At 70.5% G+C, this 56,728-nt stretch carries 53 protein-coding genes, 1 tRNA gene and 1 pseudogene (2 of these 55 cut by a window edge); 30 read left to right on the plus strand and 25 right to left on the minus strand.

The genetic code is table 11. The features are described from left to right. Positions 1–1,029 carry the beginning of a DEAD/DEAH box helicase gene (locus BLQ91_RS26870; RefSeq protein ID WP_090101022.1) on the minus strand. It extends 1,290 nt beyond the left edge of the window, so only the first 1,029 of its 2,319 coding nucleotides appear in the window; the start codon lies at positions 1,027–1,029; its stop codon lies off the left edge, out of view. A gap of 41 nt (positions 1,030–1,070) precedes the next feature. On the opposite strand from BLQ91_RS26870, the gene BLQ91_RS26875 reads away from it, so the two are divergent. From BLQ91_RS26875 to BLQ91_RS26895, 5 genes are all read left to right on the plus strand, one after another. Then, complete coding sequence (locus BLQ91_RS26875; RefSeq protein WP_218130420.1) at positions 1,071–1,823, plus strand: TetR/AcrR family transcriptional regulator; 753 nt, start codon at positions 1,071–1,073, stop codon at positions 1,821–1,823. Between the two features lie 109 nt (positions 1,824–1,932). Continuing rightward, entirely contained in the window at positions 1,933–3,174 is a 1,242-nt protein-coding gene (locus BLQ91_RS26880) for a hypothetical protein (protein ID WP_245733826.1), read from the plus strand. Further along, entirely contained in the window at positions 3,171–4,127 is a 957-nt protein-coding gene (locus BLQ91_RS26885) for a glutamate ABC transporter substrate-binding protein (protein ID WP_245733827.1), read from the plus strand. The genes BLQ91_RS26880 and BLQ91_RS26885 overlap by 4 nt, the downstream gene beginning before the upstream one ends. 13 nt (positions 4,128–4,140) lie before the next feature. Next, positions 4,141–6,273, plus strand: a complete 2,133-nt coding sequence (locus tag BLQ91_RS26890; RefSeq protein ID WP_090101026.1) for a serine/threonine-protein kinase — start codon at positions 4,141–4,143, stop codon at positions 6,271–6,273. Continuing rightward, on the plus strand, positions 6,273–7,244 hold the full coding sequence (locus BLQ91_RS26895; protein ID WP_090101027.1) for a PP2C family protein-serine/threonine phosphatase: 972 nt from the start codon (positions 6,273–6,275) through the stop codon (positions 7,242–7,244). Before BLQ91_RS26890 ends, BLQ91_RS26895 begins: the two co-directional genes overlap by 1 nt. 20 nt (positions 7,245–7,264) lie before the next feature. Here BLQ91_RS26895 and BLQ91_RS26900 read toward each other — a convergent pair whose 3' ends face one another. After that, positions 7,265–8,140 carry a hypothetical protein gene (locus BLQ91_RS26900; RefSeq protein WP_090101028.1) on the minus strand — a complete coding sequence of 292 codons (876 nt, stop codon included), beginning with the start codon at positions 8,138–8,140 and terminating at the stop codon, positions 7,265–7,267. Between the two features lie 40 nt (positions 8,141–8,180). Here BLQ91_RS26900 and BLQ91_RS26905 point away from each other — a divergent pair, with 40 nt between their 5' ends. Further along, a complete protein-coding gene (locus tag BLQ91_RS26905; RefSeq protein WP_090101029.1) occupies positions 8,181–8,951 on the plus strand; it encodes an alpha/beta hydrolase in 771 nt (256 codons plus the stop codon). A gap of 29 nt (positions 8,952–8,980) precedes the next feature. On the opposite strand, the gene BLQ91_RS26910 is transcribed toward BLQ91_RS26905, so the two are convergent. Next, positions 8,981–9,316, minus strand: a complete 336-nt coding sequence (locus BLQ91_RS26910; RefSeq protein ID WP_090101030.1) for a YybH family protein — start codon at positions 9,314–9,316, stop codon at positions 8,981–8,983. Between the two features lie 39 nt (positions 9,317–9,355). Between BLQ91_RS26910 and BLQ91_RS26915 the strand changes: the two genes are divergently transcribed. Further along, positions 9,356–9,688, plus strand: coding sequence for a winged helix-turn-helix transcriptional regulator (locus tag BLQ91_RS26915; RefSeq protein ID WP_245733828.1), 333 nt, complete (start codon positions 9,356–9,358; stop codon positions 9,686–9,688). Here BLQ91_RS26915 and BLQ91_RS26920 read toward each other — a convergent pair. Continuing rightward, positions 9,662–10,213, minus strand: coding sequence for a hypothetical protein (locus tag BLQ91_RS26920; protein WP_143022828.1), 552 nt, complete (start codon positions 10,211–10,213; stop codon positions 9,662–9,664). The genes BLQ91_RS26915 and BLQ91_RS26920 overlap by 27 nt on opposite strands. A 16-nt stretch (positions 10,214–10,229) precedes the next feature. After that, complete coding sequence (gene hrpA, locus BLQ91_RS26925; RefSeq protein WP_090101033.1) at positions 10,230–14,096, minus strand: ATP-dependent RNA helicase HrpA; 3,867 nt, start codon at positions 14,094–14,096, stop codon at positions 10,230–10,232. Positions 14,097–14,487: 391 nt separating this feature from the next. On the opposite strand from hrpA, the gene BLQ91_RS26930 reads away from it, so the two are divergent. Continuing rightward, on the plus strand, positions 14,488–15,048 hold the full coding sequence (locus BLQ91_RS26930; protein ID WP_176959969.1) for a DUF4240 domain-containing protein: 561 nt from the start codon (positions 14,488–14,490) through the stop codon (positions 15,046–15,048). Then, positions 15,048–15,374 carry a hypothetical protein gene (locus BLQ91_RS26935; protein ID WP_090101037.1) on the plus strand — a complete coding sequence of 109 codons (327 nt, stop codon included), beginning with the start codon at positions 15,048–15,050 and terminating at the stop codon, positions 15,372–15,374. The genes BLQ91_RS26930 and BLQ91_RS26935 overlap by 1 nt, the downstream gene beginning before the upstream one ends. Here the strand turns inward: BLQ91_RS26935 and add are convergent. Both add and BLQ91_RS26945 read right to left on the minus strand, forming a co-directional pair. Continuing rightward, entirely contained in the window at positions 15,341–16,318 is a 978-nt protein-coding gene (add, locus tag BLQ91_RS26940; RefSeq protein WP_090101039.1) for an adenosine deaminase, read from the minus strand. The genes BLQ91_RS26935 and add overlap by 34 nt on opposite strands. Before the next feature lie 108 nt (positions 16,319–16,426). Next, positions 16,427–17,242, minus strand: coding sequence for an alpha/beta hydrolase (locus tag BLQ91_RS26945; RefSeq protein ID WP_245733829.1), 816 nt, complete (start codon positions 17,240–17,242; stop codon positions 16,427–16,429). 219 nt (positions 17,243–17,461) lie between these two features. Here BLQ91_RS26945 and BLQ91_RS26950 point away from each other — a divergent pair, with 219 nt between their 5' ends. The 3 genes from BLQ91_RS26950 to BLQ91_RS26960 all read left to right on the plus strand — a co-directional run bounded on the left by BLQ91_RS26950 (position 17,462) and on the right by BLQ91_RS26960 (position 20,188). Further along, a complete protein-coding gene (locus BLQ91_RS26950; RefSeq protein ID WP_090101041.1) occupies positions 17,462–17,833 on the plus strand; it encodes a DUF4180 domain-containing protein in 372 nt (123 codons plus the stop codon). Positions 17,834–18,026: 193 nt separating this feature from the next. Continuing rightward, positions 18,027–19,073: a threonine aldolase family protein gene (locus BLQ91_RS26955; RefSeq protein WP_090101043.1), complete on the plus strand. Its 1,047-nt coding sequence runs from the start codon at positions 18,027–18,029 to the stop codon at positions 19,071–19,073. Continuing rightward, the gene (locus BLQ91_RS26960; protein ID WP_245733830.1) at positions 19,070–20,188 is read left to right on the plus strand and encodes a site-specific integrase; all 1,119 of its coding nucleotides are present in this window, start codon (positions 19,070–19,072) and stop codon (positions 20,186–20,188) included. Before BLQ91_RS26955 ends, BLQ91_RS26960 begins: the two co-directional genes overlap by 4 nt. 417 nt (positions 20,189–20,605) lie before the next feature. Here BLQ91_RS26960 and BLQ91_RS26965 read toward each other — a convergent pair whose 3' ends face one another. Beyond that, entirely contained in the window at positions 20,606–21,055 is a 450-nt protein-coding gene (locus BLQ91_RS26965) for a YybH family protein (protein WP_090101045.1), read from the minus strand. A 123-nt stretch (positions 21,056–21,178) separates the two neighbouring features. On the opposite strand from BLQ91_RS26965, the gene BLQ91_RS26970 reads away from it, so the two are divergent. Both BLQ91_RS26970 and BLQ91_RS26975 read left to right on the plus strand, forming a co-directional pair. After that, positions 21,179–21,553 carry a YciI family protein gene (locus BLQ91_RS26970; protein ID WP_090101047.1) on the plus strand — a complete coding sequence of 125 codons (375 nt, stop codon included), beginning with the start codon at positions 21,179–21,181 and terminating at the stop codon, positions 21,551–21,553. Beyond that, positions 21,550–22,728, plus strand: coding sequence for an RNA polymerase sigma factor (locus BLQ91_RS26975; RefSeq protein WP_090101049.1), 1,179 nt, complete (start codon positions 21,550–21,552; stop codon positions 22,726–22,728). Before BLQ91_RS26970 ends, BLQ91_RS26975 begins: the two co-directional genes overlap by 4 nt. On the opposite strand, the gene BLQ91_RS26980 is transcribed toward BLQ91_RS26975, so the two are convergent. Genes BLQ91_RS26980 through BLQ91_RS26990 form a run of 3 tightly spaced genes read right to left on the minus strand, consistent with a single transcriptional unit; the run spans position 22,700 to position 25,276 of the window. Further along, the gene (locus BLQ91_RS26980) at positions 22,700–23,392 is read right to left on the minus strand and encodes a histidine phosphatase family protein (protein WP_176959971.1); all 693 of its coding nucleotides are present in this window, start codon (positions 23,390–23,392) and stop codon (positions 22,700–22,702) included. The two genes, BLQ91_RS26975 and BLQ91_RS26980, sit on opposite strands and share 29 nt — an antisense overlap. A 10-nt stretch (positions 23,393–23,402) precedes the next feature. Continuing rightward, positions 23,403–24,230, minus strand: a complete 828-nt coding sequence (locus BLQ91_RS26985; protein ID WP_090101051.1) for an undecaprenyl-diphosphate phosphatase — start codon at positions 24,228–24,230, stop codon at positions 23,403–23,405. Continuing rightward, positions 24,227–25,276, minus strand: a complete 1,050-nt coding sequence (locus BLQ91_RS26990; protein ID WP_090101053.1) for an LLM class F420-dependent oxidoreductase — start codon at positions 25,274–25,276, stop codon at positions 24,227–24,229. The genes BLQ91_RS26985 and BLQ91_RS26990 overlap by 4 nt, the downstream gene beginning before the upstream one ends. 72 nt (positions 25,277–25,348) lie before the next feature. On the opposite strand from BLQ91_RS26990, the gene BLQ91_RS26995 reads away from it, so the two are divergent. From BLQ91_RS26995 to BLQ91_RS27005, 3 genes are all read left to right on the plus strand, one after another. Beyond that, a complete protein-coding gene (locus BLQ91_RS26995) occupies positions 25,349–26,314 on the plus strand; it encodes an aldo/keto reductase (RefSeq protein WP_176959972.1) in 966 nt (321 codons plus the stop codon). Between the two features lie 128 nt (positions 26,315–26,442). After that, the gene (locus BLQ91_RS43840) at positions 26,443–27,162 is read left to right on the plus strand and encodes a YncE family protein (protein ID WP_425412544.1); all 720 of its coding nucleotides are present in this window, start codon (positions 26,443–26,445) and stop codon (positions 27,160–27,162) included. Next, entirely contained in the window at positions 27,159–27,371 is a 213-nt protein-coding gene (locus BLQ91_RS27005; RefSeq protein ID WP_090101055.1) for a DUF5703 family protein, read from the plus strand. Before BLQ91_RS43840 ends, BLQ91_RS27005 begins: the two co-directional genes overlap by 4 nt. On the opposite strand, the gene BLQ91_RS27010 is transcribed toward BLQ91_RS27005, so the two are convergent. Further along, positions 27,364–28,296 (minus strand): aldo/keto reductase, encoded by a 933-nt coding sequence (locus tag BLQ91_RS27010; protein ID WP_176959973.1) that lies wholly within the window; start codon positions 28,294–28,296, stop codon positions 27,364–27,366. The genes BLQ91_RS27005 and BLQ91_RS27010 overlap by 8 nt on opposite strands. A gap of 69 nt (positions 28,297–28,365) precedes the next feature. Between BLQ91_RS27010 and BLQ91_RS27015 the strand changes: the two genes are divergently transcribed. Both BLQ91_RS27015 and BLQ91_RS27020 read left to right on the plus strand, forming a co-directional pair. Further along, positions 28,366–29,088: a helix-turn-helix domain-containing protein gene (locus tag BLQ91_RS27015; RefSeq protein WP_090101057.1), complete on the plus strand. Its 723-nt coding sequence runs from the start codon at positions 28,366–28,368 to the stop codon at positions 29,086–29,088. A 384-nt stretch (positions 29,089–29,472) separates the two neighbouring features. Further along, on the plus strand, positions 29,473–29,916 hold the full coding sequence (locus BLQ91_RS27020; RefSeq protein ID WP_090101059.1) for a hypothetical protein: 444 nt from the start codon (positions 29,473–29,475) through the stop codon (positions 29,914–29,916). Here the strand turns inward: BLQ91_RS27020 and BLQ91_RS27025 are convergent. The 9 genes from BLQ91_RS27025 to BLQ91_RS27065 all read right to left on the minus strand — a co-directional run bounded on the left by BLQ91_RS27025 (position 29,897) and on the right by BLQ91_RS27065 (position 38,288). After that, on the minus strand, positions 29,897–30,985 hold the full coding sequence (locus tag BLQ91_RS27025) for a hypothetical protein (RefSeq protein WP_090101062.1): 1,089 nt from the start codon (positions 30,983–30,985) through the stop codon (positions 29,897–29,899). The genes BLQ91_RS27020 and BLQ91_RS27025 overlap by 20 nt on opposite strands. Before the next feature lie 130 nt (positions 30,986–31,115). Next, positions 31,116–31,949 (minus strand): alpha/beta fold hydrolase, encoded by an 834-nt coding sequence (locus tag BLQ91_RS27030; protein ID WP_090101064.1) that lies wholly within the window; start codon positions 31,947–31,949, stop codon positions 31,116–31,118. A 62-nt stretch (positions 31,950–32,011) separates the two neighbouring features. Further along, on the minus strand, positions 32,012–32,797 hold the full coding sequence (locus tag BLQ91_RS27035; RefSeq protein ID WP_090101067.1) for an SDR family oxidoreductase: 786 nt from the start codon (positions 32,795–32,797) through the stop codon (positions 32,012–32,014). A 10-nt stretch (positions 32,798–32,807) separates the two neighbouring features. Beyond that, on the minus strand, positions 32,808–34,133 hold the full coding sequence (locus BLQ91_RS27040) for a M20/M25/M40 family metallo-hydrolase (RefSeq protein ID WP_176959974.1): 1,326 nt from the start codon (positions 34,131–34,133) through the stop codon (positions 32,808–32,810). A 40-nt stretch (positions 34,134–34,173) separates the two neighbouring features. Then, positions 34,174–35,064: a glutaminase gene (locus BLQ91_RS27045; protein ID WP_090101186.1), complete on the minus strand. Its 891-nt coding sequence runs from the start codon at positions 35,062–35,064 to the stop codon at positions 34,174–34,176. A 45-nt stretch (positions 35,065–35,109) separates the two neighbouring features. Next, on the minus strand, positions 35,110–35,703 hold the full coding sequence (locus BLQ91_RS27050; RefSeq protein WP_090101070.1) for a DUF6801 domain-containing protein: 594 nt from the start codon (positions 35,701–35,703) through the stop codon (positions 35,110–35,112). Between the two features lie 143 nt (positions 35,704–35,846). Further along, positions 35,847–37,004: a PucR family transcriptional regulator gene (locus BLQ91_RS27055; protein WP_090101071.1), complete on the minus strand. Its 1,158-nt coding sequence runs from the start codon at positions 37,002–37,004 to the stop codon at positions 35,847–35,849. 58 nt (positions 37,005–37,062) lie between these two features. Continuing rightward, a complete protein-coding gene (locus BLQ91_RS27060; RefSeq protein ID WP_090101072.1) occupies positions 37,063–37,725 on the minus strand; it encodes a GAP family protein in 663 nt (220 codons plus the stop codon). Then, the gene (locus BLQ91_RS27065) at positions 37,722–38,288 is read right to left on the minus strand and encodes a TetR/AcrR family transcriptional regulator (protein WP_090101073.1); all 567 of its coding nucleotides are present in this window, start codon (positions 38,286–38,288) and stop codon (positions 37,722–37,724) included. The genes BLQ91_RS27060 and BLQ91_RS27065 overlap by 4 nt, the downstream gene beginning before the upstream one ends. Before the next feature lie 137 nt (positions 38,289–38,425). Here BLQ91_RS27065 and BLQ91_RS27070 point away from each other — a divergent pair, with 137 nt between their 5' ends. The 4 genes from BLQ91_RS27070 to BLQ91_RS27085 are packed head-to-tail and all read left to right on the plus strand — an operon-like array spanning position 38,426 to position 41,752. After that, positions 38,426–39,310, plus strand: a complete 885-nt coding sequence (locus BLQ91_RS27070) for an ABC transporter ATP-binding protein (protein WP_090101074.1) — start codon at positions 38,426–38,428, stop codon at positions 39,308–39,310. After that, complete coding sequence (locus BLQ91_RS27075) at positions 39,307–40,014, plus strand: ABC transporter permease (RefSeq protein WP_090101075.1); 708 nt, start codon at positions 39,307–39,309, stop codon at positions 40,012–40,014. The genes BLQ91_RS27070 and BLQ91_RS27075 overlap by 4 nt, the downstream gene beginning before the upstream one ends. Further along, on the plus strand, positions 40,011–41,150 hold the full coding sequence (locus BLQ91_RS27080; protein WP_143022829.1) for a sensor histidine kinase: 1,140 nt from the start codon (positions 40,011–40,013) through the stop codon (positions 41,148–41,150). The genes BLQ91_RS27075 and BLQ91_RS27080 overlap by 4 nt, the downstream gene beginning before the upstream one ends. After that, the gene (locus BLQ91_RS27085) at positions 41,147–41,752 is read left to right on the plus strand and encodes a response regulator transcription factor (RefSeq protein WP_090101077.1); all 606 of its coding nucleotides are present in this window, start codon (positions 41,147–41,149) and stop codon (positions 41,750–41,752) included. Before BLQ91_RS27080 ends, BLQ91_RS27085 begins: the two co-directional genes overlap by 4 nt. Here BLQ91_RS27085 and BLQ91_RS27090 read toward each other — a convergent pair. Next, entirely contained in the window at positions 41,749–42,684 is a 936-nt protein-coding gene (locus BLQ91_RS27090) for a squalene cyclase (RefSeq protein ID WP_090101078.1), read from the minus strand. The two genes, BLQ91_RS27085 and BLQ91_RS27090, sit on opposite strands and share 4 nt — an antisense overlap. 138 nt (positions 42,685–42,822) lie before the next feature. On the opposite strand from BLQ91_RS27090, the gene BLQ91_RS27095 reads away from it, so the two are divergent. The 3 genes from BLQ91_RS27095 to BLQ91_RS27105 all read left to right on the plus strand — a co-directional run bounded on the left by BLQ91_RS27095 (position 42,823) and on the right by BLQ91_RS27105 (position 44,062). Further along, a tRNA-Leu gene (locus BLQ91_RS27095) sits at positions 42,823–42,905 on the plus strand. A gap of 243 nt (positions 42,906–43,148) precedes the next feature. Next, positions 43,149–43,466: a hypothetical protein gene (locus tag BLQ91_RS27100; protein WP_090101079.1), complete on the plus strand. Its 318-nt coding sequence runs from the start codon at positions 43,149–43,151 to the stop codon at positions 43,464–43,466. Continuing rightward, positions 43,463–44,062 carry a hypothetical protein gene (locus BLQ91_RS27105; RefSeq protein ID WP_090101080.1) on the plus strand — a complete coding sequence of 200 codons (600 nt, stop codon included), beginning with the start codon at positions 43,463–43,465 and terminating at the stop codon, positions 44,060–44,062. The genes BLQ91_RS27100 and BLQ91_RS27105 overlap by 4 nt, the downstream gene beginning before the upstream one ends. On the opposite strand, the gene BLQ91_RS27110 is transcribed toward BLQ91_RS27105, so the two are convergent. Together BLQ91_RS27110 and BLQ91_RS27115 are read right to left on the minus strand one after the other, a co-directional pair. Beyond that, positions 44,041–45,255, minus strand: a complete 1,215-nt coding sequence (locus BLQ91_RS27110; RefSeq protein WP_090101187.1) for a saccharopine dehydrogenase family protein — start codon at positions 45,253–45,255, stop codon at positions 44,041–44,043. The genes BLQ91_RS27105 and BLQ91_RS27110 overlap by 22 nt on opposite strands. 70 nt (positions 45,256–45,325) lie before the next feature. Beyond that, positions 45,326–45,493 (minus strand): annotated as a pseudogene (locus BLQ91_RS27115) (glycosyltransferase); the annotation flags it as partial. A 739-nt stretch (positions 45,494–46,232) separates the two neighbouring features. On the opposite strand from BLQ91_RS27115, the gene BLQ91_RS27120 reads away from it, so the two are divergent. The 3 genes from BLQ91_RS27120 to BLQ91_RS27130 all read left to right on the plus strand — a co-directional run bounded on the left by BLQ91_RS27120 (position 46,233) and on the right by BLQ91_RS27130 (position 49,590). After that, complete coding sequence (locus BLQ91_RS27120) at positions 46,233–46,802, plus strand: QsdR family transcriptional regulator (protein ID WP_090101082.1); 570 nt, start codon at positions 46,233–46,235, stop codon at positions 46,800–46,802. A 119-nt stretch (positions 46,803–46,921) separates the two neighbouring features. Next, entirely contained in the window at positions 46,922–48,283 is a 1,362-nt protein-coding gene (locus BLQ91_RS27125) for an alpha/beta hydrolase domain-containing protein (protein WP_245733831.1), read from the plus strand. Continuing rightward, a complete protein-coding gene (locus BLQ91_RS27130; RefSeq protein WP_090101084.1) occupies positions 48,280–49,590 on the plus strand; it encodes an alpha/beta hydrolase in 1,311 nt (436 codons plus the stop codon). Before BLQ91_RS27125 ends, BLQ91_RS27130 begins: the two co-directional genes overlap by 4 nt. A 33-nt stretch (positions 49,591–49,623) precedes the next feature. Here BLQ91_RS27130 and BLQ91_RS27135 read toward each other — a convergent pair whose 3' ends face one another. After that, on the minus strand, positions 49,624–50,055 hold the full coding sequence (locus BLQ91_RS27135; protein WP_218130422.1) for a glycoside hydrolase: 432 nt from the start codon (positions 50,053–50,055) through the stop codon (positions 49,624–49,626). Positions 50,056–50,808: 753 nt separating this feature from the next. Here BLQ91_RS27135 and BLQ91_RS27140 point away from each other — a divergent pair. Next, positions 50,809–56,728: the 5' portion of a DNRLRE domain-containing protein gene (locus BLQ91_RS27140; RefSeq protein WP_090101086.1), read on the plus strand. Its footprint extends 530 nt past the window's final position; the window shows 5,920 of its 6,450 coding nt (coding positions 1–5,920); it begins with the start codon at positions 50,809–50,811; its stop codon lies off the right edge, out of view.

Genomic DNA, 56,728 nt, shown 5'->3' on the forward strand with positions numbered 1-56,728 from the left:
CATGTGGGCGAGCCAGCGCAGGCCGTGCAGCTGGTAGTCGCGCAGCCGGGCCCGCAACCGCGGCGGCTGCGGGAACTGCGGGATCGTGGTGATGGTGGTGGTGAGGCTGTGCGGGGCGACGGTGACCTGCTCGCCGCCGATGAGCGCGGTGCCGGTGAGGGCGGCGGTGACGGCCTGCACGGCGGTGATGGGCTGCAGTTGCCGGCGGGCCTTGCGGCGCAGTGCGGGGTCGACGAGGACCCACCGGTCGCGCAGTTTCACGATCGGGCGGGAGGCGTCGGCGACGAGGTCCATCTCGGCGTCGGTCAGCTCGTCGTCGCCCAGCGCGAGCCGCCAGTCGAACGTGAGCAGGTCGCCGGTGCCGAACCGGCCGGAGGTCTCGCCGATGACGGCCCTGGCGGCGAGGGTGGTGGTGAGGTTCTTGGGCCAGTGGACCTCGATGCCGGTGCCGAGCAGCTCGGTGACCTCGTCGTCGGTGAGGTCGGCCTGGTCGAGCAGGCGCTGCAGCGGGGGCCAGTCGATGCGGCTCATCGCCCGGATGGTGTCGAGCTCACGGCCGGAGCCCCGCACGTCACGCGGGTGCGGGTCGGTGACGGCGCGGACCTGGACGATCGCGCACAACCGCAGGTCCTCGGTCGTCTCGATGCGCAGGGAGATCGTGATCTGCTCGTCGGCCCACGCCTTGAGCTCGGGCACCTCGTGGCGCGCGGTGCCGGCGAACGGTCCTTCGCCGGTACGGGGCAGCGCGTCGGCGACGGCGTCGAGGAACGCGCGGAGCTCGTCGTAGTCGCCGTGGGCGGCGAGCTGGCGCAGGTGCAGCTCGTCGGCGTGGTCGAGCGGTCCGACGCGCCAGGTGTCGTGGCCTCCCTCGGTCACGCCGGGCACGATGCGGCCGCGGGCGACGAACGCGAGCGCGGTGGCGGCGGCCACCGCCCAGTAGTCGTCTCGCCGCAGTGCCTCCGGGAGGGCTTCGAGCAGTGGTTTTCCGTCGAGCTGGCCGAAGCGGGGCGGGTCGGCAGGCGAGAACATACTCTGTACCGTACACCATACGGTACGGTAGTGTGGTGCTCGTGATCGAACACACGGGCAGCGGTGACCCGGCGCGGACGCTGGCGTTGCTGTGGCGCACCCAGGAGCGGGTGTCGCGCAAGGGCAAGCCGGACCTCAGCGTGGACCGCATCGTGCAGGCGGGCATCGCGCTGGCCGACGCCGACGGGCTCAAGGCGCTGTCGATGCGCCGCGTGGCCGAGTCGTTGGGCGTGGGGACGATGTCGCTCTACACCTACGTGCCGGGCAAGGGCGAGCTGGTCGACGTCATGGTCGACACCGTGCAGGCCGTGACCGGGCGTGAGCAGTCGCCGGGCTGGCGGGAGCACCTGGCCTACGTGGCGCGGGAGAACCTGCGGCTGCACCGGCGGCACCCGTGGCTGCTGCAGGTGGCGCCGTCGCGCACGGTGCTGGGCCCGCAGGTCGCGGCGAAGTACGACTTCGAGCTGCGCGGCCTGGAAGGTGTGGGCCTGTCGGACGTGGAGATGGACTCGGTGCTGAACCTGGTGCTCGGGCACGTGCAGAACTCGGCGCGCGGGCTGACGGCGGCGGCGGTGACCGAGAAGGAGACCGGCCTGACCGACCAGCAGTGGTGGGACGCGGCGGCGCCGGTGCTGATGACGGTGTTCGACCCGGCCCGCTACCCCGTGGCCGCCCGCGTCGGAGGTGCCGTCGGGCAGGCGCACCACAGCGCGTTCAGCCCGGAGCACTCGTTCGAGTTCGGCCTGGAGATGATCCTGGACGGGGTCGAACGGCTGATCGAGTCACGCCGGTAGTTACAGGCGAGTGACACCACGCGGGGAAGCGCCGTCAATCCCCACGCGGTGTCGGCGAGGTGCCTACAGTTACGCCACGCCGATCAACTCGCCGCTGGGAGGCACGCTCGTGGTGATCGACTCGCAGCCCCGGCAGGCGCTGCTGCGCCGGTTCACCGGACTGGCGCGGTCGACCCCTGGTCGGCTGACCGTGATCGCCGTGGTCCTGGTCCTGGCGGCGCTGGCCAGCGGCTGGCTGACGACGTGGAGCGTGAACCGGCAGGAACGGGCGCTGGAGGACCTGGCGACCCGCTCCGAGCCGCTGTCGCACGCGGCGCAGGAGGTCCACCGGGCGTTGCAGGACGCGGACGCGACCGCGGCCAGCGCGTTCCTGTCCGGTGGTCTGGAGCCCGCGCAGCTGCGGGAGCGCTACGAGGCCGACATCGCGCAGGCGCAGGCCGCGCTGTCGGTGGCGACGGCCTCCTCCCCCGACCTGACCGCGACGCTGGCCGCGCAGCTGCCGGTCTACACCGGGCTGATCGAGACCGCGCGCACCAACAACCGGCAGGGCTTCCCGGTCGGGGCGGCGTACCTGCGGGAGGCGTCGGGGCTGATGCGCACGCAGCTGCTGCCGGCGGCGCGGGAGCTGTACCGGGCGGAGACCGACCGGGTGGCCCGCGCGCAGGACGAGGCGGACTTCCCGGTGGTGCCGGTGCTGGTGGCGCTGGCGTTCGTGGTCGCGCTCGTGCTGACCCAGCGGTACCTGACCCGCAAGACGAACCGGCTGCTCAACGTGGGCCTGCTGGTCGCCACGGGCGCAGCGGCGCTGTCGCTGCTGTGGGTGACGACGGTGTCGGTGCTGGTGATGCGCGACGTCGGCGACTCGCGCACGGCCTCGGAGAAGGTCGACGTGCTCGCGCAGGCGCGGATCGCGACGCTGACCGCGCGCGGCGAGGAGACGCTGACACTGGTCGCGCGTGGTGCGGGCCAGACCTACGAGAAGAACTTCGTGGAGGTCTCGCAGCGGCTGGAGGACCTGCTGGAGCACGCGAAGCGCCTGGAGGGCGGCGAGGCCGTGGACTCGGCTGTGCGCAACTTCGGCGAGTGGCAGCAGGTGCACCAGCGCGTCCGCGAGGCCGACGACTCCGGCCAGTACGCCGACGCGGTCGCGTTGGTCGCCACCCCGTACTTCGACTCGCTGGACGAGGACCTGGTGCGCGCGATCGGGCAGGCAAGGCAGGACTTCAGCGACGAGGTGGCGGTCGCGCGGGCCTCGCTCGCGGGCACGGCGGTCGGGGTGCTGGTGCTCGCGGTGATCGCCGCGGCAGGGGCGGTGATGGGGTTGTGGCAGCGACTCAAGGAGTACCGGTGAGGCGACTGGCACTGGCGGCGGTGCTGCTGCTCGGAGCGTGTTCGGCGGGCCCGGCGCCCAGCCAGGTGGTGCCCCGCAGCGCCCCGGTGCCGCAGCCGGCCGGGGCGAGCACGGTGTCGGCGGCCCCGAGCAGCCCGGGCGCCGCCGCACCGGCGTGCGACACGACGGCGAGCCTGCGACCGGGCCCGCTGCCCCCGGCCGGGCAGATGCCCGGCGGGTCGGCGATGGCGCGGATCCAGCAGCGCGGCCGGTTGATCGCCGGGGTGGACCAGAACTCCTACCTGATGGGGTTCCGCAACTCCTTCACCGGCGAGATCGAGGGCTTCGACGTCGACGTGGCCCGCCAGATCGCGAAGGCGGTGTTCGGCGACGAGAAGAAGGTGCAGTTCAAGGTCGTCACCGCGGCCGAGCGGATCCCGGTGCTGAGGTCCGGCGAGGTCGACGTCGTGGTGCGCACGATGACCATCACGTGCGAGCGGCTGCGCGACGTGGACTTCTCGCAGGTCTACTACCAGGCCGGGCAGCGGGTGCTGGTGCGCCGCAACTCCGGCATCACCGGCGTGGACGGCCTCAAGGACAGGAGCGTGTGCGTGGCGTCGGGGTCGACGTCGCTGGTCAACGTGGTCAACCGGGCGCGCACGACGGTGAGCGTGCCGAACTGGACCGACTGCCTGGTCATGCTGCAGCAGGGGCAGACCGACGCGATCTCCACCGACGACACGATCCTGGCCGGCCTGGCGGCGCAGGACCCGTACACCGAGGTCGTGGGCGAGCGGTTCACCGACGAGTCCTACGGGGTGGGGATCCCGAAGGGGCAGGAGGACCTGGTCCGGTTCGTCAACGGCGTGCTGGAGCGGATGCGCGCGGACGGCACGTGGAACGGGATGTACCGGCGGTGGCTGACCACGCTCGGCCCGGCACCCACGCCGCCTGCCGGCCGTTATCGGGACTAGGGAGGGGGACACGATGGCTGACGAGGTGGACCTGCCCGTGACAGGGCCGGCGACGGCGCCGGGCACGGCGCCGTGGTCGGTGTCGCAGGAGATGTCACGGCAGGGCTCGGCACGCACCCGGCGCGGCAGTGCGCGGTCGATGAGCCGCGGCCGGCTCGGGGCGGGCCTGGTCGAGGTGCCGCGGGTGCCGTACCGCGACCCGACGACCGCGGTGCTGTCGCACCCGGAGGTGCCGGAGGCGAAGCGGTTCTGCTCGAAGTGCGGCAAGAAGGTCGGCCGCGCCAAGAACGGCGGGCCGGGCCGGGTGGAGGGGTTCTGCCCGCAGTGCGGCCACGCCTACTCGTTCACGCCGAAACTCGCGCCCGGAGAGGTGCTGCACGACCAGTACGAGGTGCTGGGGTGCCTGGCGCACGGCGGCCTGGGGTGGCTGTACCTGGCGCTGGACCACGCGGTCAGTGACCGGTGGGTGGTCCTGAAAGGCCTGCTCGACTCGGGTGACGCCGACGCGATGGCGGCGGCGCTGGCGGAGCGGCGGTTCCTCGCCGAGGTCGAGCACCCCAACATCGTCAAGATCCACAACTTCATCCGCCACGAGAACAAGGCCAGCGGCAAGCTCGTCGAGTACATCGTGATGGAGTACGTCGGCGGCGAGTCCATCAAGGACATGATCACGCGCCGGCGCCGGGAGGGCCGCGGCGACGAGGCGCTGCCACTGGCGCAAGCGATCGCGTACGTGCTGGAGATCCTGCCCGCCCTGGGCTACCTGCACGGGGTGGGGCTGCTGTACTGCGACTTCAAACCGGACAACATGATTCACACCGAGGAGCAGCTCAAGCTGATCGACCTGGGCGCGGTGCGGCGCATCGACGACCACCACTCCCCCATCTACGGCACGGTCGGCTACCAGGCGCCGGAGATCGGCACGATCGGGCCGTCGGTGTTCTCCGACATCTACACCGTCGGGCGGGCGCTGGCGGTGATGAGCTTCCCGTTCGACTTCCGGGGCACGTGCAAGGACCGGCTGCCCACCGAGCGGGAGCAGCCGCTGCTGGCGCGGTTCGAGTCGTTCCACCGGCTGCTGCTGCGCGCGACGAACCCGAACCCGGAGCTGCGGTTCTGCTCGGCCGAGGACATGGCCGAGCAGCTCACCGGGGTGCTGCGCGAGGTGCTGGCGCTCGAGGACGACGTGCCGCGGCCGGGCCCGTCCAAGCAGTTCACCCCGGAACGCCGCCGCTTCGGCGTGGAGGGCGCCCTGGACCTGCGCGAGGTGGCGGTGGCGTTGCCGGCGCCGAGCGTGAGCACCTCCGACGCGGCCGCGTCGTGGCTCGCGACCGCGACGGCGACGGACCCGGCGGGGCTGCGCAAGGCCCCCGAGGTGACCGTGGAGGTGCGGTTGCGGATCGTGCGCGTGCTCATCGAGTCCGGCGACACCGCGGCCGCGCTCAAGGAGCTGGAGGCGCTGACGGCGCCGTCGATGTTCGACGAGCCGGAGCTCGACCCCGCCGAGGACTGGCGGCCCGACTGGTACCGGGGTCTCGCGGCGCTGGTGGACCAGCGGCCGGGCGAGGCGCTGGGGTTCTTCGACGCGGTGTGCTCGGCGGTGCCGGGCGAGGCGGCCCCGAAGCTCGCGCTGGGCGTGTGCCGGGAGGCCACCGGGGACCTGAAGGCGGCGGCGGGCTGGTACGAGGTGGTGTGGCGCACCGACCACGCGTACGTGTCGGCGGCGTTCGGCCTGGCGCGGGTGCTGCTGGCGTGCGGGGACCGGGCGCGGGCGGTCGAGGTGCTGCTGTCGGTCCCGGACACGTCTTCGCAACATTTGGCGGCGCAGATCGCGGCGGTGCGCGCGCAGCTCGGCCACGGGGACGCCGACGACCTCGTCGCGGCCGGGGAACGGTTGCACGCCTTGGACATCGACGTCCACTCGCGCACGCAGCTGTCGGCGGAGCTGCTGGAGGCGGCGTACGACTACGTGACCCGCAATCAGGCCGCCGAGGGCAGGGTGCTGGACTGTGCACTCTCCGAACACGAGCTTCGGCTGGGTCTCGAGCGGCGCTACCGCACGCTGGCCCGGTTCGCGGCCACGCCGGAGGAACGGATCGCATTGGTGGACCGCGCGAACGCGGTAAGGCCTAGGACGTTGGTTTGATGGACACCCTGAAGTGCCCGGAGTGCTTCGCGCCCGTCGCGGCGGAGGACCGGTTCTGCGAGGCGTGCGGACGCAACCTGCTGGTCCGCCGCACCCCGCTGGGCGGACCGACCGGTCCCGCGCAGGCCTCGTGCATCCTGTGCGGGTCGCCGGACATCGATGACGAGGACTACTGCACCCAGTGCGGCCGGCACCAGCCCTCGGCGCGCGACCGGGTCGAGTACACCCTCGGCGCGGTGTCCGGTGTGTCGGACCGGGGCAAGCGCCGCGCGCGCAACGAGGACTCGATGGCGTTCGGCCACGTCGCGGGCAAGGGCGTCGCGGCGGTGGTGTGCGACGGCGTGGCCTCCTCGGAACGCGCGGAGCAGGCCTCGCAGGCCGCCGCGGACGCCGCGGTGGACGTGCTGCTCAACGCGCTGATCGACACCGCCGACGCCGAGCAGGCGATGGTCGACGCGGTCGCGGCGGCGTGCTCCGCCGTGGAGCAGCTGGTGGAGAACGAGCCGCTCGAACCGGGCGGCCGGGGTGTGGCGCCGTCGTGCACGTTCGTCTCGGCGCTGGTCACCGACTCGTCGGTGACGATCGGCTGGGTCGGCGACTCGCGCGCCTACTGGCTGTCCGACGAGGGCTCCAAGCAGCTCACCACGGACGACACGTGGGCGGCGCAGCTGGTCGCCGAGGGCGTGCTGACCGAGGAGCAGGCGCGCACCGACCGCCGCGCGCACGTGCTGTCGCGGTGGATCGGCGCGGACGCGGGCCAGGTGGTGCCGCAGGTGGTGACGCTGCAGCCGGCCTCGCCGGGGGTGTTCCTGCTGTGCTCGGACGGCCTGCACAACTACCGGCCCGAGCCGGAGGACCTGCAGCCGCTGCTGCCGTGCGGGCCGGAGGAGTTCGTGAAGGTGGCGCTGGAGGCGGGCGGGCACGACAACATCACCGTGGTGCTGGTGCCGTTCGCTCCCTCCGCCCCTTAGTTCACTCCTTGCGGTGAACTTCAGCGGCTGTGGCGGCGGAACACACCGTCGTGGAACGTCAGCCACGTCCCGTCGCCGGCGGAGATGACCCCGTACGGGTCGTCGGTGCGGGCGTCGAACAAGCCGTGGTGTGTGCCGGTGCGCGCGTCGACGAGGTGGTGGTGGAACCACTCCTCGTCGTCGTTCTCACCGGCGACGACGACGTAGGCGGTGTCGGCGTCGAGGTAGCCGCCGGTCCACGCCAGCCAGGCGTCCTCGTCGTAGCCGAGGTCGGTCGCGCAGACGCGGGCGATGACGTCGCCGCCGGGGTAGGTGTGGAAGGCGGCGTCGTCCTGATCGTGGTGGACGGTCATGAAGTGCCGACCGTCTGCGGTGAGCGCCACCAGCACGCGGTCGTTCCACGGGTAGGGCCGCACGTCGAGGGTGGTGCCGTCGAGGCGGCCGCGGAACAGCAGCGACCCGTCTTGCCCCTCGCCGACGTCGAGCAGGACGTCGGTGCCATTGGGGTGGACGTGGTGTTCACCGCCGTGGCCGGCGGTGTCGAGACCGGCGCCGGCGAGCAGCGCCCCGGTGGTCGCGTCCAGGACGTGCCAGGTGTCCCTGCTGTCGTTCCAGTGGCCCATCGCGTCGGGACGGAACAGCCACACGGTTGTGCCGTCGTGCGAGAAGGCGCATCCGGCCCGGACGCCTGACACCTCGTCCTGGACGGTGCCGAAGGCGTGCCGCCACCGCACCTCGCCGGCGCGGCCGACGCAGACCAGGTCGTTGTCGGTCGTGTAGACCGCGCTCGTGAGGTCCGGCCCGACGGCCTGTCCCCTCGGTTCGGTGGCGACGGGGAAGGTGACGCCGCCGGGGACGTGCAGGGCGCCGTCGGCGTAGCGGACCACGGTGATCATGCCCGCACCGTAGTCGGCGGCAAGCCGTCATCATGGGCGGATGAGGAGGGCGGTGTTGATCGCGCTGGCGGTGGTTGTCACCATCGTCGCCGTGGTCTTCAGCTTCCAGCGCAAGCTCGTGTACTTCCCCTCCCCCGGTCCGCTGCCGGGCGCGGACGAGGTGATGCCCGGCGGCCGGGACGTCCGGCTGGTGACGGCGGACGGGCTGGTGCTGGGCGGCTGGCACTTCGAGCTGCCCGCCGCGCCCGCGACGGTCGTGGTGTTCCCGGGCAACGGCGGCAACCGATCCGGGCGGCTGTCGCTGGCGCGGGGGCTCACGGCGCGCGGGCTGTCGGTGCTGCTGTTCGACTACCGCGGTTACGGCGGCAACCCCGGCTCGCCGTCGGAGGAAGGGCTCACCTACGACGCGCGGGCGGCGCTGGACCTGGTCGACGGGCCGGTCGTGTACTTCGGTGAGTCGCTGGGCGCGGCGGTGGCCGCGGAGCTCGCGACGTTCCGCGCACCGAAGGGCATGGTGCTGCGGTCGCCGTTCACGTCGCTGGCGGCGGCCGGGTCGCACCACTACCCGTGGCTGCCGGTGAGGATGTTGTTGCAGGACAAGTACCCGGTTCTCGAACGGGTGTCCGCTGTGGACGTCCCGACCGTGGTGGTGCTGGGGACGGCGGACTCGGTCGTGCCGCCCGCGCAGAGCCGCGAGGTCGCGACGGCGGCGCGGGCGCGGCTGGTCGAGGTCGCGGGCGCCGACCACAACGACGAGGTGCTGGTCTCCGGTCCGCAGGTGGTCGACGCGGTGCTGTCGGTCAGCCGGTAGACGCGATCTCGCCTGGGGGAACCACCCGGTCAGGCGGTGCCGAAGGGGTTGTCGATCACGTACCGCCACCGGCCGTCCGCGTTCCTGCGGGCGACGTCGGTGGCGGTGCCGTGCACGTCGCCGATGGTCCAGTCGACGATGAGCAACGCGATGCCGTCGTGTTCGTAGACGTGCCGCGGCCGGAGGTCGATCGGCCGGCCGAGGTCGAGGAACCGCTGGTTGGCGGCTTGGCGTGCGGCTGCGGTGACGGTGGTGCCGGGTTCGGGGACGAACAGGCCGGCGGGTTCGTAGACGGCGTCGACGGCGGCGGCGTCGCGGGAGTTGAACGCGCGGGCGAACTCGTGGGCCACACTGGCGGGATGCATGCCGACAGCGTCGCGTCCACTCGAATGGGTCACCAAACGGTGACCTGGGACCGCCCGTCCGAGGACTGCCCGGTGGAGGTGGCGCTGGCGGCGATCAGCGGCCGGTGGGCGACGCTGGTGCTGCGCGACCTGCTGTGCGGCCCGCGGTCGTTCTCACAGCTGCGGGCGGGGTTGCCGTCGTTGAGCGCGAAGGTGCTGACCGAGCGGCTGGAGTCGCTGGTGGCGCAGGGTCTGGTGGAGTGCACCCGCTCCCCCGGCTTCCCGGTGCGCACCTCCTACGCGGTGACGGCGAAGGGGCGGTTGCTGCGGCCGCTGCTGGAGCAGCTGCACCGCACGGGTGAGGCGTTACTGGGCGAGCTCGCGCAGCAGTGACTCCAGCGGCGCGATGATGGTGCGGGAGCCTTTGAGCTCCTCGGAGACCAGCACGGCCCGCGGGCCGACGCGCTGCCAGAACTTGCCCTGGACCGGTAGCTCGGTGACGTCGAGGGCGAACCTCGGCGGGTGGCCGAGCTCGCCGGTGAGCTGCGCGACGACTTCCACGAGCACCTCGTGGAACACCGTCCGCGCGGCGTCGCGCCTGCCGGACTCCTCGGGCGAGGTGCGGTCGGGCCGCCACGCCTCGAAGGCGGGCTTGAGCTGCGCGGGCATGCCGACGGGCCAGCGGCTGGGCACGAACTCGGCGCCGTTGTTCATCAGCGACCGCGTCCACCACCGGTCCCACGCCGCCCCGAAGGTCTCCGGCACCACGACGCCCGACAGCCGCGGAACCGGCGGGGTCAGCGCGGGGATGGCGTCGGCTGCCGGTGTGCTGATGCCGAGCGCGTCACGGACGTAGAGGGCGAAGGTGCCGCCGTGGCCGCTGGACACCTGCCACGTGGAATCCCCCGGGAAGTGCATGGTCCACGATAGCGGCTCACAGCGGCACGGCGTCGAGTGCTTTGTAGATGCGCTTGTCGCTGACGGTGTACCGGGTGCCGATGGTCTGGGCGAAGTAGGACAGGCGCAGTTCCTCGATCATCCAGCGGATCTCGTCGAGCTCCGGCGCGGGTTCGTCGGCCGGGGTCTGGGCGCGCAGCTCCCGGTACTCGGCGTGGACCTGGTGGACCTTGTCGGTCCAGTCGAGGTCGCGGCGCGGGTTCTCGGGCAGCTTCTCGATGCGCCGGGAGATGCCCTTGAGGTACCGCACGAGGTCGGGCAGCCGGTCGTAGCCGGTGTCGGTCACGAAACCCTTGTACACCAAGGAGTTGAGCTGTCCGCGGATGTCCTGCGCGGAGTCGGGCGCGCCCTTGAGGCCGCCGAGTTCCAGCTCGGCTTCGTGGGCGGCTTGGAGGACCTTGCGGACCTCCTGCACGACGACCCAGGTGGTGTCGTTGAGCGCGGCCTGCACTCGCTTGAGCTGTGCGGCGTAGGACTTGGCGTCCCAGGCCGGTTCGCCCATGAGCCGGTCGACCGCCGCGGTGATGCAGTCCGACAGCAGCGCGGCGACGCCGCCGTGGGGGTTGCGGGTCAGGGCGAGCTTGGCGGCGTTGTCGAGGTGGCGCTGCAGGTGCTTGACCGGTGAGTTGATGCCCAGCAGCAGGAGCCGGCGCACACCGCGGCGGTGCGCGTGGGCCTGCCGGCCGGGGGTGTCGAGGACCTTGATCGCGGCGCTGTCGCCGCGGTCGACCAGCGACGGGTAGGCGGTGACGGTGATGCCGGACTGGCGCTGCTCGATGGTCCTGGGCAGCGCGTCGAAGTCCCAGGTGGTGATGCCGGTGCGTTCGAGGTGCCCGGCGGCCTGCGACAGCGACTCGCGGACCTCGTCGCGCAGCTTCTCCTTGAGCGCCGCGATGTCCTTGCCCTCGGCGAGGGTGCGGTTGTTGTCGTCGACGACCTGGAAGGTGAGCTTGAGGTGGTCGGGCACGGCGTCGAACCGCCAGTCCTCGCGGTGCACCGTCACCCCGGTCAACGCCCTGAGCTCGCGTTCGACGCCGGTGAGCAGCGACGTCTCCTGCGGTGTGATGCGGGCCAGCACGGCGGTGGCGACGTCGGGGACGGGCACGAAGTTGCGGCGCAGCTGCTTGGGCAGCGACCGGATGAGCGCGACGACGAGGTCGTGGCGCAGGCCGGGGATCTGCCAGGAGAACGCGTCGTCGTCCAGCGTCGTGAGCGCGGGCAGCGGCAACTGGACGGTGACGCCGTCGTTCTTCGTGCCGGGCTCGAAGTGGTAGCTCAGCGGCAGCGTGAGCTCGCCCTGGCGCCACTGGTCGGGGTAGGCCTCGGGGCTGACGTCGGCGCGGTCGTTGACCAGCATCTCCTTGGTGAAGGTGAGCTGGTTCTTGTCCTTCTGCTTCTTCCACCACGAGTCGAAGTGCCGCGCGGACACGACCTCGGGGGCGACGCGCTTGTCGTAGAACTCGAACAGCGTCTCCTCGTCGACGACGATGTCGCGGCGGCGGGCGCGGTTCTCCAGCTCGCCGACTTCCTCGAGCAGCGCGCGGTTGGTGTGGAAGAACCGGTGGTGGGTGGTCCACTCGCCCTGCACGAGGGCGTGGCGGATGAACAGCTCGCGGCTCAGCTCGGGGTCGATGCGGCCGTAGTTGACCTTGCGGCCGGCGACGATCGGCACCCCGTAGAGGGTGACCTTCTCCAGGGCGACGACGCTGCCGCGTTTGGTTTCCCAGTGCGGTTCGGAGTACTGGCGTTTGACGACGTGCTCGCCGAGGCGTTCGGCCCACTCGGGTTCGATCTTGGCGACGATGCGGCCCCACAGCCGGCTGGTCTCGACGAGTTCGGCGGCCATCACCCACTGCGGTGGTTTCCTGGCCAGCGCGGAGCCGGGGAAGATCGCGAACTTGGCGTTGCGGGCGCCGAGGAACTCCGTCATGGGGCGGCGTTTCTCGCCTGGCGCCTGCTTTGTGACGATGTCCTTGACGCCGATGTGGCTGAGCAGGCCGGACAGCAGGGCGATGTGGATGTTGCGCGGGTCGCCGGGCTGGTCGTCGAGGTGCATGCCGATCTGCTTGGCGACCTGCCGCAGCTGCAGGTAGATGTCCTGCCATTCGCGCACGCGCAGGTAGTTGAGGAACTCGGCCTTGCAGCGCTTGCGGAACTGGTTGCCCGACAGTTCCTTCTGCTGTTCCTTGAGGTACTGCCACAGGTTGAGGAACGTGACGAAGTCCGATTCCTTGTCGACGAACCTCGCGTGCTGCTGGGTGGCGGCTTCCTGCTGGTCGGCGGGGCGTTCGCGGGGGTCCTGGATGGACAGCGCCGCGGCGATGATCATGACTTCTCTGAGGCAGCCGGTGGTGTCGGCCTCGAGCACCATGCGGCCCAGCCGCGGGTCGACGGGCAGCGCGGCGAGCTTGCGGCCGGTGGGGGTGAGCGTCTTCTCGGCGGCGTTGATGGCGCCGAGCTCCTGCAGCAGGCCGATGCCGTCGTTGATGTTGCGGGCGTCGGGCGGGTCGATGAACGGGAACCTCGCCACGTCGCCGAGGCCGATGTTGGTCATCTGCAGGATGACGCTGGCGAGGTTGGTGCGCAGGATCTCCGCGTCGGTGAACTCCGGGCGCGCCTCGAAGTCCTCCTCGGAGTACAGGCGGATGCAGATGCCCTCGCTGACGCGGCCGCAGCGGCCCTTGCGCTGGTTCGCGCTGGCCTGGCTGATCGGCTCGATCGGCAGGCGCTGGACCTTGAGGCGGTGGCTGTAGCGGGAGATGCGGGCGGTGCCGGGGTCGATGACGTACTTGATGCCCGGCACGGTGAGGCTGGTCTCGGCGACGTTGGTGGCGAGCACGACGCGGCGCCCGGTGTGGCGCTGGAACACCCGGTGCTGCTCGCCGACGCTCAGCCGGGCGTAGAGCGGCAGGATCTCGGTGTTGCGCAGGTCCTCGGCTTTGAGGGCGTCGGCGGTGTCGCGGATCTCGCGTTCGCCGGAGAGGAACACGAGAATGTCGCCGGGGCCTTCGGCCTGCAGCTCGTGGACGGCGCCCACGATGCCCTGGATCTGGTCGTCGTCCTCGTCCAGGGGCCGGTAGCGGGTCTCGACGGGATAGGTGCGGCCGGAGACCTCGATGACCGGGGCGTTCTCGAAGTGCTGGCTGAAGCGCTGCGGGTCGATCGTGGCGCTCGTGATGACGATCTTGAGGTCGGGGCGGCGCGGCAGCAGCTGCTTGAGGTAGCCGAGCAGGAAGTCGACGTTGAGGCTGCGTTCGTGGGCCTCGTCGATGATGATCGTGTCGTAGCGCGACAGGGTCCTGTCGGTCTGGATCTCGGCGAGCAGGATGCCGTCGGTCATGAGCTTGACCAGTGTCTCGTCACCGGACTGGTCGGTGAACCGGACCTTGTAGCCGACCGTGTCGCCGAGCTTGGTGCCCAGCTCCTCCGCGACGCGTTCGGCGACGGTGCGCGCGGCGATGCGCCGCGGCTGGGTGTGGCCGATCTGGCCGGTGACGCCCCGGCCGAGCTCGAGGCAGATCTTGGGCAGCTGCGTGGTCTTGCCCGACCCGGTCTCCCCGGCCACGATCACGACCTGGTGCTGCGCGATCAGCTCTTTGATGTCGTCCTTGCGCTGGCTGACCGGCAGCTCTTCGGGATAGCTGATCTTCGGGACGGACTCCCTGCGCAGCGCGACCTTGAGCGCGGCCTCGTCGATCTGGGCGGCGATCTCCTCGAGGATCTTCTTGCGCGCCAGCGGGTCCTTGACCTTGCGTGCGCCGTCGAGGCGCCTGGCGAGCCTGCGGTGATCACGCGGCATGAGCTCGGGCAGGCGTTTGTGCAGTTCAGCGTGCGGGGTGTCCATTTGGGTTCAAGGATAGTCAGGCGGTGCGAATCGTTCGCGTCAATAACCGCCGGACCCTGTGGCCGGCGTGGGCGCACGGCCGTGGACGGCTTTCGGGAGTTGATCGCCGCCGATCTCACACAGGTCTCTGACCTGGAGAAACGCGGCGAGCGGCGGTGTGGTCCGGTGCCCGCGGGTGAGATCGCCGACTCCACGGACTCCTGCGTTCGACCTCCACCCACCTCAGACGCCTACCCACCCGTCCCCGCCTGCCCTTCCCGGCTGGCTTCCTCACCCACCCGCCGTCGCGGCCTGCCTCTTCCCAGCCTGCCGCGGCTGCGTTCCGGCCCTCTGACCTGCGCCGATGCCGTCCATCCGAAAATTGTCAGACCCCCTCGCTACCGTGCTCGGCATGGACCTGAACGCGTTCTGGGTCCTGGTCGAGTCCTCTGGTGCGGAGGCCTCCGATCAGGACGATCGGCTGGAGCGGCTGACCGCCGCCGTGGCCGCGCTGCCCGCGGACGAGGTGGTGGAGTTCGCGATGCGGCTCGACGAGGTGCGTCGCCGGGTCGACACGTGGGCGCACTGGCACGCGGCGGATCTGATCTGCGGCGGGTTGTGCTCGGACGACGGGTTCTTCTACTTCCAGGCGTGGCTGGTGGGTCAGGGGCGTGCGGTGTTCGAGGCGGTCGCGGCCTCGCCGGACGCGCTGGCTGATCTTCCGCACGTGCGGTACCTGGCGTCGCGCGGTGGCGTGCACGCGTGGGCGGACGAGGAGTGGCCGGACTGGGAGGGCCTCGACTACGTGGCGGCCGAGGCGTTCGACGGCGATCTGGAGTCGGAGTTGGAGTCGCGCGGGCTGCAGGTGCTGGTGTCGCCTGATCCGGCGGGTGAGCAGTGGGACTTCGCCGATCCGGCGGAGATCTCGGCGCGGGTTCCGCGGTTGGGTGCGTTGTTCGGGAAGGTGGCGTGATGGACGTGCCGGTCGACGTGGTGGTGTGGCGGGCTCCCGGTCCGGCGTCCTTCCCGGAGGCGGCGGCCCGGTACGCGGAGTTGCGTGCCTCGACGCTGGGCGCGTTCGAGCCGTCGGTGGCGGCGTTCGTGCGCGAGCTGAAGCAGACCTCGCCTGATCCGTCGTCGCCGGTCTCGTGGGACGAGGCGCTGACGGTGGGGGTGGACGCGGTGATCGTGCACGTGGTGTGGCCGGAGCAGCGCCGGGTGCTGGACCTGGTGGAGCTGCTGGCGCACAAGCACGGTCTGGTGTGTTACGAGCCGGCCCGCCAGGAGGCGATGTCCTGACGCAGCAGGGCTTTCGTGTCCTCGGGCGCGAAAGAGGCGTCGACGGCGTTGGCGGCGATGAGCGCGAGCGTGTCGTCGCCGAAACCGAGCTCGTGGCGCAGCAGCCGGTACTCGTCGGTGAGCGTGGTGCCGGTGGAGGCGGGGATGTCGGTGCTGAGCGTGACGGTCAGCCCGGCGTCCATGAGCAGTGGCAACGGATGAGAGGAGACGGACTCGACCAGTCCCAGAGCGACGTTGGACGACGGACACGCTTCGAGCGGTATGGCGCGGTCCCGCAGCAGCGCGACGACTTCCGGGTCGTCGAGCGCCCGGAACCCGTGCCCGATCCGGTCGGCGAGCCCGACGGTCACGGCTTCGGCGACACTCGGTGCCCCGCAGCACTCCCCGGCGTGGTGCACGAGCCCGACACCCGCCTCGCGAGCCGCCCGGAACACCGCGGCGAAGGGCGTGAGCGGGTAGTCCTCGGCGCCGGCGGTGCCGATCGCCACCACCTGCGGGTGCGCGAGCGCGAGCCGGAGCGAGGCCTCGAACCGTTCGACCGACCGCTTCCTGGGGTGGTCCACGATCACACGGCATTCGATGCCGTGGGCGGCCTGTCCTGCGGCGAGCCCGGACAACATCGCCTCGAGCGGCATGTCCGGATCCCCGAGCCGTTCCCCGTGCGCTGCCGCGGTGAACGTCACCTCGGCGTACCGGGTCCCCTGCGCTGCTTCCTCGGCGCAGAACTCGTACGCGATCCGGTGGAAGTCCTCGGCTCGCCGCAGGCAGTCCCGCACGGCCCCGTTGTGCGCGGCGAACTGCGCGAACCCCTCGAACACCCCACCAGGCGCCGCCGGCACCTCGACGCCGTACGTCTCGGCGAGCTCGGCCACGGTCCCCGGCAGCACGGTGCTCTCCAGGTGCACGTGCAGATGGGCCTTGGGCAACGCCACAAGATCACGCATGACCGCCGACGCTACCCAGCCACTCTTCGGGGCGCGCGAGATTTTCCGACCCCCGGGACCCACTCGAACGGGTGATCGTCGTCCGGATTCGCTGCAGGAGGACCGGCGTCAGGCCCGAGACCCGGAGCCGAGGACCGGAAGTCCGGGACCGGCCCCCGGGCCACGAGGTCGAGCGGTGTCAGGCCAGGAAGGCGGCGGCGCTGTCGAGCTCGAAGGCCGGCACGTCGCCGTGGCCGCCCGGGTTGGCGTGCAGGGTCTTGTGCGTTGAGGCGAAGCGTCGAACATCGCGAGCCCCGCGTCCCGGGCCACGAGCCGGTCGTCCCACTGCAGCAGGAACCGCACCGGCACCGTCACCCGAGCGGCAGCCGACGCCAGCCCGGCCGTCACCCCGATGAGCCCGAACACGGCGGCCCGCATCCGCTTCTCGGACGCGACCAGCGCAATCCCGGCCGCGCTGCCCATCGACACACCCCAGAACCCGACCGGCACCTCACCGCCGATCCCCGGCAACCCCGGCACCGGGTCGAGCACCGCCCGCCACTCCGGCACGGCCCGTTCCGCGAGCAAGGCGTTGTAGGAGGCGACGACCGCGGCCACGTCGTGCCCGTCCGCGATCCGCGATCGGATTTCGCCCGCGAACCGCTCGTCGTCGGCCGTGCGGGCCCGATCACCGTGGCCGGGCGCGTCGAGCGCGATCACCGCCAACCCCGCCGCGGCGCACCGCAGCGCGCGGTCGACGATGCCGGGGGCGCGTTTGTGCTGGCCGCCGCCGTGCGCGCTGAGCACGAGTCCGGTGGGCGTGCCTGCTGGGGTCCAGAGAACGCCGGGAACCTCGCCATCGGCGCCGGGGTGGACGAAGCCGCGTTCGGTGACGCCGTCGGGAAGCGTCGTGGCGGAGGTGAAACGCAAGGTTGCGGAAGTCATGGTCGGGTCGCCTTTCGGGAAGGTGCCGGAGCGCTCCCGCGGCGACGTGTGCCGAGACGTCAGGCCGGCTGCGAGGAGGAGCGCCCATCCGGGTCGATCGCGTTGATGGGTCTCACCTCCTCGGGCCGATCGCGTGCGGCGATCTCAGCAAGCCGTGATCACCCGCCGCGCCGGAATTGGGGCGACACCGGGCTGGGGACGCCGTTAGGTTTCCGTGCCATGCCTGATGTTGTGCAGACGCGCCACGGCGCGACGGTTCTCATGTGTGCCCCGGACGGTCCGCCGATCGCCGACGAGCAGTCCGCTGTGGACCTGATCGGCACGTTGTGGGGCCAGGACGTGCAGTGGATCGTGCTGCCGGTGGCGCGGCTGACCGAGGACTTCTTCGTGTTGCGCACGCGGGTGGCGGGCGCGGTGGTGCAGAAGCTGCAGCAGTACGGGTTCCGGGTCGTGGTGCTGGGTGACATCTCGGTGCAGGTGGCGGCGAGCTCGGCGTTGCGCGACTTCGTCTACGAGTCGGACAAGGGCCGGCAGTTGTGGTTCGTGCGGGACGAGGCCGAACTGGACGCACGGCTGAGCGCCGCCGCATAGCCCGTCCGCCGCGAAAGCATCGCGTACCTCGAATACCCCGATCACCCCCTCCTGCGCCCGACCGGAGCTCGAAGACGGTCGGGCGCAGCCATGCAGCCGTCCTCGAGCTGCGAGACCTCCTCCACGGCGACAGCGTGCCGATCACGTCAAACGGCCCTATTGCAATATTGTGGCAATAGCTAGTCTGACGGTCATGGATCTCCGTCGTTCGCTCTCCCACCACAGCGGCCCGCGCCGCTCACCTCACGAAGTCGCGCGCCGCTTGGCCGAGTACCTCTCGCCGGACACCGCCCCGGCGGATCCGGTGCGGGAGCTGGAATCACGGATCGCCGCGCTGCTGGGCAAACCCGCGGCGCTGTTCTTCCCGACAGGGACGATGGCGCAGCAGACAGCGCTGAGAGTCCACGCGGAACGCACAGGCAGAAGGGCGTTCGCGGGCCATCCGCAGACACATCTGCACGTCTGGGAGAACCAGGGCTACAACGCCGTGCACGGCCTGCGGTTCCACCCGGTGGGCGACCGCAACGAGCTGTTCACGCTCGAAGACCTGCAAGCGGTGCACGAACCCCTGGCCGCGGTGGTGTTCGAACTGCCACAACGCGACATCGGCGGCCTGCTGCCCACCTTCGAAGACCTGCGGGAGCAGACCGGCTGGACCAGAGACCACGGCGCCGCCGCGCATTGCGACGGAGCACGGCTGTGGGAAGCCCACACCGGCTACGACGCGTCACTGGACCAGCTGGCCGGCTTGTTCGACACGGTCTACGTGTCGCTCTACAAGGGACTGGAAGGCACCAGGGGTGCCGTGCTCGCGGGAGACGAGGACACGATCGGGCAGGCCGCCGTGTGGCGCCGCAGGCTCGGCGGCGCGATCCCGGACGCCTGGCCGCTGGCGGCGATCGCGCTGATGGGCCTGGAGGCGAACCTGCCCAGGATGACCGAGTTCCGCGACCACGCGCGGGCGATCGCGAAGGCCGTCAACGACGACGGCTTCGCCCACACCACGCCGGAAGTACCGAGCACTCCCCTGTTCCACGTCCACCTGCCGATGTCGCGTCACGACGCCCAGCGCGCGGCCGAGAACCTGCGGAACGAGACCGGCACCAAGCTGTTCCTCTACGCGCGGTCCAACCCGGACCCGGCCCGGTGCAGCTTCGAGGTGAGCGTGGGGATCAGCGGGCTGGAGTTCACGCCGGGAGAGGTGGCGGAGTTGATCAGAGGGCTACCATCGCGGGTGTGAGCCTGCCTGAACCGGTCCAGCACGCGCTGGTCAGGGTGTCGCACTCGGTGCTGATCGACACCGAGGCCCTCGCGCGGGTGCGGGAGCGGTTCGACGACGAGCAGGCGGCGTCGCTGAGCGGCTACCTGCGCAGCGCGCAGTCGCCGAACACGGTGCGGGCGTACCGGTCGGACTGGATCGCGTGGGCCGGGTGGTGCCAGGCGGAGGGCAGGCAGGCGTTGCCGGCGGATCCTCTGGACGTGGCGGTGTACCTGGCGGCCGCGGCGGACACGGTGAAGCCGGACGGGTCGCCCGCGTTCGGGGCCTCGACGCTGGAGCGGAAGTCGGCGGCGATCTCGGCGGTGCACGCGGCCAACGGGTTGCCGAGCCCGACGCGCAGCGACGTCGTGCGGCTGACGCTGCGGGGTATCCGGCGCACGCGCAAGGCGGCGCCGCGGCGCAAGCGGCCGGTGCTGCTCGACACCCTGCAAGCGCTGCTGGACGAACGGCCGCAGGAAGGACCCGCTCGGGCGCGGGACGCGTTGCTGCTGCTGGTGGGGTTCGCGGGGGCGTTGCGGCGCAGCGAGCTGGCGGGCATCGAGTTCGACGACGTCACGGTGGACGTGGATCCGCGCACGCACGAGCCGTTGCTGCTGATCAGGCTGGGCACGACGAAGACCGACCAGACGGGCCGGCACCAGCAGTCGGTGGTGCTGCCGCGGGGCAGTCGGCGGCCGACGTGCCCGGTGTGCGCGTTCGCCGACTGGGCCGACGTGCTCGACGGGCGGGAGGTCTGCGAGACCGGGCTGCACCGCTGCCACTCCTACCGGCCCGCACCGCGTCAGGGCGCGGTGTTCCCGGTGATCAACCGGCACGGCGGCATCGGCACGAAGGCGATGTCGGGGCGTGCGGTGGCGGAACTGGTGAAGCGCTACGCGCTCAGGGCCGGGCTGGACCCGGAGTTGTTCGGCGGGCATTCGCTGCGGGCGGGGTTCGCGACGCAGGCGGCGCTGGGCGGGGCGAGCGACCGGGAGATCATGCGGCAGGGCCGGTGGACCAACCCGCGCACGGTGCACCGCTACATCCGCACGGCGAACCCGCTCGAGGACAACGCCGTGACCCGCCTGGGCCTGTGAATCTGTGACTCACCTCGCACTGCGGGCAGTTAACTGTAAACAAGATCCCCGCCGATGGGGCCGCGCCGGACAGAGCAGCGCGCTACTCCGGAAGGACGCACGCGCCGGTACGTTTCGACCGTGTTTCCAGGCCCCCTGAGCTGCTCTTTTATCCCACTCCTCGGACAAATCGCGGTGTCCTGACCAGCGACGCGACCACAATCGTGAACAGATCTCGCATTATGGGAGTGGCTGGTCCGCCACACCGAGAGCAATACGATCACCACGCCCGGTCAGCGACGACGGTCGGGAGGTCGGCCCGGCACCCCTGTAACGCCACAACGACCTCCCCTGAGGCAAGGCCACCGCAACACCGCCGCCCGCAAGACGCCGAGGTCCGGACCGACCCCCTGCACGGTCCGGACCTCGGCACGGCCCTCAGGGCTCCAGGTCGGTCGCCGCCAGGAACGAGCCGTCCATGTGGAACGGCACCGACTGGTGCTCGTGCACCACCAGCCACCGCCCTTCTCGCCGCCGCAGCCCCACCGTGACACGCATCCACAGCGAAAACCCGTCCGGGTAGCCGACCGGCACCGCCGCCAGCCGCGCCAGCCCGTGCACGAACGCCACGTCCCCGGACACCACCACCGCCAGGTCGCGGTGCTCCAGCGTGATCGGCCCGGTGAACCCGGCCATCCACCCCGCCAGCGCCTCCGCGTCCCGCGCGTCCAGCCCCGTGTTGCGCAGCGGCGGCGCCAGCGTGCACGTCACCGCGTCCTGCGCGTACCGGGCGACGATCCGCTCCGGCGACCGCAGCCGCATCCCCTCCTCGTGCTCGGTGAACAACGCCAGGATCGCCGTCTCGTCCCGCACCAGCGTCTGCGTCATCGCGCAACCTCCGTCGAAGTGCCTGCAAAGTGGCTGACACCCCGATGTCGAAGCGCGGCCCGCGGTCTCGACATGGCGGTGAGAAGATTTCCGCAAGCCAGCCCCTGAGCCGGGAGGCCGCACGTGAAGTACCTGATCCTCATCTACAGCAACCCGAAGTCCCGGGCCGCGTGGGACAAGCTCACCGAAGAACAGCAGACGCAGTTCGGCAAGGCGCACTACGACCTCACCGACAAGCTGCGCGCCTCCGGCGAACTCGTGGTCAGCGAAGGCCTCCCCGGACCCGAGACCGGCAAGGGCGTCAGCATCAAAAACGGCGAGGTCGTCGTCACCGACGGACCGTTCGCCGAGGCCAAGGAATACCTCGCCGGCTTCTACCTCGTCGAAGCCGACTCGATCGACCAGGTCATCGCCCACGCCGCCACACTGCCCGACGCCCACAACGACGGCATCGAAGTCCGGCCCGTCTGGGACATGTCCATGCTGGACGACCTGTGACCACACCGCTCGAGGGCCTGCTGCGGCAGTTGGCGCCGCAGGTCCTCGGCGTGCTCCTACGCCGTCACGGCCAGTTCGACGTCTGCGAGGACGCCGTGCAGGAAGCACTGCTCGCCGCCACCCGGCAGTGGCCCGCCGAAGGCATCCCCGACAACCCGAAGGGCTGGCTCATCACCGCCGCCTCACGACGCTGGATAGAGCAGTACCGCTCCGAGATCGCACGCCGGCACCGCGAGGACAAGGCCGCCGCCCTCACACCCCCACCGGCCGACCCCGTGCCCGCCCGCGACGACACCCTCACCATCCTCGCGCTGTGCTGCCACGACAGCCTCACCACCGCCTCCCAGATCGCCCTCACCCTCAGAGCGGTCGGCGGCCTCACCACCGCGGAGATCGCCCGCGCGTTCCTCGTACCCGAAACCACCATCGCCCAGCGCATCAGCCGCGCGAAACAGAAGATCAAGCAGTCCGGCGCGCAGTTCCGGCCCCCGAACGACCTCACCGCCGTCCTGCACGTGCTCTACCTGATCTTCACCGAAGGCTCCACCGCCAGCTCCGGCGACGACCTCCTCCGCGTCGACCTCACCGCCGAAGCGATCAGACTCACCCGCCAGCTGCACCGGCGACGCCCCGACGACGGAGAACTCACCGGCCTGCTCGCCCTCATGCTGCTCACCGACGCCCGCCGCCCCGCCCGCACCGACGCCCACGGCACCCTCATCCCGCTCGCCGAGCAGGACCGCACCCGATGGGACCACCAAGCGATCGACGAAGGCACCACCCTCATCCGCAACGCCCTGCAAACCGCCCGGATCGGCCCCTACCAGCTGCAAGCCGCCATCGCCGCCGTCCACGCCGACGCCAAAACCGCCGACGACACCGACTGGCACGAGATCCTCGGCCTCTACGAACTGCTCACCGCCACCGCACCCGGCCCCATGGTCGCGCTCAACCGCATCGTCGCCGTCGCCATGGTCCACGGCCCCGACCAGGCACTACAGCAACTGTCCACCCTGCGACTCGACCACCACCGCGTCCACGCCGTGAAAGCACACCTGCTGGACCTGCAGGGCAACCACGACGAAGCACGAACCGAATACGACACAGCCGCGAAACTCACCCTGAGCGCACCCGAACAGCGCTACCTCAGGTCCCGGTCGCGCCACCCACGGTAGCGTCCGACGACGGCTCCTCCTGCGGCGGCGCCACCGGCACCACCCCCGACAAATCCCCACCGTTGTCGTTGGTCCGCAACACGAACGGCCGCGTCTGCGTGTACTGCACCACCGAGATCGAACACGGATCCACCACGATCCGCTGGAACCCGTCCAGGTGCACACCCAACGCGTCCGCCAGCACCGCCTTGATCACATCACCGTGCGAGCACAACACCCACACAGCACCAGGACCGTGCTCCTCGGAAATACGGGCGTCATGCGCCCGCACCGCCGCCACCGCACGAGCCTGCACATGCGCCAAACCCTCACCATCGGGGAACACGGCAGCGGAAGGATGCTGCTGCACGACCTTCCACAACGGCTCGTCGTACAGGTCCTTCAACGCCTTGCCGGTCCACGCCCCGTAGTCCACTTCGGACAGATCCGGCTCCGCCACCGCCTCCAAAGAACGATCGGCCAGCAACGGCGCCAACGTCTCCTCACACCGCTGCAGAGGAGACGACACCACCGCGCTGACCGGAATGTCCTTCAAACGCCCCACCAGAGCCGCCGCCTGCGCCCGCCCCCGCTCGTCCAACCCCACACCCAACGATCTCCCGGCGAGCACACCGGAACCGTTGGCGGTCGAACGAGCATGTCGGAGCAGGATCACCGTGGCCACGCCACCCACCTTAGATCGGCTGCAACAACCCCATCGACAGCAGCCCCATCACCACGATGCCCAACATGATCCGGTACCACACGAACGCCGAATACGAATGCTTCGACACGTACCTCAGCAACCACGCGATCGTCGCGTACCCCACCACGAACGAGATCAGCGTCGCCACCACCATCTGCGGAATCGACGCCTGAACACCCTCACCCGACCGCTCCAGAACATCCGGGATGGAGAACAACCCCGCCCCGAACACCGCCGGAATCGCCAGCAGGAACGAATACCGCGCCGCCGCCTCCCGCGTCAGCCCCAGGAACAACCCCGCCGTCAACGTCCCACCCGAACGGGACACGCCCGGAATGAGCGCCAGCGCCTGCGCCAGCCCCATCCCGACCGCGTCCTTCATCCGCAACTCGTCACGCTGCTGCTTCGCCAGGTGATCCGCCAAACCCAGCAGCAGACCGAACACGATCAGCATCGTCGCCGTGATCCACAGGTTCCGCGCCGACGTCCGGATCTCGTCCTTCAGCAGATACCCCAGAACCGAGATCGGCACCGAACCGATGATCACGTACCAGGCGAGCCGGTAGTCCTTCTCCTTGCGCGCCTCGGCGTTGAACAAGCCGCGGAACCAGGCGCTGATGAAGCGCCCGATGTCCTTGGCGAAGTAGATCAGCACCGCCACCTCGGTACCCAGCTGGATCACCGCGGTGAACGAAGCGCCCGCGTCGTTGCCGAAGAACAGCGTCGACGTGATGCGCAGGTGCGCACTGCTGGAAATCGGCAGGAATTCCGTCAGTCCTTGGACCAGTCCGAGGACCAGAGCCTGCAACCAGCTCAACTACCCACTCCCGCCAGATCCAAAGCCTCGGCCGCGGTGCGAAGGCCCGCGATCCCCTGCTCCAGATCTTGCAGCATCGGCGAAACGGACAACGTGGTGACCCCCGCCGCCGCAAGGGCCTTCATCTTGTCTGCTATGCGCTCCTTCGACCCCAGCAACGCCGTCGCGTCCAGGAACTCCAACGGGATCGCCGCCATCGCACCCGCGTAGTCCCGGGACAGGTACTTCTCCTGGATCTCCTCCGCCTCAGCCGGAAAACCCATCCGCACCATCAGGTTGTTGTAGAAATTCTGCTTGCGCGACCCCATACCGCCCACGTACAACGCCGTGTACGCCCGAACCGGGTCAGCGCACGCCTTCCAGTCCTGCCCCACGACCAGCGGCATCGTCGGAACGACGTCGAAACCCTCCATCGACTTGCCGGCCTTCTCCCGGCCCGCCCTCACCGACGCCAGCGACTCCGCCGAGAACTCCGGCGAGAAGAAGATCGCCAGCCACCCGTCCGCGATCTCCCCCGTCAGCTCCAGGTTCTTCGGACCCACCGCCGCCAGGTAGATCGGGATCTGCTCCCGCACCGGGTGCACCGTCAGCTGCAACGCCTTGCCAGGACCATCCGGCAACGGCAACGTGTAGTGCTCACCCTCGAAACGCAGCTTCTCCCGCGTCAAAGCCCGCTTCACGATCTCCACGTACTCACGCGTGCGCGCCAGCGGCTTGTCGAACCGCACACCGTGCCAGCCCTCCGACACCTGCGGACCCGACACACCCAGGCCCATCCGGAACCGGCCACCCGACAACGTGTCCAAAGTGGCCGCCGTCATCGCCGCCATCGCGGGCGTCCGCGCCGGGATCTGGAAGATCGCGCTACCGACGTCGATGCGTTCGGTCTGCGCGGCCACCCACGCGAGCACCGTCGGCGCGTCGGAACCGTAGGCCTCCGCGGCCCACACCACCGAAAAGCCGAGCCGGTCGGCCTCTTTGGCCAGCTCAAGGTTCGCGGCGTCGTTGCCGGCGCCCCAGTATCCGAGGTTCAATCCGAGCTTCACGCAGCAAGACCCTACCGGTCAGTAACACCGATTGCCAGGCTCACACGATGATCACCCCTTAGCATCGCGCACGTGGAACAGCGATACCTCGGCCGCAGCGGCCTCCGCGTCTCCAGGACCGCGCTGGGCACGATGACGTGGGGCCGCGACACCGACGCGGACGAGGCAGCAACCCAGCTCATGGCCTTCGCCGACGCCGGCGGCACCCTCGTCGACACCGCCGACGTCTACTCCGAAGGCGAAGCCGAACGCATCCTCGGCGGCCTCCTCGGCGAAATCGTCCCCCGCGACCAACTCGTCCTCGCCACCAAAGCCGTCGCCCGCCGCACCGAAGGCCCCTTCGGCGGCGGCGCCTCCCGCGGCGCCCTGCTGTCCGCACTGGACGGATCCCTGCGCCGCATCGGCGTCGACCACGTCGACCTGTGGCAACTGCACGCCTGGGACGCCCACGTCCCCGTCGAGGAAACCCTCTCCGCCGTCGACCACGCCATCACCTCCGGCAAAGTCCGCTACGCCGGCATCTCCAACTACAGCGGCTGGCAGCTCGCCACCGCCGCCATGACCCCCTCGACCCACCCCCTCATCTCCACCCAGGTCGAGTACTCCCTGCTCGAACGCGGCATCGAACGCGAAGTCGCCCCCGCCGCCCAGCACCACGGCCTCGGACTCCTCCCGTGGGCACCCCTCGGCCGCGGCGTGCTGACCGGCAAGTACCGCAACGGCACCCCCGCCGACTCCCGCGGCGCCTCCGCCCACTTCGCCGGCTACGTCGAACAACACCGCAACGACCGCGCCGCCCGCATCGTCCAGGCCGTCGCCACCGCCGCCGAAGGACTCGGCACCTCCGCGCTGTGCGTCGCCCTCGCCTGGGTCCGCGACCGCCCCGGCGTCGTCGCCCCCGTCGTCGGCGCCCGCGACACCAACCAGCTCCTCGCCTCGCTCGAGACCGAGCAGCTCACCTTGCCCCCGGCCATCCGGGCCGCCCTCGACGACGTCAGCGCCATCGAACTCGGCTACCCCGAACGCCCGATGCCCTGAGCTCTCGGCGTGTTTTTGTTCGGTTCGTTTTCTGTCGGGTAACCACTGTCGATGTTTGATTTTGGTCGACACTGAAATTATAGAGATAAACAACAGACTCTCGCGGCGAGTTTCACCCCACCCCTTGCGTGACCTCCGGCCGAACGTCGTGGATCCTGGAAGTCCACGACGTGCTCCAGGAGGACCCGATCTTGCGCCGGCTCGCTGCTCTGATCTTGACCACCGCCACGCTGACGGCGTGCGGCCAGAGCGAGGGGACGCAGGACCCGCTGCAGGTCGCCGAAGTCCTCGAAGCCGCGAAGCCCGCCCTCTCCCCCGCCCAGAACGGCACCCCGCCCGGCGAGATCACGCCCGGCGGCACGTTCACCGAGGGCGACACCACGCAGAAGTTCCAGGTCAACGGCCGCAACGTCGAACTGGACAGGCTGCGCAGCGCGGTCTTCGAGATGACCACCGACGACAAGGGCGCACCGAACCGCGGCGCCGGCCTGCGCGCGGGTGACGGCGCCACCAACGGCGTCCCCGACCGCTACGGCCGCCTGCTCGTCGTCGACACCCGCGGCGGCGAGTTCATCGCGTTCTCGGTCAACCCGCTGATCATGCGGCAGCGCTACCCCCTGCCCGGCACGCCCTACGGCATCGCCTACGACGGCAAGCGCGACATCGCGTGGGTCACGCTCACCGAGCGCAACGAGGTCGTCGGGCTGAACGTCGCCGGTGGCGAACCGACCGAGAAGCACCGGTTCCCCACCGTGCGCCAGCCCAACACCGTCAGCGTCGACCAGGAATCCGGACGGGTCACGGTCACGTCCGGCGACAACGGAGGGGTACAGGTGATCTCGCCATGAACGAAGGGGTGATCGACGGAGACTGGGAGTACCGGCCGCTGCGTCTGCCGCCCGGCATCTCCCGCCGCACCGCGGCCACGCAGCTGGCCATCCACGCCGAGTTCGCGGGCTGGGAGCTCTCCCGCACGCTGCTCTACGGCGACGGCTCCCGCAAGGTCTGGCTCCGCCGCAAGCGCCAGCCCTCCCTGGTGCCCGGCCTCATCACCTGACGACGACCACGTCACCGAACGCGGAGGGCTCGCACTCCGCGATGAAGTCCGCCGGAAAGCCCCGCTCAAACGGGGCCGCCGCCTCCAGGCGCGCGACCGCTTCCGGCGGCAGCACCACCTCGCCCAGGCAGTCCCGCACCTGCTCCGGCGTCCGCGCCCCCACCAGCGGCAACACCCCGCGTAAGCGCACCCACGCCAGAGCCACCCGAGCCGGCGTCGTCCCCAGCTCGTCCGCGACCTCCCGCACGGCCAGCGCCACGCGCTCCTCCCCCTCGGTCAGCCGCCCCGACCGCTGCGTGCCACCCGAGAGCTTCCCCGCCGCCAACGGCGCCCACGCCGCCACCGTCAGCCCCAGAGCCGACGCCATCGGCAGCAGCTCCCGCTCCACGTCGCGCCGCAGCAGGTTGTACGGCACCTGCAACCCCGAGAACGCCGTCCAGTCCCGCCACTCCGCCAGCGTGTTCGCCCGTGCCACGAACCACGCCGGCGCGTCCGACACCCCGACGTAGAGCACCTTCCCCGCCCGCACCAGGTCGTCCAGCGCCCGCATCGTCTCCTCGACCGGCGTGTGCCGGTCCCACAGGTGCACCCACAGCACGTCCACGTGGTCAGTCCGCAACCGCCGCAACGACCGCTCCAGCGACCCCACCAGGTTCTTGCGGTGGTTCCCGCCCGCGTTCGGGTCCCGGGCGTCACGCGACAACGCGTACTTCGTCGCCAGCACGAACCGGTCCCGCCGCCCCAGCACGGCTCCGAGCACCTCCTCGCTCTCGCCGTAGGCCGAGGCGGTGTCGAGGAAGTTGCCGCCGGCCTCGGCGTAGGTGTCGACCACGCGACGGGCGAGGTCCTCCGAACGCAACGTCATGGTGCCCAGCAGCACCTCGGACACGCGCAGGCCGGTCCGGCCGAACAGTCGGTATCGCATGATCCACAGCATCACCGCGCGGGCCGGACGCAGGGAGGCCCGCTCAGGGTCCCCCTAGACTCGCCGATCATGGCCGACAACGCACTGGGCCGGTTCCTGCGCGCCCGCCGCGAAGCCACCGCACCTCCCACCACCGAACGCCGCCGCACCCCCGGCCTGCGCCGCGGCGAGCTCGCCGACCGCGCCGGCATCAGCGTCGAGTACCTCACCCGCCTCGAGCGCGGCACCGACCGCTCCCCCTCCGGCCAGGTCCTCGCCGCCCTGGCCGACGCGCTCGGGATGACCGCGGACGAACGGATCCACCTGTACCGCCTCGTCAAGGCCGGCAGCACCTGCGCCCCTCCCCCGCCACCACCGCTGCGGCCCACCGTCCAGGCACTGCTCGACGCTCTCGCGCCCACCGCGGCCGCCGTGCTCGACCCGGCCGGTGACGTCCTCGCGTGCACCGAGACGTTCCGCACGATCTCCGGCCTCGGCGACGAGCGCAACGTCGTCCGCTTCGCCTTCAGCCCTGCAGGGAAAGCCCACTACCCCGACTGGGAACAGGTCGCGCACGACCGCGCCGCCGCTCTCCGGGCGGCGGCGGACCTCGGCGACCACGCGGCGAGCACGCTCGCGTTCGAACTCTCCATCACCGTCGGCGAGGCCTTCACCAGCCGTTATGACGCCGTCGGCGCCCTGCCGCCCGCTACCGGGACCGAACGCTGGGGCGCTTTCCTGGTTGCCTTCGAGACTGCGTACCTGTCTGGTGGGGGCGAGAACCGGTTGATTGTTTATTTTAGTCAACACTGAAGTTATAGAGATAGTAGTAATCGATGGACCCTCGACGCGGCCGGCGCGACCTACGAAGTGGCCTACGCGCCGACCGCATGGGGACCTCGACGCGGCCGGCGCGGGGACCGCGTGTGCGCCACTACGACGGCGCACCTGTCCACTCGTCATGGGGAGCACCACTCCCCCGGCGTCGAGCCGAGACCACTCTGCTGAACAACACCCCTCACCTTTCCCCTCCGCTGCCTTTGTAGTGCGGAAACGTTGTGAGATGTCGATGCCTGAGCGCCTTACGACAACGTGCACGCAACAGCGGGAACTTCAGGTGAGGTCGATGACTCATCAGTCAACACTGAAACAATAAAATTCGCCGAACTTGTTGCAGATGTGATCAGATTCGGGGTCATGGAGCTCGTGCCGCACGAAGTCGGGGTCGCTCACAGCGCACTGCCGCACGACGAAACGTCCACCAGAGCCCTGCTCGCGCAAGCCGCGGCGCAGGGTCTGCACACAGTCGTGGTCACGGCTGACGAAGGAGACGAACGCGCCATAGCCGTCCTGCGCGAGCTGCGCGCGGAATGGCACACCGAGGACGGCAAGGTCACCGCCCAGCTCGACACGGACGCCGAAGGTCAGCTCCAGCACCTCTGGGGACTGCCGGCGGAGGACAGGGCCGCGTGGCTCGCCGCGTTCCCCCGCCACGACGACCAGAACTGGTGGATGCACCGGTTGCTGGTCCTCAACCACCACCCGGAGTGGGCGCCGCTCAAGGACTGGCTGGTCGACGAGCACGTGCGGCTCTTCGGCCGCCCGCCGGGACGGCGCCGGTCTACCGCGGCAGGCCGCTGAAGTCGGGCTGGCGCAGCCGCTGGATCCACGGGATCGGGTCTTCCTCCGGGACGTCCCGATCCGGTTGGACCGCGGCGAACGTCAGCACCGGCACCCTCGGCACCCCCACCGCGATCACGTCGCCGTGCGTGCCGGCGATCCACATGACACCCGTGTCGGCGATGTTCGCCACGACGTGCAGGTCCGGGATCACGAACTGCACCAGCGCGAGTCCGCCGGGCATCTCCGCCAGCCCGGCGACGTGCTGGTTGGGCTGCCACGGGAACAGCGTGATCGGCACCGGTGTCCACTGCGCCGAGTTCTCCACCGCCCTCACCGCGTCCCGGTACCAGCGGCTGATCTCGACCGCCGTCGGAACGCCCAGCAACCCTGCCACCAGGACGAGGCCGCCGACCACCAGTCCGGCCGGCGCCAGCGGGAACAGGCTCAGCGCCACCACCAGGCCGCCGAGCCCCGCGGGCACCGCCGACCACAGCCACGACCTGACTCCCCACCGCAGACCTCCGCAGGCCTTCGCGGTCGCGGGGTCGTCCAGCGGCCGGCCGAGCGGCCGCTCCTCGGGTTCGCGCGCCGGGTACTCCCCCGCGTCCACCTTGGCGTTGGCCATCTTGGCGAACCCGGCGACCCGGACGACCGCCCTGCCACCGGCGTCAGGTCCGCAGACGAAGACCTCCTGCCGGTGCAGCACCATGTCCGGCAGGTCCTCGAACCAGCCCTTGAGCACCAAGCCGTCGAGCAGCAGGCGGTCGGTCGCGTCCTGCTGGTCCTCCGCCACCCACGCCGGGACGCGCCGCCACGGCCGCTCCAGCAGTCCCCGCCGCTCGGCCTTCGTCTCCGACCGGTACATTAACGGCCCGAGCGCGCACAGCAGCGCGACCACCGCCAAGACCACCAACGCACCGGTGTTGCCGGGCGACGACGGCAGGAACCAGCACGTCACCGCCCCGCCCGCCGCCACGAGCGCGATGCCGCCGAGAGCCTTCGCACCCCAGCGCAGGTCCTGCAGGATCAGGCCGGTGGACCAGTCGTCCTTCGCGGGCAGGTCCGTCCGCGGTTCCAGGTACTGCACCGGTCCTCCACGATCAGTGCGGCGGGGCGCTCGATTCGCGCCGGCTGATCCTCCTCCACCGGGGCACCGGGTCGCTCGCCCGTTCGGACCGATCGTCCGCGCTTCCAGGTACTGCGGCACCAGTCCCCGGCTATGCCTTGGCGGCCACCTCGCGGATGAGGTCGGCGAGTTCGGACGGCCGCTCCAGGGGAAGCATGTGGCCCGCGTCCGGCAAGACCACCGACGTTCCGCCGAACTCGGCCACGTCCGACTCGGCCACCAGCCGGTCCTCGTCCCCCACCACCGCGACGACGGCCTTCTCCCCCGCCACGGTCAGCCCGGCCTCGCGGTCGTAGCGGTCCACGGCGGGCCGGAACAGCGCGATCGTCTCCGGCCAGTGCCCCCACACCATGTCCGCGGTGAGCTCCACGTCCTCGTCCGCCGGCTCGTCGCCGAAGAGCCACCACCGCAGACCGGCGGTCTTGGTCGGCTCGATCTTCTCCCGCACCGCCCGCACGATCGGCCCGAACGCCCGTTCCAGCTCCCGCACGAGCTTGCCGAGCGCTTTGGGCCAGGCGAGCGACGTCTCGGACATCTCGCTCACCGCCGTGGACACGAACACGTTGCCCAGCACCCGTTGCCGGAACAACCGCGGCCGGCGCTCGGCCATCGCGAGCGCCGCCATGCCGCCCATCGAGTGCCCGGCGATCACGACCTGCCCCTGCGGCACGGCCCGTTCGATCAACTCGCCCAGGTCGTCGCCGAGCTGCTCGATCGTGGCCGTCTCCTTGGTGGCGGCGCCGGAACCGCCGTGGCCGCGGTGGTCGTAGGCGATGACCTGGAAGTCGGTGGCCAGCTGCTCGACGACCTTGTGCCAGGAGCGGTGGTCGAGCGCGTAACCGTGGGCCAGCACAACCGTCACCGGTGCCTCGGGGTCGCCCGCGCGCACCACGTTCAGCTCGGTCCCGTCCTCCAGTCGCACCATGCGCAGTCCTTTCGCCGTGTCGTCTGTTCGTCCTAACGAGACAACACGGGTCCGGACACGCCCTAAACGCGGCCGAGCACGACATCCGGCGGCAGCTGTCCGCCACCGACGCCCGGAACGCCGCGGAAGCGGTACGCCGAGGCCTGGCCACCGGGCTGGATGGTCCAGGCCTCCCCCGGCTGCCCCCCGGCCAGCACGGACTGCAGCGCCTCGGCGACGTCCGAGGGTGTCAGCAGCGGGAACTCCACGGCGTCGAACTCCTCCTTCGCCGCGCCGAGCAGCAACGTGTCGACGAATCCCGGGCACAGCGCGGAGACCGTGATGCCCTCCCCCGCCAGCGCGGCGCCCGCCGCCCGCGCGTACCCGACGACGGCGTGCTTGGTCAGCGTGTAGAGCGGGTCGGAGGACATCGCGGTGAGACCGGCGAGCGACGCGGTGATCACGATCTTCCCGCCGCCCTGGCGCCGCAGCGCCGGAACGGCCGCGCACACCCCGTACACGACGTGGTCCACGTTCACGCCGACCAGCCTGCGGTAGCGGTCGACGTCCAGGGCGTCCACCCCGGTCTGGCCGCCGCCGATCCCGGCGTTGAGCAACACGACGTCGAGCCGCCCGAGCTCGGCCTCGACCTGCGCGACGACCGCGGGCATGGTCGCGGGGTCGGCGACGTCACCGGCGACGGCGATGCCACCGACGGCGGACACGACCCGCTGCGCGCCCGCGGCGTCGAGGTCGAGCACCGCCACGCGGGCGCCGAGCTCGGCCAGACGCCGCGCCGCCGCGGCCCCGATCCCGCCCGCGCCGCCGGTGACGAGCGCGACCTGACCGGTCAGGTCCACAGCGGACATGGCGTCCTCCTCAGCTGTTGCGCAGGAAACGGTCCAGCACGCGAACACCGAACTTGAGCGCGTCGACCGGCACGCGCTCGTCCACGCCGTGGAAGAGTCCGGAGAAGTCGAGGTCGGCCGGCAGCTTCAACGGCGCGAAGCCGAAGTTGCGGATGCCGAGCTGCTGGAACGACTTGGCGTCCGTGCCGCCTGAGAGCATGTACGGCAGCACGCGGGCGCCGGGGTCCTCGGCGGTGATCGACGCCGTCATGGCGTCCACGAGGGCGCCGTCGAAGGTCGTCTCGACCGGCGGCAGGCCGACCCACTCGCGTTCGACGTCCGGGCCGAGCAGCTCGGCCAGCTCGCGGTCGAACGCCTCCTCGCGGCCCGGCAGGATGCGGCAGTCCACAGTGGCCTCGGCCGTGGACGGGATGACGTTGGCCTTGTAGCCGGCGGAGAGCATCGTCGGGTTGGCCGTGTCGCGCAGGGTCGCGCCGATCATCCGCGACAGCGCGCCGAGCTTGCCGATCGAGCCCTCGACGTCGTCATCGGGGAACTCGAGGCCGGTGATCTCGGTGACGCCGTCGAGGAACTCGCGCACGGACGGCCGGATGATCAGCGGCCACCGGTGCTGGTCGAGCTTGGTGACGGCGGCGGCGAGCTTCGCCACGGCGTTGTCGCGGTGGATCATGCTGCCGTGCCCCGCGGTCCCCTTGACCCGCAGCTTGAGCCAGCGGATGCCCTTCTCGGCGGTCTCGACGAGGTACGCGCGGACGTCGTCCTTGAGGGTGATCGAGAACCCGCCGACCTCGCTGATCGCCTCGGTGACGCCCTCGAACAGCTCCGGCCGGTTCTCCACCAGCCACTTCGCGCCGTACAGGCCGCCGGCCTCCTCGTCCGCGAGGAAGGCGAACACGATGTCGCGCGGCGGGACGATGTTCTCGCGCTTGAAGTGGCGGGCCAGGGCCAGCGTCATGCCGACCATGTCCTTCATGTCGACGGCGCCGCGGCCCCACACGTAGCCGTCCTGCACGGCACCGGAGAACGGGTGCACCGACCACTCCGAGGCGTCGGCGGGCACGACGTCGAGGTGGCCGTGGACCAGCAGCGCCCCGCGGCTGGGATCGGCTCCCGCCAGGCGGGCGATGACGTTGCCGCGGCCCTTCGCGCCCGACTCGACGTACGTGGTCTCGTAGCCGACCTCGGACAGCTTCTCCGCCACCCACTCGGCGGCCTCGCGCTCGCCCACGACCGTCGCGGGATCACCCGTGTTCGTGGTGTCGATCCTGATCAGCTCGCTGACCAGCGTCACGGCCTCGTCCTGCGCCAGTGCCAATGCGTTCCCCGTTGTGCTCACCCCGCCTTCCTATACCACCTGGTTCCTCCCGGGCCACCCGTCAGAACACGGACCAGCCCGTGAGAGTGGTGAAACGGTCCAGAGCGTCGACACCGGCGACGGAGTTGCCGCGTGCGTCCAGCGCCGGGCTCCACACGCAGATCGCGCACCTGCCGGGGACGACGGCGATGATGCCACCGCCGACGCCGCTCTTGCCGGGCAGGCCGACGCGGTAGGCGAACTGGCCGGCGGCGTCGTAGGTGCCGCAGGTGAGCATCACGGCGTTGACGCGCTTGGCCGCGCTGACGCCGAGCAGCCGCGTGCCGTCGTTGCGGACGCCGTGCCGTGCGAGGAAGAGGGTGGCCTTGGCGAGGTCGGTGCAGCTCATCGCGATCGAGCACTGCCGGACGTACTCGCGCAGCACGACGTCGACGGGGTTTCGCATATTGCCGTAGGACGCCATGAAGTGGGCGAGCGCGCGGTTGCGGTCGCTGTGGTCCAGTTCGGACTCGGCGACCTCGGGGTCGACGCCGATGCCCGGGTTGCCGCTCTCCCGGCGCAGGAACTCGAGCAGCCGGTCGGAGGCGCCGAGCCCGAGGTGGTCGGTGACGACGACGGCGCCGGCGTTGATGAACGGGTTGCGCGGGATGCCCTGCTCGGTCTCGAGCTGGACCAGCGAGTTGAACGGCGACCCGGACGGTTCGCGGCCGACGCGCGTCCACACGTCGTCGTTCTCGGCGAGGGCCAGAGCCAGCGTGAACACCTTGGAGATGCTCTGGATCGAGAACGGCCGCTCGTGCCGACCCGCGCCGAAGACCTCGCCGTCGAGTGTGGCGACGGCGAGGCCGAAGGCGTGCGGGTCGACTCTGGCGAGTGCGGGGATGTAGTCGGCTACGGCGCCGCCTGGCGTGACCTCGGAGGCGATGCGGTCCACCAGTTGTTGCAGCTCCATGGCCGCCATCCCATCACGGGACGGGTGCCCATCACGGGACGGGTGCTACGCCACCTGGAACTCGTAGAACTTGGTGGACTGGCCCGCCTTGACGGTGCAGGGGACGTGCACGACGCCGATCCACGTCGGGTCGCCGTTCTCCTGGCGCGGGGTCAGGGCGAGGTCGGCGTTGCCGAGGTTGATCGAGGTCGTGCCGGCGTTGGGCAGCGTCAGCGACGGCAACGTGCCGGTGGCGACGACCTGGAACGTGCCGGAGGAGGGCACCGGGGTGTTCGGGATGGTCAGCGTCGACGTCTGCGTCTGGACGCTGCCCGCGTTGTCCACGGCGATGGTCGTGGTGAGCGTGCCGTCGACCGACCGGCCGCCGATCCACCACAGCGTGTTGCGGACGGAGTCGGGCACGGTGGACGTCACCGACGCCGAGGCAGGCTCGGTCGGAACGCCGACGGCGGCGGAGTCCGGCAGGTTCGGCGAGCTGATCACGGAGGGGACGTCGTGCGTGCCGGCGACGGAGAACTGGCACGAGTAGGTGAGGCTGAGCTCGGCGGCCGCGGCGGAACTCGTGCCGGCCGTGGCCACGCCCAGCGCTCCGGCAACCAGAACCACCGCGGCGGCGCGCGTGAAAAGTCCGGTCTTCATCTGCAGGGACCTCCTGAGTACGACATTGAACTGCAAGAAGGCGGCGTTGCGTTACTCGTCAGTAAAGTAACCGCGTCGCATTCCGGGAGGCAAGCGAAAACGCGCTTTTGTCATCGGAATGCGAAATGGCTTCCCGCGATTTATCAGCCGCGCAGCAACAAATAGTGCGCGCGCAGCGCCAGTTCGAGGGCGAACCTGTGCTCGGCGTCGTGCATCCGATCGCCGAACAGTTCGTCCAACTGGTTCACGCGATAGCGCACGGTCTGCGGGTGCACCTGCAGCCGGGCGGCGACCTCGGGCGCGCCACCGCGGGCCGAGAGCCACACCAGCAGCGTCTCGGCGAGCTTCGTGCGCTGCCGTTCGGTGAGCGGGGCCAGCGGTGCCAGCGCGCGTTCGGCCAGCTGCCGGGCGAGGAACTCGTCGGCGAGCACGGTGAGTTCGACGAGGTGGTCGGCGCAGTCCAGCACCGGCCGGTCCGGCAGAACCCCCTGGCGGGACAGCGCGAGCACCCGGCGCGCACAGGCCAGCGAAGCACGCGCCTGCTCCGGCGGCACGGGCGGCCCGACCGCGGCCCGCCACCCCGGCAGGGCTCTGCGCACCCAGCGGGCCACCGCGACCGGGTTCGGCACCAGCAGGTACGGGGCGGTGTCCTCGAAGTCGACCAGCACGTCGCCCGGCAGGTCGTCGGCGGGCGCGGCGGACGGTTCGAGCGCCACGGCGGCGAGGCGGTCCGGCATCGGCCACGCCGCCGCGCCCGCCGCCTCCAGCACGGCCTGCCGGCCGGCCGCCGGATCGCCGACCAGCAGTTCCAGCAGTTTGCGCCGCTTGCGTTCGAGCGTGCCGGCCGCGCTCGCCTGGGCGGCCGCGTACCCCTCGACCGACAGGCTGACGAGCTCGTCGACGTGGGCGATCATCGCCTCGCCCAGCACCGACATGAGGCGCAGCGTCAGCTCGCGCCGTTCGGCGAAAGCGCAGATGTGCCGCCAGGCGATCCGCGCGCCGATCCGGTAGGCGGCCTGCAGGCTGTCGAGGCTGCGCCCGGACTGGAACTCCCACGCGCCGAGCTTGCGGTGGATGTCGTCGTGCGGATCGGGCTCGGACTCCGGCGAGGCGATGCGGTCGACGAACTTCACCAACGCCTGCCGGATTCCGTCCACCACGTTCTCCCGGAACGGCGTGTATTCCGGAATGGATTCCTCGATCGCCTCGAAAATGCTCACCGCGACCGGCGGGACTTCCATTCGGAGCAACGGCGCCAGCTCGCGCGGGACAGACCTGCGCGGATCGCCCGGCTGAGTCATCCTCGCCAGTGTAGGAGGAAAACGAAACCGGGTCGTTCAGCCAACCGGACCAAGTGGTTCACAGGAAGAACAGCCGCGCGACGGCATCGCGTGCGACCAGGAACCCGGCGATGCCGAGAATCCAGCCCGTCGCACTCGCGCCCTTCTCGGCGAACCAGGTGCTGATCTTCGTCAGGAACGGGTCGATCCGCTGCCGCAGCGCCAGCCGCCCGCCGAGCAGCAGCAGCGCGGGCACGATCATGACCAGGCAGTACCCGGCGAGCAGCAGCCCGATCTGGGCCGGCCGCAGGTCCGCGGCGCTCATCATCCCGATCGCGCCCAGGTACGGCAGCATCGTCGCGAGCTCGACGACACCCGCCAGCACCGCGACCCCCGCGAGCGCCGGTGTCGGCCCGTTCGCGCGGTTCTGCCACTTCGCCGTGTCCAGCTTCTTCTTGCTGTCGAAGCGGAAGCTGATCACGAAGAGGAACACGCCGATGACCAACTGGATCCACAGCGCGACCGGCCCGTCGAGGTGGTCGACGACCTTCGAGGCCCCGAGCACGAGCAGGATCCCGACGGCGAAGTAGAACACCGTGATCGTGCCGAGGTACACGGCGAACCTGCCGAGACGCAGCCGTCCCGGCGTGAGCATGAGCCAGATCGGGATGAACAACGTCCCGATGCTCGTCGAATCCAGCAGCGCCAGCCCCGCCAGCGCCGCCACCAACCCCAGTGTCACTCTTTCCCCCACAGTCGTTCGAGGTGGCGGCCGATCACCCGCTCCGCCACGTCCTCCGTCATGACCTCCGGCTCCAGGGCGCGCTGAGTCGTCACCCCGTCCACCAGCGCGGCGAGCCCGACGGCCTCCCCGCCGTCCAGCCCCTCCGCCTCGAGCATCTGCCGGCACAGGTCCCTGATAACCCATGCGCCTTCCACGTGCCGTTGCAACAACACGGGGTTCGCAGCCGCCCGCGCCGCGAACGCGAGCCACACCCGTGCGCGCGCCGCGTCGTCCACGAGCGCGATGACGCACAACGCCTTGTGCAGGCGGTCCTTCAGGCTCCCCTCCTGCGCCAAGACAGCCCGCACGCTCGTGGTGAGCTCCTCCACGAGCTGTCCCTGCGCGAACAGGAGCAGCTCGTCCTTGCTGCGGAAGTACTTCTGCAGCAAGCCCGTCGTGGCGTTCAGCTCGCGGGCGATCCGCGGCAGGCTCGCCGCGTCCAGCCCTTCGGCGTCGACCACCCGGTAGAGGGCGGCCACCACCTGCTGACGCCGTTCGACTGGGTCCGCCCGTTTTGGCACGACCGTTAGATTACGACCTTAATCCAACGCTCGCAAGTTGCGCAGCGAGTGGTGAGGTGGCTCGCATGACATCTGTCATGGGGAACTGATGTGTCGTGGCACTGCCGCTCGCCCGTGCCTGCCGAGATCGTTGAGGCATGACAGCGATCGAGGTGCGAGGGCTGACGCGCCGGTACAGCGGAGGGTTCGAGGCCGTGCGGGGCGTGTCCTTCGACGTCGAGCGGGGCGAGATGTTCGCGCTGCTCGGCACGAACGGAGCGGGGAAGACCTCGACGGTGGAGGTCGTGGAAGGGCTGTCGCGTCCGGCGGAGGGGACCGTGCGCGTGCTCGGACACGACCCGTTCACCGAACGCGCGGTCGTCCGGCCACGCGTGGGGGTGATGTTGCAGGAAGGCGGTTTCCCGCCGGACCTGACGGTGTCCGAGGCGACGAAGATGTGGGCGGGGACCTTGACGTCGCCGCGTCCCGTGGCGGAGGCGTTGGCGCTGGTCGACCTGGAGCACCGCGCGTCGGTGCGGGTGAAGCAGCTGTCCGGCGGTGAGCGGCGGCGCTTGGACCTGGCGCTCGCGTTGCTGGGCAAGCCGGAGGTGCTGTTCCTCGACGAGCCGACGACCGGGCTCGACCCGGAGAGCCGGCGCAACACGTGGGAGCTCATCCGGACGCTGCTGCGCGAGGGCGTCACCGTGCTGCTGACGACGCACTACCTCGAGGAGGCGCAGGAGCTGGCCGACCGTCTCGCGATCATGCACCGCGGCCGGATCGTGGCGCAGGGAACGGTGTCCGAGGTCGTCGACGCCTACCCGTCGCGCATCTCGTTCGTGCCGCCCTCCGGGATCCCGCTGCCCGTCGTGGCCGACGCGGACTCGTCGGGGCGCGTGACCGTGCGGACCAACGACCTGCAGTCGACGCTGCACGAGCTGCTGGCGTGGGCACATTCGAACGACGTCGCACTGTCCGGTCTGGACGCCCGTTCGGCGTCGCTGGAGGAGGCGTTCCTGGCGATCGCGGAGGAGGCGGCATGAGGGCCGTGGCCATCGGGCAGGCGGAGCTGAAGTTGTTCTGGCGCAACCGGACCGCGCTGTTCAACTCGCTGCTGATGCCGTTGTTGCTGGTGCCGGTGCTGATCTCGGTGGATGCGAACGGCGTGCCGCTGATCGCCGGCCTGATCGGGTTCTCGCTGCTCATGGCGGTGTACTACAACCTCGTCACGACGTTCGTGGCGAGGCGGGAGGAGCTGGTGCTCAAGCGGCTGCGCGTCGGCGAGCTGACCGACCCGGAGATCCTGTTCGGCGCGTCCCTGCCGTCGCTCGTGGTGGCGCTGGGGCAGATGCTGCTCTTCTCCGTCGTCGTCGCCGTGGTCGTCGGCGTGCCGCTGCCGGAGCGTCCGTGGTTCATCGTGCTGGGTGTGCTGGGCGGCATCGCGTCCTTCACGCTGCTCGCGGCGGCGTCCTCGGCGTTCACGCGGACCGTGGAGATGGCGCAGGTGACGTCGTTGCCGGTGCTGATGGCGTGCTTCTTCGGTTCGGGGATGATGTTCCCGCTGGACGCGCTGCCCGAGCCCCTCGCGAAGGCGCTGGCGTACCTGCCGCTCACGCCGGTCCTCGACCTGCTGCGCGCCGGCTGGGCCGACGGCCCGGTGTTGCGGCCGTTGATCGTCCTGGCGGTGTGGATCGGCCTGGGGACCTACGCTGTGCAGCGGTATTTCCGGTGGGACCCTCGGAGGTGAGCTTGCTCGGCTGGTGGCGGTCGCGTGGCAACGCGGCGCGGTTCGACTTCTTCGTCCGCGCCACGTTCTACCTCGCCTACTTCTTCCTGCCGCCACTGCTGATCATCGGCATCGCCGAGGAGATCAGCACCGCCGCGGTGGTCGCGACCACCGCGGCGGTGCTGATCCACCTCGCGCTGAGCCTGCGCCTGGCGCACCTCGGCATCGAGCACTACCTGGGCAGGACCACGTTCCCCGGCCGCATGCTCGTGCTGTACGTGGCGTACACGAGCGCCGTCCTGCTCGTCGCCGAACTGACCTACCCGCACCCGTCCCCCGGCAAGATCGACAGCCCGGCCAACGGCATCGCGGTGATGTTCCTGGTGCTGACGATCACCACCCTGTCCGCCCTGCGCCCCACCCGCCCGCTCGCGGTGGTGTCCGCGGCCGCGATCGGGTTCCTGTTCCTCACCGCCCCGATGGGCCACGCGGTCGCCAGCAGCGTCATGGTGCTGTTCCTGGCCTTCGCCTTCCGCACCACCCTGTGGATGCTCGGCCTGGTCTGGGAGCTCGACCGCTCCCGCGAGGTCCGCGCGAACCTCGCGGTGGCCGAAGAACGCCTCCGCTTCGCCCGCGACCTGCACGACGTGGTGGGCCGCAACCTCTCCGTCGTAGCCCTGAAAGCCGACCTCGCCGCCCAACTGGCGCGCCGCGGCCGTGACACGGCGATCGACGAGATGCTCGAGGTCCGCCGCATAGCCCAGGACTCCCTCGACGAGCTCCGCGCCGTCGTGAGCGGCTACCGCACCGCCGACCTCTCCGTGGAACTCGCCGGCGCCCGCTCCCTGCTGGGCTCCGCGGGCATCGACTGCCGGGTGATCGGCGACGTCACCTTCGACGGCGAACCGGCAGGCGCGCTGGGCTGGGCGGTCCGCGAAGGCGTCACCAACGTCCTGCGCCACAGCGAAGCCAGGACGTGCACGATCACGTTGCGCGGCAAGATCCTCACCATGTCCAACGACGGCGCACGCCCCGGACCGTTCCGCTTCGGCAGCGGCCTGACCGGCCTGCGCGAACGCGTAGCGGCCCTCGGCGGCACCGTGACCGCGACCCCGGAAGCCCCCAACCGCTTCGTCCTCACCGTGGAGCTCCCGTGATCCGCATCCTCCTGGCAGACGACGAACACCTCATCCGAGGCGCCATGGCGGCACTCCTGTCGCTGGAGGACGACCTGGAGGTCGTGGCCCAAGCCGCCACCGGAGCCGAAGCCCTCGCCACCGCCCGGGTGGTCCGGCCGGACGTGGCCGTCATCGACCTGCAAATGCCCGACCTCGACGGAGTCTCGGTGGCCCAGTCCCTGGCCACCGACCTCCCGGCCTGCTCCACGATGATCGTCACCAGTCACGGCCGCCCGGGCCACCTGAAACGAGCACTGGCAGCAGGCGTCCGGGGCTTCCTCCCGAAAACCGTCTCCTCGGACGTCCTCGCCACAGTCGTCCGCACCGTCCACACAGGCGGCCGCTACGTGGACCCGGCCCTCGCCGCCGAAGCCATCAGCGCCGGCGACAGCCCCCTGACCCCACGCGAAGCAGACGTCCTTGAACTGGCCCTGGAAGGCGCCCCCATCGAGGAAATAGCCCGCCGCGCCTCCCTCTCACCGGGCACCGTCCGCAACTACCTCTCCTCAGCCGTGGGCAAAACCGGGGCCTCCAACCGCCACGAAGCAGCCCGCTTCGCCCGAGCACGAGGCTGGATCTAGCTCTCCCACCACTCCAACACCCTCAGGGCGTAGAACGTCAGCCACTTCGACGGCTCCCCACGGGGCACGTCGACCTCGAACCACACCCGCCCCGCATGCCGCCCGGCCTGCAACCACGTCCCATCGGCCTGCCGAGCGTCCCGGATCATCGCAACGGCCTCCTCCATCCGCGAATCCCCGACACCCGCAGCCCGGAAGTAATCCATGGCGTTGAGCACGCTGTACCCCCACCGAAACGGCGACCGGAACTCGGCCACCCACTCCCCCACAACCTCCCCGGTGGACAACCGCCGGCACAACCGCCGTTCAAGCAGGTACTCATCCCCCCGCCGGCGAGCCTCCCGCGTAGCCGCCGTACCGCCCGTCACCAACTCGTGAGCCAACAACCCCTTCAACGAGTTGAGCGTGGAGTGAAACGACGATCTGACCGACCCCTCAACCCACTCGCAGTTCCACCCACCGTCCTCGAGCTGGTGCTCGACGAACCACTCCGCAATCCCCTCGACAGGCGCTCCGAGCCACACCCCGTTGGCCAAGGTCCACGAGTTGATGCAGCAGTCCACCTCCCCACCCCAGTAGGGCAGGTCCCGGTACTCCCACCGACACCCTTGGCCCAGAAGCTCAACGGTCTGCCGCTCCCGCAACACGGCAGGATCAAGCCCCCACTCCCGCAACGAACTCAAAGACCAGGTCGTGGCCGTCCAAGGCTGCCCACCCTCTTTGGCCCCGTCGAACCCGGCAGGGAAGAAGGCCCCACCGGCCCACATGCCATCGCTCCCCTGAGCGGCAAGCAGCCGAGCCCCGAACCCCTCCACAGCCACCCGCTCCCGCGTGGCACGCCACACAGCCTCAGGCTCCCCCACCAGATCCCGCTGCACCTGCCACCGCAACGCAGGATCCGAGTCCACCAACCAAGCCATCACCTCAGGCATCCCGCGACCCTAGCCCTCCTCCCCGCTCACCCCTCCCCACCAGCACGAACACCCGCCCGCCACCCCGATTTTGGCCCACGGCGACGATCATGTAATCTATGCACACACCACGGCGCGAGCCGAGGCAGAACTAAATACGTCCGGGTGGCGGAATGGCAGACGCGCTAGCTTGAGGTGCTAGTCCCCGAAAGGGGGTGGGGGTTCAAGTCCCCCCTCGGACACGCAAAAGTGGCAAGTTTGCCACAACTACGTGACAGGTGCTCAGGTCTACCTGAGCACCTGTTTCGCGTCTCGGCACCACGAACGGGTGGTGTCCGATGACCCGCTCCTATATCCGCCCTCTCATCCCCACCGTTACTTCGAGGGGTTCCGCGGAACTCTCTTCTCGCTTTGTCGGCCAGCCACTCCCCCTTATCTCCGTACCCGTTTCCAAGCCTCCGCGCTCGACCAACGTCGTGTACGGGATGGCGACGGTCGACGATCGCGGCCGGGTCGCCGACCGGTACATCACCGCCGCCCTGGGGTGGGACGGCAGCACCCGGCTGAGCATCCGCGAACACGACGGGCTGCTTGTCATCACCGCCGACCCACACGGCGTCGTCAAGCTGAGCGCACGGGTCTACCTCCGCTTCCCCGCCCAAGCCTGCCGCGCGGCAGGCTTGGGCGTCGGCGATCGGGTCCTGCTCACCGCCCACCTCGACCACCAGACCCTGACAGCCTTCCCACCACGTGCCCTGGACGAACTGCTCATGCCCGCCCTGCCGGGAGGTGAGGATCAGTGACCGGCGCACCCACCCAAGCCGAGCTGGAAGCCGCCCGGCTGGTCCTGGACCGGATGGGCGTCACCGCCGAGGACCTGCTCAACTCGATCAAGCCCCCGGCACCCACGTTCGCCGAATACATCCCCGTCGTAGCCGCGGCCGTCAGCGACGGCACGCGCCGCGCCTACACGCCTCACTGGAACCGCGTCTTGGATCAGTGGGCGGACATCTCGCTCAGCGATCGCACGCCGACCGACATCCAGCGCTTGGCGCAGCACATCAAGGCCAACCTGACCGTCCGCCGTAACACCCGCAACGGCAACTCCTGTGCGTGCCGAAAACCCTATCCATGCAGGTTAAGCGGCATAGCGATACTCATGGATGACTCCGCCGAGACGGTCGCGTCGATCTATAGTGAGGCGTTCGATCTGGGCGCGTTCAAGTGGCTGGGGCCGGGTGTGGGTGCCAAAACATGGCCCAACGGCCTGAACTGCGGATCAAGCAGCTGCAGGCTCGTATTCGTTGATCAAGCCGCCGAGCACTCGCCGACGACGTACGGATCGCAAGAAGCATCCATCCCCTACGGCGGCGTGGGTCAGGCGGTCGTGACGTCGTAGGTGTGGCCGGCGAGACGGAGGCGGTCGATCAGAGGCCGGCCCATGGCCGTCGCAGGCGTGAGCGAGCCGGACCGCTGCGGGAGGTCGTCGAGGGCCAGGCATAGGGCGCTCTGCCCGAGCATGACGGCCGTGGCGGCGTAGCCGGGGTCGCCTGGTCCGGCGACTGTGGCCCGGTAGCGGCGCCCCGAGCTGGTGGTGGCGTGCAGCACCGAACGGAACCAGCCCTTCGCACGAGCCTGTTCGCTGGGCCCGGTACCGGGCGCGGGCAGCACCCGGTCGAGCAGGCCGCGGACGGGCTTGACCGACATCGCGCCGACCAGCCCGGCCAGCCCACCGGTGATACCGGCCGCCATGAGCGCTCCGGTGACGCCCTGCCCCGCGCCCATGACCTCGCCGTAGCGCAGCTCCGGCCCGTAGGCCCAGTCGAGCAGGGCGTTGCTACGCCGCACAATGCGGGTGTTGAACGGGGCCATCACGAACGGCGCCTGCCACGTCCCGTCGGCGGCGCGGGAGGGCATCCCCGCGTCACGGGGCTGGGCGGGCGTCGGCTCTGCTGCGCGGTCGGGACTGAGCGCATGCGGATCGGCGGCGACGCGGCGCAGGCCGGGATTGCTCTCGTAGGCCTCGATCTGCGCCCGCAGCGAGTCGATCGTGCCGCCGCTGAAACCGCCGCGGGCCGTAGCCACCAACCGCACGTCGGTGAGCGGACCCGCGCCGTCGGCCACGGCCCGCTCGTGCAGCAACAGCATGCCCAGGTCCGACGGAATCGAGTCGTAGCCGCAGGCATGCACGATCCGGGCTCCGGACTCCAGGGCCGGCTCGTGCACGGCGTCGATCGCGGCGCGGACGAACAACACCTCGCCGGTCAGATCCGCGTAGTGCGTGCCGGCCCGTGCGCACGCCTCGACCACCGGAAGCCCGTAACGCGCGTACGGGCCGACGGTGGTGGCGAGCACTCGCGTCGACGCGGCCAGCGCCGCCAGCGCGACCGGGTCCCCCGAGTCGGCGACGACCAGCGGCCACTCCCGCGCCGCCGCAGGCAGCCCGGCCCTGGTGGCGGCGAGCTTGTCCGCGGACCGCCCCGCCAGCGCGATCCGCACGCCCTCGGGCGCGTGCCGGGCCAGGTATGCGGCGGTCAGCGCCCCGACGAACCCGGTGGCGCCGTAGACGACGACGTCGTGCTCACGATTCATGACCATCAGCATGCCCCCAAGGCTCCGGCCACCGCGCCGGTCGGGTGGTCAGGGCGCGGTATGGGAGAAACACAATCTTGTTCTCCGGACCGCGCTCGGTGCCGAGCGCGACGACACGCGCGACCGGCCGCAGCCGCATGACCGCGTCGGCCAGCGCCAGTGCCGGCTCGATGTGGCCGGCGGTGCCACCGCCCGCGACCACGACGCACGGACCACAGGGGGCAGGGTGCCCGGTCAAGACTTCTCCCGAAGGTTAGGTGATCGAATTCAGTTCGGTCGCCCGCGTCCGCGGGTCGACCTCCCTTGCCCTGTGCGGCCCTGTACCTGGTTGACCAGTTGGTGACGTTCCACGTCCTTCGAAGGCGCGAGTAGCACTCCACCGCCAGCAGCCCTCGGGTGATAGAACGACGCTGGACGGATCTCGGTCGGGGCCGGTCCGTGCCAGGCTGGATGACGTCGGCGGCCATCGGAGGTCCACTGCCGGAACTGGACCTCGTCCGCCGGCTCCGGTTCACCCCTTCTGTTATCCGGGGCGCCAAGGTTCCGGCCTCGACCGGCTTCGCATGCCGTCGCGCAGTGTTCACGTCGTTGAGTGGCTCTTCGACGCGCACCACGGAGCGGACGTAGTGCCGTGGCGGGTTTTGAACTTCGGCGGCGACCACCGCCGCATGCGACGGTTGCGGTTGATTTTAGTCAACACTGAAACTATAGAGTAGACATATCGTGCGCTGGATGCTGCGCGAACGCGTTGGTCACAGCACCGGGCGCGAGCAGAGTCGACGAACGTCGAGAGCGGCATGCGGCGGTCACCTTCGATAGCCACGGCGCCGCCACCGCGCACCTGGGCCCGCCCGGCATTCGGGAAGTGACGTGACGCACACCCCGGCGGCACCGGTCCGGGTCTCGCGGGCAGACCCGCAGGGCGACGATGATGCGGGTGGCCGGACGGGCGGGCCGGCGGAGGCGAGGGGCTGCGAGTGGGGTCGATCGGCGCCCGGCGGGTGGTGAGCCAGGACCAGGTGCTGCGCGGCGCGTGCCGGTTCTTCCTGCGGCACGGCCGGGTCGAGATGGACGCGCTGGCGGCAAGCCTGGCCATCAGCCGGGCGACGCTCTACCGGGTCGTGCACAGCCGCGACGGGCTGCTCGCCGACGTGCTGTGGGTGCTCGCGGACCGGCTGCTGGCCCGTGCCCGGCAGGAGCGCACGAACGTCGGCGTCGAGGGCGTCCTGGAGGTCACCCGGCGGTTCGTGGCCGACCTGCGCTCGGCCGGCCCGTTCCGGGCGTTCCTGCGCAGCGAGCCCGACACGGCCATCCGGGTGCTGTTCAACACCGCCGGCGGGGTGCACCGGCGAGCAGTGTCGGCGCAGAAGGAGATCCTGCTCGAAGTGGACGGCGGGCCGTGGTCGGCGGCGGCCCTGGACCAGGTCGCGTTCCTGTACGTGCGGATCGTGGAGTCCGCCCTCTACGCCGAACTGCTCAGCGGCGCGCCGCTCGACCCGGCCCTGGCCGAAACCGCCGCCCGCACGGTGCTGCTGCAGCACCGCTGACCCGACCACCGCAGCGTGCTGCGACGGCGGTCTCACGATGGCGCCGCGTTCTGGTGCCGGTCGTCCGGGCCTGGCTACGGTCGGTTCCGCACCCATCCCCCATCGCTGTGGGAGCCGGTATGTCCCCTTCCCCCTGGCGTCGCCTCGGTCTGGTCGCGGCCGTGCTCGGCCTGCTGGTCCCGACGTCCGTCCCCGCCTCCGCCTCCGCGCCCGCCGGTCCGGCGCCGCGGGTCGTCGGCCCGTTGCCCGGGACCGTGCCGGGTGACCGGCTGGCCGACCGGATCGAGGACACCTACCCGTTCTTCTCCACGCCCGACGACCTCGCCGCCGCCGGTTACGTCGAGCAGGAATTCCACGTCTCCGGCGCGGCCGACGGCTGGGCCGGCAACGGCACGAAGGTCGCCACCGGTGTGCCGTACGCGACCCGGGTCGTCGTGCGGCGGCCCGCGCACGCCCGCGACTTCAACGGAACCGCCCTGGTCGAGTGGCAGAACGTCACCGCCGGGTACGACCTGGACGCGTTGTGGAACGCCGAGTCCGTCGTCCGCGCGGGCTACGCCTGGGTCGGTGTGTCGGCGCAACGGGTCGGGGTGGACCAGCTCCGCGCGTGGAGTCCCGCGCGCTACGGCGGGCTGGACGTGACCGGCGGCGGTCGGTTCACCGCCGACGAGCTGTCCTACGACGTGTTCACCCAGGCCGGCCGCGCCGTCGAGTCGGGTGCGGTCACGGGCGGCCTGCGGCCCCGGACCGTGCTGGCCATCGGCGCCTCGCAGTCGGCGGCCCGGATGACCGTGCTGTACGACCGGGTCCTGCCGCAGCAGCAGCCGGTGTTCGACGGTTACGGCTTCGTCGTCGGCACGGCGCCGACGCGGGCCGGCGCGGAACCCGTCTTCCAGGTGCAGTCGGAGACCGACGTGCGCAGCGCGACCCGTCCCGCCGACACCGACCGGTTCCGCCGCTGGGAGGTCGCTGGCGCGGCCCACTCCGGCTACGAGGGCCAGGCCTACCGCGTGCCGATCTCCGAACGCGACCTCGGCGACGCACCGCAGTACGACTGCGACCGGCCGCCGTTCAGCCGGGTGCCGATGCACCACGTCACCGCCGCGGCCTACGACCACCTGCGCCGGTGGGTCGAGCGGGGCACGCCGCCGCCGACCGCGCGCCCGTTGGAGTTCGAGCCGGACGGCGTCACCAAGAAGCGCGACGCGCTGGGCCTCGCGCTGGGCGGCATCAGGTTGTCGCAGGTGACCGCACCCAGGGCGCTGAACACCGGCGACAACACCGGTGAGACGTTCTGCCGCCTGTTCGGCACGCACGTGCCGTTCGACGCGGCGACGTTGGCCCGGCTCTACCCGCACCGCGGGGACTACCTGCACCAGGTGGTGACCGCCGACGTCGCCAACGTGCACGCGGGCTACCTGCTGCCGGCCGACGCGCGGCAGAACCTCGCCGACGCCCTGGCCGTTGGAGGTCGGCGATGAAGGTCCCGTTGCTCGCGCTCGTCGTGGCCCTCGCGTCCACGGTCGCGGCCGTGCCCGCCGGCGCCGAACCGCTCACCCCGATCGTCTTCGTGCACGGCCAGCAGGGGTCGGCGCAGCAGTGGCAGTCCAACGCCAAGCGGTTCTCCGGCAACGGCTACCCGGACGCGCTGCTGCACGCCTACGAGTACGACACGAGCATCCCGACCAACGACCGCGCCGTCGCCGACCTCGAAGCGTTCATCGCCGCCGTCCGCGCCCGAACGCGGGCGGCCAAGGTGGACGTGATCGCGCACTCGCGCGGCACGACGGTCATGCACAGCTACCTGTCGTCGCCCGAACGGGCCGCGTCGGTGCGCAAGTACGTCAACGTCGATGGGCGCTCCAGCGCCGCACCGCCGGGCGGCGTGCCGACGTTGGCGCTGTGGGGCAGCCTGCAGCCCAACGGGTCCATCGGCGGCGCGACCAACGTCCACCTGACGACGCTGGGCCACACCGAGACCACCACGTCGGCCGACGGTTTCGCCCACATGCACCGGTTCCTGCGCGGTCGGCCCGCGTGGACGACCTGGGTGCTGCCCGAACCGCCCGGCCTGGTCCGGATCGCGGGCCGGGCGACGTACTACCCGCAGAACGAGGGGCTGGCCGGACTGCTCCAGGTGTGGGAGCTCGACCCGCTCACCGGCGCGCGGCGCGGCGAACCGCGGCACAGCGCCCGGACCGGCGCGGACGGCTCGTTCGGCCCGCTACCCGTCAACGGCCGCGCGCACCACGAGCTGGTGGTGCTGCGCGAGGGTCAGGTGCCGCACCACTTCTACTTCGAGCCGTTCGAGCGCAGCGACCGGTTCGTGCGGTTGCAGGTGTCGCGTCCCGGCGGCATCACCGACCACATCGACCGGTGTCCGACGCACAGCGCGCTCACCGTCATCCGCAACCGCGAGTGGTGGTCCGACCAGCCCGACAGCGACCGGCTGGAGCTCAACGGGGTCAACGTCCTCACCGCCGACGTCTCGCCGCGGCTGCGCCAGGTGATCGCCGCGTTCGCGTTCGACGACAACTGCGACCTGGCCTCGACGCCGGGTGCCGTGCTGCCGCCGTTCGCCGCGCTGCCGTTCCTGACGGGCGTGGACGCCTACCTGCCGACGCGGCCGGAGGGCACGATCCGGGTCACCCAGACGGCGCGCGGCACCGGTGGCGGGTCGCGCACGATCGCGGTGCCGAACCGGCCGTCGGACGCGCACGCGGTCACCGTGCAGTTCAAGGATTACCTCGACGTCGGAACCGGAGGACCCCGCGCCACGTCCCCCTGAGCGGAGAAGGGGGTTCGTGCGGTCGAACGGTTGTCAGGGTCTGGCGAAGTCGTCCACCCGGTCGGCGCGGATCTGGTCGGCGCTGGCGTCGAACCCGCCCGACACGTACCCGCTGACCGTCTGAAACCACGGCGGCGAGTTGCTGAACGCCTCCCAGATGTCAACCCTGTCCTTGATCCGGTCGATCCACCACCGCTGGTTCGCGTCGGCGTCCCAGTCCCAGTGCTCCGGGTTGTCCGGATCCCACCAGTCCACGTCCTCGCGGGTGGTGCCTTCCGGCGCGCGCCAGAAGCCCTCCATCGTCGCGCCGACCTTCATGTAGTCCTTGCGGACGTCCAGCGCGTTCACGCCGCCGATGTTGTAGCGGGCGATGTTGAGCCGCAGCCCGTCCTCGCCGAAGAGCAGGGCGGCCAGGTGGTTGCGGATTTCGTCCGGGTAGCCGCCGGTGATGTTGGCGAACCACACCAGGCTCGTGCCCCAGCCCTCGAACGCCGGCTGCTGGTAGGACGGGGCGGGGCGGACCGTGACGGACCGGACGTCCGCCTCCTGCCCGCGGCCTGCGGTGGGCAGGAGGCGGCCAGGGCGCCCGTCAGCACGGCGACCAGACCGAGGTGGGCGAGTCTGCGGGATGGTTTGTGCGGTTTCATCGTCGTTGGTCTCCTCATCACCACTGGAAAGCGCTTGCCTTGCGCGCTGGTCGAGGGCTGGGGCATGGTCAACAGATTCCTGTGGCGCACCCGCGATTTCGCCGCGTGTGGCGTGGCCAAGCGCCCCGGCACCGGTCTTGCCTGCGGGGTGCCAAACACGGCCGAGCGACCTGACCTGCACATTTGAGCTGCGGCGGGTTCGCACCCGCTGATCAAGCAGTCGAGGACTCCCCGGCGGCGTAGAGACTTGTAACCTGGCTCTACGGTCCGCGTGACCGAATCCCGGTTGCCACCTCGATGTGATCGACGACTGAAGTCAGGAATCCAAAGGAATCAGCCGTTTCATCGAACTCATGCGGACCGAGACGTGCGCGCCATCGTTCGCCAAGCTCATGGGTGCGTCAAAGTTATGGATGCCGCGGACCACAAGAGTTGAGTAACGCCGGCTGGCCCTCTGACAGATTTTCAACTCACCTCGTGACTGTGTAGGCGAACTGTGTAGGTTGTCGCTTCCCCGCGGGCTGCACGCGCCGCCAAGGTGGCGAGTGCAGCCGATCTCCGAGGGGACCCCATGAGCAAGCGACTGTCTTTGTTGTGCAAGGGAGTACTGCTGAGCGTCTTGATGGCGCTGGCCTCGACCTCGGTAGAGGCGGTGCAGCCGGAAAGCGCACTTGCGGCCGGAGCGCCGGTCCGGGCGAAGGGCCCGCAGGTGACGTCCAGACCTGACGTCGTGTCCGCCGCGGTGTCGTCGAGAGCGCAGGGCTCGAAGGTCGAGGTGGCGGAGTTGCGCACCGAGACCTCCACGACCTGGTCGAATCCGGACGGCTCGATGACGACCGAGGAGCACGGCGCGCCGATCCGCTTCAAGGACAAGGGCGGCGCCTGGACCGATATCGACCTGAACTGGCGCAGGGACTCGCACGGCGCCGCTTCGACCGGCGGACACCCGATGAGGCTCAAACTGGGAGGCAAGGCCTCGAAGGCCGGTACCTCGTTCGTCGCGGCCGCGCCTGACGCCGACCGGCAGGTGGACTGGGTCGCGCCGTGGACGTTGCCGGAACCCGTGCTGGACGGTACGAAGGCCACGTACGCCGAGGTCCAGCCCGGTGTCGACCTGGTCGTGCATTCCCGCCGTTCCGGCTTCGAGTACGACTTCGTGGTCAAACACCGGCTGGCGGCCGCACCGAGCTGGCGGATCCCGTTGCGGGTCAAGGGGCTGACCGTCGAGCCGCGACCGGACGGCTCGATCGACTTCGTCGACGCGGCGGGCAAGCCGCACTCGTCGATACCGGTCGCGTACATGTGGGACGCGAAGACCGACGAGCGCAGCGGCGAGCCGGTCAACCGGGCGAAGGTGGACCTGCGCGTCGAACGCGATGAGCTCGTCGTGACGCCGGACGCCAAGTGGTTCATGGACGCGGGACGCAGCTTCCCCGTCACAGTCGACCCCACCTACGCCGCGGCGACCGCGAAGCCGAGCTTCGACACGTGGGTGCAGACCGACTACTCCAGCGACCAGTCCGCGTCGGAGGAGCTCAAGGTCGGCACGTACAACGGTGGTGCCGTGAAGGCGCGCTCGTTCCTCAACTTCCCCACGGCGCCGTTCAAGGGCAAGCAGATCATCAGCGCTTCCCTGTCGCTCTACGAGACGTGGTCCTACTCCTGCACGGCCTCGGCGGTCGTGGTGAAGAGCGCTCAGCTCGCCTCCACGTCGACGCGGTGGACGGCGCAGCCCACGATCGGCGCCCAGTACGGGTCGGCGTCCTTCGCCAAGGGCCATGACAGCGGCTGCCCGGCCGGCCGCACGGCGGTGCCGGTCACTGACCTCGCCAGGGCGTGGTCGGGTGCGTCCTACGCGGTCGGCGGCATGGCGCTGATGGCGGGCAACGAAGCCGACTCGAACTCCTGGAAGCGGTTCCGCTCCAGCGACAGCGCCACCCCGCCGTTCATCTCCTTCACCTACAACCGCGCGCCTGCCACGCCGGCCAAGCCCACGATCGTCAACGCTGTCCCGTACGCCGCTCCCGGTGGCGCGACCTACCTCTACACGGCGAACCGGCGCAATTGGGTGTCTGCGAAGGCCACCGACCCCGACGGCAACACCGTGCGCTACAACTTCGAGTTTCACACCTCCACGGCGGGCACGGCCGCGACGCTGAAGGCCACCTGCACCAGTTCCACCTACCCGTCCGGTACGACGGCGGGGTGCCAGCCCAACGCCGACCTGCCCGACAACACCGCGATCGTCGTCAGGGCCAGGACCAACGACGGCACGCTGAACTCCGGCTGGTCGGAGTGGGCGCTGTTCCGGGTCGGCGCCGCCACCCCGGCCGCACCGGTCATCACCTGCCCGTACGCCAACGGTTCGTGGACCGACACCCCGCCGACCGCGACCTTCACGTGCACGATCACCGCGCCGGGCACCGGGTTCAACGCACCCGGCTACGTCAGGGTCGTCGTGGACGGCCAGCCGCGGCCGACGAACTTCACCGGTGGCGCTCCTGGCCAACTCAAGATCACCCCCTCGGCGGACCCGAACGTCGGGAAGGCGACGATCACCATGCCCGCCACACAGGGCCTGCACACGATCAAGGCTCAGGCGGAAACCCCGGCGGGCAAGTTGTCCGGCGCGGCCGGCTACTCGTTCGGCTATGGCGGCGCCACGCTGAGCAGCCCTGCGGTCAACCCCAGGCTCACCACCACCGGCGGTGTGCGGATCACCGCGTCCGGACCGCCCAAGGGCAGTTCGGCCACGCCGTCCGCCTCGTTGCGGTGGCGGTTGTCCGGCTACGGCGGCACCAGCGAGACGACCGGCTGGAACACCTCTGCCAACGCTCCGCTGACGGTGACCGACAACGGCGCCGCAGGCCTGACCGTGGCGGGCGTCTGGAACACCGCCGCGGAGACCCAGGACGGCCAGCTCGACTCCGATCCTGGTGCTGCGGGTGTGCAGCCGACCGAGCTCAACGACCGGGTGCCCGCGCTGCTGGACATCCAGGTGTGCCTGACCTACACCAGCACCACCCAGTGCACGTGGTCGCAGAGCAAGAGCACCGTTCTCCGAGTGCCGCACGCGTTCGGCAAGGGGTTCCCCACAGCCGACGCCGGCACGGGTGAGGTTGCGCTGTGGACCGGCGAGTTCCACACCCAGGAGACCGACATCGAGGTTCCGGGCTACACCGGTGACCTGACGATCTCCCGTTCGCACTCGACGTTCGCCGGTGCGACGGACACCGTGACCGGGGTGTTCGGCCCCGGCTGGACAGCGGAGTTCGACGGCGCCGAGGCAGGTGCCGGCGGGCTGCGGGTGATCGACAACACGCGGCTCGACGGCACCATCGTCCTGCTCGACGGCGACACCACGACGATGGTGTTCGAGTCGCCGAGCGGGAAGCGGCGCACCACCGCGACGCTGGAGGCCGGCACCTGGGTCGCCGCGGAGGAGGACGCCGCTCAGGCCAGAGCCAAGCTCACGGTGAGCGGTACCGGTGCTGCGACCACCATCGCCTATGTTGAGGAAGACGGCACCGCCACCACGTTCGCCACCACCGCGACCACCGCGCCGACAGCCACCGCGGCAGGCAGGTTCCGGCCGTCGGCCATCGCCGAGCCCGGCGTCGCGGGCAAGACCGCCTACCACTACGACGGCGCTGGCCGGGTCGCCCGGATCATCGCCCCGCCGGCCCCTGGAGTGTCCTGTGCGGACGCTCAGGGCGCCTATGCCGGTGCTCCGGGATGCCGGTCGCTGCGTTTCGACTACGGCAGCTCCGGTTCGTCGAACGGCCGGATGGTGGCCGCCTGGCTGGACATCTACCAGCCGGAGAAGCAAGCCATGGACTCGATCAAGGTTGCCGCCTACGGCTACGACAGCACGGGACGGCTCGCCGGCGTGACCGATCCGCGCAACAACCTGACCACCGGTTACGGTTACGACTCCGGCAATCGGCTCACCTCGGTGACGCCACCGGGCCAGGTCCCGATCCGGTTCAGCTACACCGCCGCGCCCAACGTGAAGCTCGCCGGGGTGCAGCGTGACCGGCCCGCCGGCGATCCGGCGGGCGGCACGGCGAATCTCGCGACGTTCGTCTACGACGTACCGCTCACCGGTGCGGGCCTGCCCGACCTGTCCGCGTCCTCAGTGGACCGCTGGGGGCAGGAATCGTTGCCGGTGAGGGGTTTCGCGGTGTTCGGTCCTGAGCACCCGGTCGGCTCGTCGCCTGCCGCGGGCGACTGGGAGTTCGCTCAGCTGCAGTACACCGACGGCCAGGGCTACACGGTGAACACCGCGGAGTTCGGCGCGGGCACGTGGCAGTACACCGCCACCGACTACAACGCCAAGGGCAACGAGGTGCGGGAGCTGGACCAGCGGGCCCTGCGGCTGATCATCGACGGGAAGCAGACCTCCGCCGACCAGCTCGCGTCGATCACCGTCTACAACGACGACCAGACGCTGATCACCGACACCTACGGGCCGACTCGCACGGCGGCACTGCGTGACGGCACTGTGCTGCCACTGCGCGCCCACCGCCGGATCGAGTTCGACCAAGGCGCGCCGAACAACGGGGTCAACCCCGCCTCCGGTATGCCGTACCGGCTGGCCACGACGGAGACCACGTTCGCGCACGACCCCGGCGCCGCCCGGGACGTCGAGCCGGTCAGCAGGACGCTGACCGACTACAACCCCGTGGTAGCGGGCGATCCCGACGGCTGGGCCAGCGGTCTGCCGAGCAGGACGATCACCGACGTCGACCTCGACGGGACGGTATCGGCCGCGGACGTGGGGGGCGTGACCCGCTATGACAGCGAGAACCGCGTGGTGGAAACGCGACAGCCCGCCTCCGACGGCACGGATGCCGGTACGACCAGGACCGTGTACTACACGGCCTCGGCGAACGGCACCGCGTGTGGTGGCAAGCCACAATGGGCGGGCTTGGTGTGCACCCGAGGTCCAGCTGCGGCGCCGTCCTCCGGTCCGCCGTTGCCGACGACGACCAACGCGGCGTTCAACTACCTCCTGGAGCCGTCCGTGGTGACGGAGAACTCGGGAACGGTCACGCGCACCCGGACCACCACGCACCTGCTCGACGGCCGGGTGTCGTCGGTGAGGACCGAGGTGACCGGGTTGGCCACCTCGACACCGAACACGAAGAAGGAGATGGGCTACGACCCGGCGACGGGTGCCGAGACCACGATCTCGGCGCTCAGGCCGGACGGCAGCGTCGCCTCGTCGGTGCGGACCACGTTCGACGGCTGGGGCAGGCAGATCGGCTACCAGCCCTCCGGCGAGTCGTCGACGACCCTGGTCTACGACGCCGCGGGCTCGGTGGCCACTGTCACCGATGCCAACGGGTCCACTCGCTACACCTACGACGGCACCGACGCCTCCGGTCAGGCCGAGCGACGTGGCCTGCCGACCAAGGTCGAGGTCACCACTGCGGGGTCGACGTGGACGTCGACCGGCGGGTATGACGCCAACGGCGATCTGGTCGTGCACAAGTTGCCGGGCGGACTGACCCAGAAGATCGAGCTGGACCACACCGGGTCTCAGGTCGGGCTGAGCTACGAGGGATCGGAGGGCGGCTGGCTGTCCTGGTCGCAGGATGTCGACGTGACCGGGCGGATCATGCGCGAGTGGACGCCCGATGGCGCGGCCTTCACCGGCCCGCCTGCCGAAGGCGATCCCGCCGACGTGGGTGACGCGGTGCCCTACGACCGTGCCTACACCTACGACGGCGCGAGCCGGCTCGTCGAAGTGCGCGACCGGACCGCGACGGTCACGGGTGTCGACGTGACCGACCCGGAGTCTGTCGTGCCGTGCGTGACCCGCTCCTACGCGTTCGACCGCAACGACAACCGGCTCGGCAAGACCACCAGGCCCGCCGCAGCGGACGGTTCCTGTGCAACCACGGGCGGGACGACAGTGACGCGCGCGTTCGACAGCGCTGATCGTCCGACCACGGACTACGGCTACGACGAGCTCGGTCGCACTCTGACCCTGCCCGCCGCCGACGCGCCACGACCGGCGGACGGCAATGTCACGATCGCCTACTACGACGACGATCAGGCAAAGTCGATCAGCCAGGGTGGCGTCACCACGTCGTTCACGTTGGACGCGGCCGACCGCCGGTCCGCTGAGTCCGTCGTCGACGGCAGCGAGTTCAGCACGACCACCCGGCACTACACCGACTCCTCCGACAACCCCACGTGGGTCAGCGCCGGGAGCTCGGCGCGCCGGTACGTCGAGCTGATGGGCGACGAGCTGTCGCTGATGGTGGACGAGAACGGTGCCGGCGCGCTGTCGATCACCAACCCGCGCGGCGACATCGTGTCCACTGTGGATCTGGCGACGCCCGCCACCACCGCGACGTCACTGCGCGACTGGAACACCTTCGACGAGTACGGCAACCCGGCCGCGGGCAACACCGGCCGGACCGGTCCCGTGCGGTACGGCTGGCTCGGGGGCCAACAGCGGGCGGTCTCCGGTGCGGGGC

Source organism: Lentzea jiangxiensis, assembly GCF_900104175.1.
GTDB classification, from domain to species: domain Bacteria; phylum Actinomycetota; class Actinomycetes; order Mycobacteriales; family Pseudonocardiaceae; genus Lentzea; species Lentzea jiangxiensis.

Coding starts and splice junctions, on each gene's coding strand:
- BLQ91_RS26890 (WP_090101026.1), top strand. CDS start 4,141: ATGGCTGACGAGGTGGACCTGCCCGTGACAGGGCCGGCGACGGCGCCG.
- BLQ91_RS26895 (WP_090101027.1), top strand. CDS start 6,273: ATGGACACCCTGAAGTGCCCGGAGTGCTTCGCGCCCGTCGCGGCGGAG.
- BLQ91_RS26900 (WP_090101028.1), bottom strand. CDS start 8,140: ATGATCACCGTGGTCCGCTACGCCGACGGCGCCCTGCACGTCCCCGGC.
- BLQ91_RS26905 (WP_090101029.1), top strand. CDS start 8,181: ATGAGGAGGGCGGTGTTGATCGCGCTGGCGGTGGTTGTCACCATCGTC.
- BLQ91_RS26910 (WP_090101030.1), bottom strand. CDS start 9,316: ATGCATCCCGCCAGTGTGGCCCACGAGTTCGCCCGCGCGTTCAACTCC.
- BLQ91_RS26920 (WP_143022828.1), bottom strand. CDS start 10,213: ATGCACTTCCCGGGGGATTCCACGTGGCAGGTGTCCAGCGGCCACGGC.
- hrpA (WP_090101033.1), bottom strand. CDS start 14,096: ATGGACACCCCGCACGCTGAACTGCACAAACGCCTGCCCGAGCTCATG.
- BLQ91_RS26930 (WP_176959969.1), top strand. CDS start 14,488: ATGGACCTGAACGCGTTCTGGGTCCTGGTCGAGTCCTCTGGTGCGGAG.
- BLQ91_RS26935 (WP_090101037.1), top strand. CDS start 15,048: ATGGACGTGCCGGTCGACGTGGTGGTGTGGCGGGCTCCCGGTCCGGCG.
- add (WP_090101039.1), bottom strand. CDS start 16,318: ATGCGTGATCTTGTGGCGTTGCCCAAGGCCCATCTGCACGTGCACCTG.
- BLQ91_RS26945 (WP_245733829.1), bottom strand. CDS start 17,242: ATGACTTCCGCAACCTTGCGTTTCACCTCCGCCACGACGCTTCCCGAC.
- BLQ91_RS26950 (WP_090101041.1), top strand. CDS start 17,462: ATGCCTGATGTTGTGCAGACGCGCCACGGCGCGACGGTTCTCATGTGT.
- BLQ91_RS26955 (WP_090101043.1), top strand. CDS start 18,027: ATGGATCTCCGTCGTTCGCTCTCCCACCACAGCGGCCCGCGCCGCTCA.
- BLQ91_RS26965 (WP_090101045.1), bottom strand. CDS start 21,055: ATGACGCAGACGCTGGTGCGGGACGAGACGGCGATCCTGGCGTTGTTC.
- BLQ91_RS27005 (WP_090101055.1), top strand. CDS start 27,159: ATGAACGAAGGGGTGATCGACGGAGACTGGGAGTACCGGCCGCTGCGT.
- BLQ91_RS27010 (WP_176959973.1), bottom strand. CDS start 28,296: ATGCGATACCGACTGTTCGGCCGGACCGGCCTGCGCGTGTCCGAGGTG.
- BLQ91_RS27015 (WP_090101057.1), top strand. CDS start 28,366: ATGGCCGACAACGCACTGGGCCGGTTCCTGCGCGCCCGCCGCGAAGCC.
- BLQ91_RS27020 (WP_090101059.1), top strand. CDS start 29,473: ATGGAGCTCGTGCCGCACGAAGTCGGGGTCGCTCACAGCGCACTGCCG.
- BLQ91_RS27030 (WP_090101064.1), bottom strand. CDS start 31,949: ATGGTGCGACTGGAGGACGGGACCGAGCTGAACGTGGTGCGCGCGGGC.
- BLQ91_RS27035 (WP_090101067.1), bottom strand. CDS start 32,797: ATGTCCGCTGTGGACCTGACCGGTCAGGTCGCGCTCGTCACCGGCGGC.
- BLQ91_RS27045 (WP_090101186.1), bottom strand. CDS start 35,064: ATGGAGCTGCAACAACTGGTGGACCGCATCGCCTCCGAGGTCACGCCA.
- BLQ91_RS27050 (WP_090101070.1), bottom strand. CDS start 35,703: ATGAAGACCGGACTTTTCACGCGCGCCGCCGCGGTGGTTCTGGTTGCC.
- BLQ91_RS27055 (WP_090101071.1), bottom strand. CDS start 37,004: ATGACTCAGCCGGGCGATCCGCGCAGGTCTGTCCCGCGCGAGCTGGCG.
- BLQ91_RS27070 (WP_090101074.1), top strand. CDS start 38,426: ATGACAGCGATCGAGGTGCGAGGGCTGACGCGCCGGTACAGCGGAGGG.
- BLQ91_RS27075 (WP_090101075.1), top strand. CDS start 39,307: ATGAGGGCCGTGGCCATCGGGCAGGCGGAGCTGAAGTTGTTCTGGCGC.
- BLQ91_RS27090 (WP_090101078.1), bottom strand. CDS start 42,684: ATGCCTGAGGTGATGGCTTGGTTGGTGGACTCGGATCCTGCGTTGCGG.
- BLQ91_RS27100 (WP_090101079.1), top strand. CDS start 43,149: ATGGCGACGGTCGACGATCGCGGCCGGGTCGCCGACCGGTACATCACC.
- BLQ91_RS27110 (WP_090101187.1), bottom strand. CDS start 45,255: ATGAATCGTGAGCACGACGTCGTCGTCTACGGCGCCACCGGGTTCGTC.
- BLQ91_RS27125 (WP_245733831.1), top strand. CDS start 46,922: ATGTCCCCTTCCCCCTGGCGTCGCCTCGGTCTGGTCGCGGCCGTGCTC.
- BLQ91_RS27130 (WP_090101084.1), top strand. CDS start 48,280: ATGAAGGTCCCGTTGCTCGCGCTCGTCGTGGCCCTCGCGTCCACGGTC.